This is a genomic window from Microbulbifer halophilus (genome assembly GCF_026183675.1).
Taxonomy (GTDB): Bacteria; Pseudomonadota; Gammaproteobacteria; order Pseudomonadales; family Cellvibrionaceae; genus Microbulbifer; species Microbulbifer halophilus.
Window position 1 is genome coordinate 1 of the sequence record NZ_JAPIVK010000021.1, and the last position, 57,671, is coordinate 57,671.

The following is a 57,671-nucleotide window of genomic DNA, read 5'->3' on the forward strand; positions in this document are numbered from 1 at the left end:
CGATTCACTTTAACTTTAACACGTTTGGTGAAATATCCGGGCTAGCCCGGTCGCAAAGAAGCACAGCCGAAGTATTCAGATCTGCGATTCGATCGGCAGCCAGGACAGGGCCCGGGCCAGAAATCGTTGCCAGGTGCTGGTTTTCGGTTCCTTTTCATCCACGGTGGTTCCGCCTCCGTCACCTGAGGCATACCAGCGAATCCGGTCTTTTTGCCGGAGCGCCAGGCGCCAAGCGGATTCCGGAGCCACCCAGGCCTGAAACAGCCCATGCAGTTGCCGGTTGATTGCCGGACTGTCGATCAACAGGCCTATCTCGGTATTCCGGATGGTAGAGCGGCTGTCCAGATTGATGGAACCGACAAAACCCCGGTCTTTATCCAGTACGAAGGTCTTCGCGTGCAGGCTGGCCTGGGATTCGCCCCTGAACCAGTGCTTTCGCTGTTTCTGTTGCGCCACCGGCCGCAGCTCCCACAGTTGCACACCGGCGCGCAGTAACGGTTTACGGTACCGCGAGTAGGCTCCGTGGACCGCCGCCACATCGTTGGTGGCGAGGCCGTTGGTGAGGATCTCCACCTGTACACCCCGCTCCAGCAACCCGGTGAACAGTCTTACGCCATCCTCTCCCGGGATCAGATAGGGGTTGCTGATCTGCAGTCGCCGACGGGACCGCCGGATGATCTGTTCCAACTGGTAGCCGGGGTATTCCTCGATCGGGACGCTATCGGGATCTGTCGCTTTTTGCGGGGGATCGGCGAAGAGCCTGGCGCTGCCCCATTCAAATGGAATGCGGCCGTTGGTAAGTTCTTCTGAGAAAGTGGATTTTTCCGCTGCACGGCTGAGCTCGGATCCGTGGCTGCCGGATAGATATTTACAAACGTGGGTGCGCAAATCTCCGAGCGAGTACCTGTCTCTGTCAGCGATCAGCAATTCCGGGGCCGGCACTGAGGCAGTGCTGTTCCAGTAGTCGTCGAAGATGGCGGAGGCATCGCCGACCAGCGCGCCGACGGCGAGTACATCCACATCGAGGAACTGTCCCCTGGAGCTTGAGAAATATCCGTCGGCAATATTGCGTCCACCGGTGACTGCAGCCACGCCGTCGGCAACCATCAGTTTGTTGTGCATACGATGATTGATGCGGCCCAGGTCCAATGCCTGAGCGACACCGCGTCGCATTCTACCGTGCCCCTCCACCGGGTTGAAAACCCGTACTTCTATATTGGGGTGATGATCCAGGGCCAGCAGGCGGGGATTGACGATACGGGTGCCCAGGTCGTCCACCAGCAGCCGTACACGCACGCCACGGTCGGCCGCCACCAAAAGCAGCCCGGTGATGATGCGGCCGGAGGTATCGCCACTATAGATATAGTATTGGAGATCGAGGGAAATGCTGGCCTCCCGTATCAGCATCACTCGTGTCGCGAAAGCCGAAAGTCCCTCGCTCAACAGGTGGCAGCCGGACTGGTCCGGGGCGCGATTGCGAACCTCTCGGTCGATGGCACGGGTCAGGCGGGAACCCGGGTCTGGGGGCAGGGTGTTTGATGATGGGGCGTCAGGTGCTGTCATTATTTGATGGAGGATGAGTTTTCGGTTGTCTCGGAAAGTTGGTGCCGGCGGCCCATTGGTGTCGCATCAAACCAGCGTCGGCAGGCGCGATTGAATGAGCTCTGGTCGGAGTAACCCGAGAGTCCGGCCACAACGGAAATCGGCATGTCCGGTACTGCGAGATACCTGTTCGCCTTTTCCCGCCGCACCCTGTCCATCAGCTTTTCAAATGGTTGTTGTTCTGCAGAGAGTCTCCGCTGTAGCGTTCGCGGATGCATTCCCAGCTGTGCCGCCACCAGCTTGAGCGAACAGTCCAGAGTTGGTAGCAGGCTGGCGGTCAGGGCTTCAACACGTGTTACCAGGTCGGGGATGTCGGTAATGGTATCCCGTACGAACTGCGCCGTGACTTCGTTCAACACAGGGCTTTTTCTGTCGATATCGCGCTCCAGTTGCCGGGCTTCAAATACCAGTGTGTTGGAATGGCAGCTGAGGTGAACGGGGGCGTCAAAATAGCTCCGATAGCGATCTTCAGGTAACGGGGAGTCGTACTCCAGATACACTGATGCCGGCGCAACGTCCGGCCCGCAGAGAAGCTCGATGATATTCTTCAGTACCGCCATGGCCAGTTCAGATGAGTGACGGGGCGCGGGTAGGCTGGGGGCCCAGCTGAAGTTCAGTTGTGCCATCCTGGGCGATCCGCTTTCGGACAGTCGCATGTTGATCCCGGAAGAAAACTGGTAAATACAGTCGATGATTTTCTGCACTCCGCTTCTGGCGGTACTCTGGTTGGCAGCCATTATCGCCAGGGGGCCGAGAATGGAAAGGTCCTGATATTCGGAAAGGCGCAGACCAAAGTCATCGCAATCCAGATCGTGAGCGCTGTCCTCCAGCAGGTGCATAAACCTGCGCAGGGGAATCAGACCCTCGGTGGCCGCGACATCCTGCGGATAGATCCCGTGATCCCGCAGTAGTGTTTCCGCGTCACCGTGCAGCCGGGTGACCAGGTCGCGGTAGCCGATCAGGGAGCTTGTGCTGATAAAAGCGGTCATTACTCCAATGATAGGCGAGCGATCGGCCAACGGTATGGTTTCTCGGTGGTAATACGTATAAGCGCTGATTTGCGGTGGAAAAGTCTGCCTCGATTACAGAAAATGGAAAATTTTTAACTATTTTGGAGTGCTACTGGGGGATTCCGTGGGCGGAAAATTGGTTGGGGGGCCAGCGCATCTGTATCGGTGACAGGTTGAGCCAGCGCCTCCTGTTTGCGCTGCAGCGGTACCTGCGGAAAGACATCTGAAATGTTGATTTACTTCGCGCTATGCTCCACTGGCAATATTTGTTTCAAGAGTTCGCAACGGTTAGGGAGCCAATATGGCCCAGGGATCCAGGAAGGCGGTAATTTCCGCCATCCTCGTCAATGCAATCATTACGGTATTGAAGGCGCTGGCGGCACTGGCAACGCATTCGGCTGCGATGACGAACGAGGCTGTACACAGCCTGATGGATACCCTGAACCAGGTATTCCTGCTGATCGGCCTCCGTCGCGGCGGGCAACCGGTGGACCAGACTTATGCGTTTGGCCACGGCCAGAAGAAGTATCTCTGGAATCTGTGGAGTGCCATCGGGTTGTTCTCCATTGGTTGCGGCCTCGGCCTGGCTCACGCCTGGCACGCGTACCACCAGTTGCACACGGTCGAGCGACCGGTATCGCTTTCCATCCTGGGGCTGGATATCGCGTCCATCTGGATTTCGGCAGTGGTGCTGGCGATTGCACTGGTACTGGAGGGTTATGTGCTGTTGGTAGCGGGAAAGGAGTTTTTCACACGTATGCGCGGGGCCGGTGTCCGCAACCCGTTTCGCTACCTGCGCGAATCCGACGACCCCACACTGCTGGCGGTACTGCTGGAGGACTCCATCGCGGTGACTGGCGTGATACTGGCGGCGACGGGCATCACCATGACCCAGATCACCGGCAACAGGCTGTGGGATATCGGCTTTTCGGTCATTATTGCCGCGATGCTGGGTGTGGCGGCGATTTTTCTCGGCATGATCAATATGCGTTTCCTGACCAGTATCCGCGACCGGGTTGCCGAGCGCGCTTTCGCCAGTATCTGCAATGCCCACCCGGAGATAGAGCAGTTTCACGATCTTCGTTCCATCATCGTCGACGAGACCCACACGGTGATTGTGGCGGAGGTAGAGCTGCGTGAAGAGCGGCTGATTGGCGATATGCGCGCACGGATCGATGCCCACGAGCGGGCCCTGCTGGATCGGGTGCCGGAGGGCCGCCGCACGGACAAGGTGCGCGAATACGCCGGGACCCGCGCCGTGATCCAGGCGACGCTGGAGCGCACCGAGCGGGTGATCGACGAATTGGAGGCGGAGTTGAAGGCGCGCTGCCCGCAGGTATTTCACCTGACGGTGGAAGTGGAGGGCATTGCCTCCGAATCGAGTCTCGACCGACCGGAAACCCTGTAGTTGTTCGGCGCCTATAAAGAGAGAAATTGAAGAAGCACACACGAACAACCAGAAAGGCGGTGGGATTGCCGCTGGGGTAACAGCCTGTAGCGGCGCGGCAGTGGTAGCATCGATCCGTGATAATTGACGGAGCGCCGTGTGAGCCACAGGGGATTACCGCCGATACGCTCGCTTGTTGCGCCGCTGGCGCTGACCGCGATGGTCCTGCTGGCGGCGCTTTTTTCTGTTGTCGAGGCTCCCGAATACAACCGCGGCGAAACGGGGACAATCCATCTCCCCGAATGGCGAGGCCCCGCCAACCCGCCACTGTGGCCGGCGCTGGATCAGTTGATCGAGCGCGCTCCCGTGGCCGACAGTGGCGCGCTGCTGGTCGACGATCGCACTCTGGCGGCGCTGGATATTGGCAGCCGCGGAGTGAGGCAACCGTTGACCATGGCGGAGCGCCGGCGCGCCCGCTTTCTGCTGCGGCGGGGGCTGGGTGATTCGGCCGGTAGTGAACTGGCGCAACTGTGGCTTCGCTATCTGGGTTATCGCGTCGCCGTGGCGGAATTGACCGGCGCCGCGGATCTGTCGGCGCGGCAGGAGCTGCAGCGCCGCTATTTCGGCAGCGATATCGCCGCGTCGCTGTTCCGCGGTGACAACGCCATGCGGCAGGCCCTGCTGTCCGAAGAGGGCAGGCGATGACTGTCGGCCGGTTCACGGGGTTGGTACTGGCTGCGGTTTCCGGCCTGCTGCTGGCGCTGCCCTATAACGAGGCTTCGCTTTTCCTGTTGAGCTGGGTCGGATTCGTGCCGCTGCTGCTGGCGGCGCGCGGCGCCTCGCCGGCGCACTGTTACTTTCTCGGGCTGGTCTGCGGCCTGGCGCTCTATGGCACCGGCGCCGGGTGGATAGTGACCTTTATCCGGGAACTGTGGTCGCCGGGCCTGCCCGCCACCATCGCTCTATCTCTGGTGTTCTGGCTTTACAGCGCGCAATTGCCGGCGCTGTTACTCTTCTGTTTCCGCTGGTTGCAGCGGCGCAGTGGCTGGTCGGAATTGCTGCTGTTTCCGCCGCTGGCTGCCATTTTTTTCGCCCACTTCCCGATGCTGTTCCAGGCGCAACTGGGGGAGAGCCAGAGTGCCTTCCTGGTCGCCTTACAGGGCGTATCCCTGACTGGTGTCTACGGGCTGGATCTGGTGCTGGCGCTGGTGAACCTGTTGCTGTATCGCTGGCTTGCAAGCGGGGTGGACCCGTGGCGCGATAGGATCGGTTGGTGTGCCGCGCTGCTGCCACTGGCCTGGCTGGGTTACGGCACCCTGGCGCTCAATGGCTGGGACCAGAGGATCGGGGACTGGCCGCAGAAGCGGCTGGGTTTTGTACAGGAAAACGGGCCGGCAGCGCTGGAGCGAGTGCCGCAACCGGGGCACACCAGCAGCTATCCCCGCGCCCTGGCACTGAGCCGCCCGCTGGTGCGTGCGGGCGCCGAACTGGTGGTGTGGCCGGAAGCGGGGTTCGATCGCTATTTCGACTCGCGCCGGGTGGCGGCCTCCCTGAGGCGGGCCGCCGACGACATGGACGCGGCACTGCTGCTGCAGGGGATGGCCTGGGACAATCGTCGACACTACAACAGCGCGGTGCTGCTGGATGCCGCCGGCGCGGAACGGGGTCGCTATCGCAAGAGACGGCGGGTGGCTTTCGGGGAGTATCTGCCACTGCTGGACAGTTTTCCCGGTGCTCAGCGGCGGGCGCGGCACTGGCTGGGGGATTTCTTCAGCCCGGTGTCCCCGGGCCCGGGGCCGGCCCGCTTTGCCCTCGGCGACGCGACGCTGCTGCCGCTGATCTGTTACGAGGCAATGTTTCCGCGCCTGGTGGCCGACGCTGCCCGCGGCGGCAGGGCGCGGGAGCTGTTGGTGATCCTGTCCAACAACGCCTGGTTCGGCGACAGTCGCCAGCCCTTCCAGCACCTGAATGCCTCGGTGCTGCGGGCGGTGGAAAACCGCCGACCGCTGTTGCATGCCATCAACAACGGTCCCTCGGCGGTGATACTGCCCAGCGGCCGCCGGTTGTTGCAGTCGGAGTTCGGGGAGGAAGCGGGCTATTGGCTGGATGTGCCGCTGCCGGCGGCTGTCGCCGGTGGAGAGAGCGACAGCTTTTTTACCCGCCACCCGCGGTTGCTGCTCCGCGCCCTCTACCTGCTGCTGTTGGCGGCCCTGTTCAGGGCCTTTCTGCCGCTGGAGCGGCCGCGGCCTCTTCCGGGAAATACTTTTCCCTGAGCGCGGCCTGAAGCGCGCGCTTTTCTTTTGCGGACAGATTCCGGGCTGACTGGATGCGCATGCTTTCCAGGGTGTAGCGCTGCAGTTTCTCTTCCCTGTCGAACAGGTCTGCGGCCAATTCTTTCCCCAGGTGGTCCCGTCGCAATTGGCTCAGTTGGCTGAAGCCCTGTTCCAGATCCGGCAGGTTGCCGAGGTATTCAAAGTTGCCGCGGACATCGCGGAGCGCGTTGCTGTAGTGGTAGTAGCGTTCGGCGACGGTCGCCGCCCGTTGCCCGGCGGAGCCCGGCAGGCCGGCGCGGATCAGGGCCCGGAGTTCCGATAGTTGTTCGACACTCAGGGGGCGTTCCGGGCGGACAAAGGCGGCCTCGAGTATCTCCCGGGCATCGGCGTTCAATTGAAGTTCGCCGTTGTCGTCGATATCGAGCCGGCTCAGGGCCGCGGCGATCTGCTCCAGCGAAAAGGGGGCCTGCGGCAGTGGGGATTCGGCGGTTTCCGGGGCGATGGCAGTATCGCCTTCCGACGCTGCCCGCTCCTCGGCGGTGGAAGGGGGCGGAGTGGAAGGCCGTTTGGCGGCCGCTGGCATAGGGGCGGGCGCAGACGCGGGCTCGATGGCGGGGCGATGGTCGTCGGGCGCCAGCAGCCGGATGGCGCCGGCCGCCGCCAGTAGCAACAGGATCGCCGGCAGCAGCCGGCGAAGGGGAGTGGGGAGGGTCACGATACCTCCTCAATCCGCTTGGAAGCGGCGCGCATCTGGCCGATGGTGACGCCGGTCCAGCCCTTGACCGCGCGGCGCAGGCTGGAGGCGCAGGAAAACCCGGTGAGCTGCGCCACATCCTCCACCGCCAGGCGGGACTGGCGCAGGTGGTGGCAGGCGATTTCCAGGCGCACTTCGTACAGCAGGCGCCGGAAGCTGTGGCCCTCGCGGGCCAACCGCCGGCTCAGGCTGCGGGGTGTCATCTGCAGTTGTCCGGCGATACCGTTCAGGTCCAGCGCCGGCCGGAAATAGGCGCGGATATGCCAGCGCACCCGGTCGCTGAAGGTGACCCCTGCGGGAGTTCGGGCAAGTTCGCGTTCGCATACGGAGAGAATCTGTTCGAAGGTGCGCTTGCGCAGCGGCCGGAATCGCCGGAAAACGTAGTCCGTGTGGGCGGAGATACTGGATTCGTCACTGTCGAAAGTCAGGTTGTCGCAGGGCAGGCCTTCGAAAGGGCCGGTGTCTGCCGGGGCCGGAGTGGCGAGTCGCACATGTATGGACGGATCCGTCACCGATTTGTTGCCGCACAGGTCCCAGATGCGCAGGGTAACCGCGAGACGCCATTCGCGGATAAAGTTGCGCAATTCCGGGTCTTCGTCGCTGCCGGTGGTGTAGTCGATGGGTTCCACCACGCGCTCGTCCGCATCCAGGTAGGTGTTGGGCCGGGCGGCGTGGAATGCGAAGTAGGGCTGGGCCGTTACCATATAGCGGCGGAATGCCTCGCCCGCGTGCTTGAGGCTGGGGCTGCAGTAGACCGCAAAGCCCACCGGCCCCCAGAAAGACCAGTCGAAGCGCATTCCCACCGCCAGCCCGAGGCCGGGTTGCGGCAACAGGCGGATGCCGTTGTAAAGCAGCCGCTGGAACTGGCGATAGCTGATGTACGCCCGCTGCATCTCGAACAGCGCCGGGCTCAGGCCGGTGCCCTGCAGCAGCGATGCCTGGCGGGCGCCCAGGCTGCAGAAGGCCTCCAGAAAACCCAGCGGGTGCCGGTGGAGGGGAACGATCGCGGTGTCCAGATCCATCTCAAACTCCCACGCATTATTGTTGTGTCGGGGAGGTATGAGTACCTCGCCCCGGGCCGTTTTCCCGGGGACAAGGTTAGCGCTGCGCGATCGGCTTGTCAGTGCGTCGGGGTTCACTTTCAGGATATTGGTGTTGCACTCTGATTGGTACGAAAACCGTTCGCCGGCAAGGGCGGCGAGATGACACAGAGCCGGGGAGGCTGGCCTCCCCGGTGTCCCGATTGGCGCCCCGATCAGAGCCCCTTGCGTTCCACGTCCCAACCACTCAGGTCACAGGCTTCGCAGGCGCCGGTGAAGAGTGCTGCCGCTTCGGCATCGCCTTCGAGCTGGTACAGCCACCAGGCGGTGGAGATACCGCGGAAATCGCCCAGGTCGCTCACGGGCTCAAAGTGGCCGGCGCCGTTGAGCGTGGCCCAGAAAACCGGTACATCCACGCGCCTGAAAACCGGCGCCTGGTTCAGCGTGGGTCCCGCCAGGGTATCGGTAGAGCCGGAAAGCAGCAGCATGGGGGCGGACTGCTGGTACTGCGAGGTGGTGTCGTGGCCCAGGCCCAGAATATAAGGCTGCACCGGTGCGGTGGCGGTGATGCGGCTGTCCCGGGCTGCCATGATGGTGCCGCCGCCGCCCTGGGAATGGCCGGACGCCCCCACGTTGGAGAAGTCCAGTTGGCCGGCAAAACTACTGTCCTGCAGGTAGCCCAGGCAGCCCAGCATCTCCTCGCCGGAGCCGGCGTTGGAAGTGTTGGCGGCGGCCACCACAAAGCCCCAGGAGGCCCAGTGCTCCAGGCCGCCGCCGTAGGTGGAGGGAGAGCTACCGGTGCCGTTGCCCCAGACGATCACCGGATGGTTATCATCGAGGCTGTAGGGGCGGTAGATGGTGCAGGAGAAACCGCCGGAATGGCTGGTGGTGGTGTAGGGACCTTCTTCCCCGTAGGGGGCCAGCACATCGCCGCCGGGATCGGCCCCGAGGGCATTGGCAGCGAAAAGCGTACCGGCCAGGAGGCCGGCGATTCTGGACAGCCGGGCTGTTGCTTTCAGGTTTTGCAGTTTCATTTTTTATCCTTGTCGATCGTTGGTTGACTCTCATCACCGGCAACTGCGCAAATACCGAACAGAGCGTCAAGAATTCTAGGGAAGGGGCGCGCCCCCGGACTATGACGGCAGAGCCCCGATACCCGGGTGTCTGGTCGCTCGGGTTGTCGTGGATCGCGGCGTCGGTGACACCTGGATGGTTGGCGCGCCGGAACAGTGAACCCCTTCGCAATTGCGGGGCCTTGTTATCCCGATGCGCAGCCGCTAGGCTTCCGGCCTCCGCCGGAGCGGTATGAAGAACAATACTGGATGCGCTTCGGCGGGCTATCCCAAGCGGTTTGGATAATGCGGAACCATGACTGACAAACAGAAACGCCCCCTCTATATTCCCCACGCCGGCCCCTCATTGCTGGAAATGCCACTGCTCAACAAGGGCAGCGCCTTTACTCTGAAAGAGCGCATCGAGTTCAACCTGGTCGGCCTGCTGCCCAACAATGTCGAGACCATCAGGGAGCAGGTGCGCCGCGCCTACCACCAGTACAAGCAGTGCCGCTCCGACCTGGAGCGTCACATCTATCTGCGCGCCATCCAGGACGACAACGAGACGCTGTTCTTCCGCCTGATCGAACAGCATATCGAGGAGATGCTGCCGATCATCTACACACCCACGGTGGGCGACGCCTGTGAGGAATTCTCCAATATCTACCGCAACCACCGCGGCCTGTTCGTGTCCTATCCGGACCGCGAACACATGGACGATATCCTGCGCAGCGCCACCAAGGAGAACGTCAAGGTGATCGTGGTGACCGACGGCGAGCGCATCCTCGGCCTCGGCGACCAGGGCATCGGCGGTATGGGCATTCCCATCGGCAAGCTGTCCCTCTACACCGCCTGCGGCGGTATCAGCCCGGCCTATACGCTGCCGGTCACCCTGGACGTGGGCACCAACAACCGCACACTGCTGAACGACCCCATGTATATGGGCTGGCGCCACGAGCGTATTTCCCAGGAGGAGTACGACGAGTTCGTGGCCGAATTCATCGCCGCGGTAAAACGCCGCTGGCCGAAGGTGCTGGTGCAGTTCGAGGACTTTGCCCAGACCAATGCCATGCCGCTTCTGGAGCGCTACCGCGACGAACTCTGCTGTTTCAACGACGATATCCAGGGCACCGCCTCCGTGGCCCTGGGGACCATCCTCGCCGCCAGCAAGGCGCGCGGGGAAAAGCTCTGCGAGCAGAAGGTACTGCTGGTGGGCGCCGGTTCCGCCGGTTGCGGCATCGCCGAACAGGTGGTGAAAGCGATGGTGGGCGAAGGGCTGAGCGAGGCGGAAGCCCGCGAGCGGATCTACATGTTCGACCGCTACGGCCTGGTGACGGCCGACATGAAGGGCCTGCACGACTTCCAGGCACGCCTGGCCCAGGACCCGGCAAACTTCGACGGTGTCGCCGACTGGGACCTGCTGCAACTGGTACAGAACGTAAAGCCGAGCGTCATGATCGGTGTATCCGGCCAGGGCGGCCTGTTCACACAGGAGGTTATCGAGGCCCTGCACAAAGGCTGCAAAAAGCCGCTGGTGATGCCGCTGTCCAATCCCACCTCCCGCGCCGAAGCCACGCCCCAGGAAGTACTGGCCTGGACCGGGGGCGAAGCCCTGGTGGCCACCGGCAGTCCCTTCGCGCCGGTGGAACTGGAGGGCAAGAGCCATGCCATCGCCCAGTGCAACAACGTCTACATTTTCCCCGGCGTGGGTCTCGGCGTAATCGCCGCCGGCGCCAACCGCGTCACCGACAATATGCTGATGGCCGCCTCCAATGCCCTGGCGGAAAACGCACCGGTCGTGAAACAGGGCGAGGGCGCCCTGCTGCCACCGCTGTCGGAAATCCGCAACCTGAGCAAGAACATCGCCCTGGCCGTGGGCAAGCAGGCGCAGGAAGACGGCGTGTCGCCGGTGGTGGATGAGGAAAAGCTCGAGAGGTCTATCGAGCGGAATTTCTGGACGGCGAATTATCGCAAGTATCGGCGGCGGGCGTTCTGATGTTTCGTTGAGCCGCAGGGAACAGCGAACCGGGCGAACAAAATGTTCGCCCTTACAAGGCCCCATCGGGCCAGAAGAACAACACGAACAAGCCGGCCACAAACGGCACCCCGAAAAGCAATAGCACCCGCTTGAACAACGCCAGTCCCCCGAGCATGCCCGCGACTCCCGCTTTGAAAACCATATTCGCCTGCGCCGCAATCACCATCGCCCGCCAGGCGGTACCGGTTTCGATCTGGCCGGCGCCCGCGAGGTTGGCGGTGGACAGGGTGATGGCGTCCACATCGGTAAAGCCGGAAATCAGTGCCACCACATAGATACCGCGATGGCCGAAATACTCCTTGGCGGCGGCGATGGCGAGTATTACCAGTGCGTAGAGGGCGCCGAAGATCAGTGCCGGGGTCAGCTCCGCCGGGTTGCTCTGTTCCGGCATCTCGTTTTCCTGCTGACCCACGTAGCGATAGCCGAGGGCGCAGACCACCAGGCTCACCAGCAGTAGGGCCAACAGCGGTGGTATCAGTTGTACCAGCATCTTCGGTGCCACTACCGCGATTTCCACGAACATGCGGATAAACATGCTGGTGGAGGCGATCAGGATTACCAGCGCCGCCAGTTTGGTAATGCCGGCTTCGCTTTTCGCCCGGCGCGCGTAGCTGACGGTGGTGGCGGTGGAGGAGATGAGCCCGCCGATCAGGCCGCTCAACAGGGTGCCGGCGCGTGCGCCGATCAGCTTGTAGGCGCCGTAGCCGCCGAGTCCGATGCCCACGATCAGCACCACCAGCAGCCAGATTTTGAACGGATTGAGGACATCGTAGGGGCCGAAGGTGCGGTTCGGCAGCACCGGCAGGATGATCAGGGAGATCAGCGCGAATTGCATGATGGAGCGCAGATCCCGCTCCGGCAGGCGATTGGCAAACTCGTGCATGCGGGGTTTCAGGTGCAGTAACACCGCGATGGTACCGCCCACTGCGACGGCCACCGTCATCTCGCCGAGGATCAGGTAGGCGCCCAGCAGGTACATCAGCAGGGCCGTGACTTCGGTGGTGATGCCGGTGCTCTCCTCGTCGCCGCGCAGCCGTCCCAGGTTGCCGAGCAGTATCAGCACCGTCATGCAGACAAGGCCGGCGGGGAGCATCCACACCGAGTCGTGAATCCGGGCGATATGGGCGGACAGGGCACCGAAGAGCCCGATCAGCGGAAAGGTGCGGATGCCGCCGAGCCGATCGGTGGTGCGCTCCCGCTGCAGGCCGATCAGCAGGCCCAGCCCCAGGGCGATGCTGAAAGCGACAAGGCTCTCGGAATCGATAAAGGCCTGCAGGGGATCGGGGATGGCATCCTGGCCGGGTAGGGGCTTCTTCTCTTCCGCCATGCTTTCGCTTTCTGAATGCGTATACCGTTTATTACAGTCAGTCTAGTGAAAGATGGCAGCTGGGGCGGCCCCGGGGTTAGATCGGCCCTCCCTGTAGGATGGGTAAAGGAGCGCCGCGATGTCCAACACCGGAGCCGTGGAAGCCACCGGGCCTTTCCGCCGCCCTCTCCCTGTGGGAGAGGGGAGCTATGCCGGAGCCAGCGGGGGAAGGCCGACCCGTTGAGTTTTCTTTAGCCCCATACCAGTCCCCTCTCCCTGGGGAGAGGGTTAGGGAGAGGGGACGGCCCGGCCCCAATGTCTTTTACTAGCGCAGGTTGGAGCGAACTCCGCGAAGTCCAACAACCGGGGCCGAAAAACCACCGGGCTCCTTCACAGCTCTCTCCCGGTGGGAGAGGGGAGCTCAGTCGGCAGCATTCGGTGTGGACCAGCCAGCCGGGTTCCATCAAGGCTCGTACCAGTCCCCGGCAGCAGGGTCTTCACATCCGGCCTCGATATTCTTTCCGTCATTGACCGCCCGGGGCGCACGGCGCGCCCTACGCCGGGTCCCGGTCCGGATTAGCCGCCTTTGCGCGCCAGCGCGTCTGCGGCCAGCGCCAGGAACATGTAGTTAGTGGCGCCGCCGCCCATCACATATTCGGTCTGTTGCCAAAAGAAGGGCCAGGTCTTCAGTTCCGGCAGGTCCGGGCGGATCAGTGCCGTGCCGGAAATCACGCCGCCGGGGATATAGGACCAGTCGGCGCGGTTGACGCCGTAGGCCACCAGCGCCGAGTCGGACCCCACGCCGGAGGCGAAGGACTTGGTGTTCTTGCCCGGGTGTACGCCGAGCACGAAGTTGAGGGCGTTCAGGTAGATCTCCCGGTCGGCGATCTGTGGCCAGCTCTTGTGCACGAAGTACTGTTTGACGCCGAAATCCTGGATGCCCCAGCCGGCGCCCCAGATATGCGGCTCGTAGGGCACGCCGTAGGGGGTGGCCTGCGCCTGCTGGCGCACGCGCCGCTGCTGCCCTACGACAGCGTCGTCGATGGCCTGCACGAATGCCCGGTCGTCGATGCGGGGCAGGGCGCGGCCGATGGCCCAGGCGGTATCGTCGATGTCCTCTATCAGCGCGTTGCGCATGGCCACCAGTTGCTTTTTGTAGCCGCGGTCGTCGGTGGCCAGGATCAGTTCCGCCAGCGCGAAGGCCCGCACCGCGGTATCGTCCGTGTTGTCGAAGGCGCGGCTGAATAGTTCCTCCGCGGCGGCCAGGGATTCGCCTGCCAGTTCCGGCCTCTGGTCGCGCAGAACCCGCGCAGCGGCCGCGAGGCCCGCCACCACCTGCAGTTCCCGCTCGGGGTTTTCCTCGGTGAATACCCAGCGGTCGTCGGATTCCGGTGGCGCCTCGGCGGGCACGCCGTCGGGTGTGGCGGTGTCCCGCGCCTGCACGCGGTTGTCGGTCTGGGCCGAGGCGTCGCCGAGCATCACATACTGGCGGATGGAGGGCACGATGATGCCGCGGTAGAGGCGGCCCATCGAGCGATAGCCGCCCAGTATCGACAGCAGCCCGTGCTCGATCTGCTGCAGGGCGTCGTTGCGGCCGTCCGGGCGGTGAATCTCTACCTGCTGTTTTTCCTGGTCGATGGTGGTGGCGTCGTAGTCGAGCCCGAATTCCTCCACCATCATCGACAGCCGCCACACGGTGCCGATCTGGGATTCCACCCGCAGGTCGTAGTCGCCGGCGTCGTGCCAGCCGCCGCGGTTGAGGCCGGGCACCGGCTGGCCGGGCTCGAAATCGGTGAGGGTTGAGGGGCCGGAAACATAGCCGTCGATATGGTTGTGGTTGACCGGCGACATCAGGGCATCGTCGTGGTGGCACTTGTCGTGCCAGACGCGGTATTTTTCGTTCACGCGCATATGGCACATCTGCACCGGCAGGTAGTATTCCAGCGTCGGCTGCCAGGCGTGGCGGGCGAAGACATCGTCGCCGATGCGGAAGGGGCGGGATGTCTGCCCGCGGTAGCGGAGCTGGTACATGCCCGGTTCGCGGATATCGGAGAAATCGAACTGCAGGTAGTGGTAGCGGAGGAATTCGCCCCAGTGTTGCGGCTCGCCGCGCCGGGCGACCTCGGTGCCGTCTTTGCCCAGCCGGAGCAGTTCCACCGGATCGGCGTCGGTATCGCGGCTGTCCTGTTCGATCACGGCCACTTTTTCCTGGCCGGTTGCATAGCCGAGCTGGGACACCTGGATCACCGGCTGGTACTGCCAGCCTTCCTCCGTGTGCGGTTCGACGATCCACTCGATGGCGTTGTCGGTAGCGCCGGCGGGCACCTGGGCGCGGACGATAAACCAGCCGTTGTTGTGGTTGCCGCGGCCGTCCCGGAGTTCCAGTTCGCCGCCTCTGACGCGGCGGATGCGCATGCGCTGCAGTTCCGCTTCCGGCGCCACCAGCAGGGATTCACCCCGCGCCAGCGGTGCGGTGACCCACTCGCCGTTGCGCTCGACCGGGGGGCCGTTGGGCTGCACCGGGAAGATGCCGGCTTCGTCGTCCATGCGATAGGATTTGCCGAAGAGCTCGCCGGGAAACAGCTCGAAGTTGAAACCGACCTTGCCGATCCATTCGTCCGGCAGCGGTTCCTCCAGGTCGACGCTGATCCGGAAGCTGTCGCCCTCCAGCGCCTCCACTTCTACCCGGTAGCCGAATTCCAGCGCCGGGTACTCAATCGGGTTGAAGCCCTTGCGGTTCTTGCTTTCGTCCGGGTAGGCCAGTGTCTGGGCGATACGCTGGTGGTCGCGGTCGATCTCCGCCTCGCCGACCCCCTTGGGTACCGGCGACCACTGCCCGGGCGAGGCCTCCAGCCGCAGGTCGCCGCTGGCGGCGGTGCGCACGCCGTGCTGGATGACGGTAACGCCGGTCTGGTGGCCGTCCGGGTAGATATCTGCGAATACCGTGACATCCAAGCCGGGCTTGGAGAAGTAGCCCTTGTCATTCAGGCGCAGGTCCTCGGCGGCGGGGGTGGCGGTAAGAAAAAGCAGGGCGAGCGGGAGCACAACTCTCATCGGACATGCCTCGTTATCGGTTTTTCCGCTTTTCTAGCCCGGGCATCCGGTGCTGTCGTCCGATTTTGCGCGCAGGGGGATTCTTTTACCCAGAAGCTACGCTTTGCGGGTAGCGATTCGCCGATCGACAAAGTGGGAACTGACCATGCCGGAGAGAGAAGTCAAACCCGTTGCCCTGGGCATCAACCATGTGGCGCTGGACGTGCGCGATATCGACGAGGAGCTGGACTTTCTCGACCAGCTGTTCCGCTTCGAGCTGCGCGGCCGGGGCGAGGGAATGGCGTTTATCGAGCTAGGCGACCAGTTTCTGGCACTGTTTGAGTCGATAGAGCCGGGCAGGGACGGGCATCGCCATTTCGGCCTGGTGGTCGACGACAAGGCGGAGGTAGAAGCACGCCTGCAGGCGCGGGATATCCCGATCGTCAGCGAGCGCTTTCTCGACTTCCACGATCCCTCCGGGAATCGCTGGCAGATCGTCGATTACCGCGAGATTCAGTTCATCAAGCATCCGCAGATTCTGGCATCGCTGGGCAGGGCGGAGATCCGCAAAACCGGCGATGCGTTGGAGCAGTTGCGCAACAAGGGAATCGAGCTGTGATGCGCGCGGACAGGGCCGTTGACAGGAACCCATAGCATGACCGAAGACTTCGACAGACAGCATCAGAAGCGCCCGCCCCAGAGCCAGTCCCGCCAGCCCGGGCGCGAGTACGAGATGCAGCCGAGGCCGGTTTACATCCGCGACAACTATCGCGGTTCGGGCAAGCTGCGGGATAAGGTGGCCCTGATCACCGGCGGCGACAGCGGTATCGGCCGCGCCGTGTCCGTACACTTTGCCCGCGAGGGGGCGGATATCGCCCTCGTTTACCTCGAGGAGGATCGGGATGCGCAGAAAACCGCCGGGCTGGTGGAGGCGGAGGGACGGCGCTGCGTGCTGTTGCGGGGCGACATCCGCGATTCCGCCTTCTGTGGCCATTGCGTTGCCGAGACAGAGGATCAGCTGGGGCGGCTGGATATCCTGGTCAACAACGCCGCCGAGCAGCATCCGCGGGAGGCGCCGGAAGAGATCGACGACGAGCAGTTGCGGGATACCTTCGCCACCAACCTGTTCAGCTATCACTATTTCACCCGCGCGGCGCTGAAGGTGCTGCGGGACGGTGGCGTGATTCTGAATACCACCTCGGTCACTGCCTATCGCGGCAGCGATCACCTGATCGATTACTCGAGTACCAAGGGCGCCATCGTCAGTTATACCCGCTCCCTGGCCATGGCGGTGGCAGGGCGGGGGCTCCGCGTCAACGCGGTGGCTCCGGGGCCCATCTGGACACCGCTGATCCCGGCCACCTTCGGCGCCGACCGGGTGGAGGACTTCGGCGGCGACACGCCCCTGGGGCGCGCCGGCCAGCCCTGCGAAGTGGCGACCTGCTTTGTCTTCCTGGCCAGCGAGGATGCCTCCTACCTGACCGGCCAGGTGATTCATCCGAATGGCGGTGGGTTTATCGAGACCTGATTCGTAGGGCTGCTGTCGAGACCGAACCGCCACTGGGTCACCTCATCAGCACCAAGAAAAGGGGCGAACGCACAAGTTGTGCCTCTATGGCTCCTCGTAGCGAATATCCACCACATAGTGCGTCACCCACCGCTCACCGACTCGCAACTCCACGTCGTCGTCCAGCCGCCGGCCCAGCAGTGCACGCGCCACCGGCGAGTCCATGGAGATCAATCCCGCTTTTACATCGAACTCATCGGGACCGACGATGCGGTAGGTGACGGTATTGCCGTCGTCGTCCTCGAGTGTCACCCAGGCACCGAAGAAGACTTTTTCCCGGTCGTCCGGGATCTGGTCGACAACGGTGATTTCCTCCAGGCGCTTGGTGAGGAAGCGCACGCGGCTGTCGATTTCCCGCAGGCGCTTTTTGCCGTAGATATAGTCGGCATTTTCCGAGCGGTCGCCCTGCTTGGCGGCGTCGCTCACCGCCTGGGTCACCCGCGGGCGCTCTTCCTCCCACAGGTGTTTGGCCTCTGCGCGCATACGCCGGGCGCCCTCGGGGGTGATATAGCGGGAACCGCGCCGGCGCGGTGGTCTCCATCTGCCCATGGGTCAATCCAGGTTCTCTATGGTGATGCCGGGGCCGGCTTGTGGCAGCGGGAAGTTAAAAATACGGCTGTAGAATTCCAGCTCGCCCTCCAGTGCCATCTTGATGCTGTCGCCGCCGCGGAAGCCGTGGCCCTCCTGCGGAAAGGTGATATAGGCCACGGGCAGGCCCTGTTGTTTCAGTGCGTTGACCATGGTTTCCGCCTGGTTGGGCGGCACCACCTTGTCCTCCAGCCCCTGGAAGAAAATGACCGGGCAATTGAGCCGTTCCACATGCTCGATCGGTGAGCGTTCGCGGTAGACGGCTTCGGCCGCCGGCCAGGGACCCACGAGTTTGTCGAGGTAGCGGGATTCAAACTTGTGGGTGTCCCGCGCCAGGGTGGTGAGGTCGCCGATGCCGTAGTGGCTGGCGCCGGCCTTGAAGGTGTCGTGAAAGGTGAGGGCGGCCAGTACCGTGTAGCCGCCGGCGGAGCCGCCCTTGATCAGCAGGCGCTCCGGATCCGCCAGGCCCTTGCTCACCAGGTATTCGGCGCCGGCGCAGACATCCTCTACATCGACGACGCCCCAGTTGCCTTTGAGGCGCTCGCGGTAGTCGCGGCCGTAGCCGGTGCTGCCGGAGTAGTTGACATCCAGGATCGCGAAGCCGCGGCTGGTCCAGTACTGGATCTTGAGGTTGAGGCCGGCGGAGGCGGCGCCGGTGGGGCCGCCGTGGCTGAACACGATCAGGGGTGGCCGGTCGCCCTCCGGGGCCTCGAAGTCCGGGTTCTCCGGCGAATAGTAAAAGCCGTGCACATGCCGTTCCCCGGCGGGAAATTCGATGGCCTGGGCGCGGGAAAACAGTTCTTCCGGCAGTGCGTTGCTGTTGCTGCTGGCGATGGTGGTGAATTCGCCGGTGCGGTGATCGAAACCGACCACGGCCGGGAAGCGGCTGGAACCGGCGGCGATCATCACCGCGCCGCGGTCCGGGCTCTCGCAGCGCAGGCTCTCGATAGCGCAGTAGGGCTGCTCGATGACCTTGTGGCTGCGGTCGCGCGTATCGATTGTGGCCAGGTGCCAGCGGCCCTCGCAGGTGTAGGTGCAGAGGATTTCGCCGTCGCTCAGGAAGCCGTAGGTGGACATGCCGAACACCCACTGGGGCGTGGCAAACTCGGCTTTTTTCCGCCACAGGGGTTCATCTTCGCCCAGGCGGTAGATATTCCACCAGTTGCTGCGATCGGAGACGTAGAAGAGTTCGCCACCGGGGGACCACTGCGGCTGGAAGACAGATTCGCCGTCGCCGCCGGCGACCACCCGCATATCGACCGGCGAGCCGTCCGGGTCGATTTCCGCCAGGCACAGTTCGGTGCCGTCCCAGGGCATGTTGGGATGCTGCCAGCGCAGGAAGCAGAGCCTGTCGCCCGCCGGGTCCAGTGTGGGATTGGAATAGAAGTCGGCCCCCTCGGCGAGCACCTCGGGCTCGGCATCGGCGCCGCTGCGGAGGTCGATCGCCAGGATTCGCGCCCGGGCTTCGCCCTCGCCGGAAAAATCCTCCTGCACGCAGAGCAACCGCCCGCGTTTGCGGTCCAGTTGCAGGTCGGCGTAGCGGTAGGGCCCCTCGGCGGTCAGTGGCTCGGGTACCTGGCTGCCTATCTCCAGGCGGTAGAGGCGCTGGTCCTCCGCCAGTGCGAAATAGACATGGTCGCCGTCCACCAGATAGCTGGCGCCGCCGTATTCGTGGGCCTTGGAGCGGATGCTCAGCGGTGCGGGAATCGCGTCCCGGCGGCCCTGTTGCGGGCAGTGCTGCACCAGTACCGAGCGGCCCTTTTCCGCCGGGCGCGATTCCAGCCAGTAGTAGCGGCCGTCCACCAGCGCCGCTTCGCTCAGCCGCACGCTGCCCTGTACCAGCAGGTCGGCGTCGATGGCGGATTTCCAGCTGCCGTAGGGGGCTGTCTGCACACTCATGATCTCGGATCCTTCTCTCGATTTGCGGCGCATTTTGCCGAGCCTGTCGGCGCGGTACAACTGTAGTCAGCCCGCCGGTGAAGGTCTCGCTGACCGCCGGGACACGGGCCGCCCTTTCTCCCTCCTGCCCATCGGCTAGTCTTACTGGGAGCGTATATTTCTGCGCCAGCTGTATTCTTCGAGCGGGAGCGCGCGATGCAAGCTTTTCTGGATACCCTGTCGAGCCTGATCGGTTGGGGCAGCGCGATTACCTGGGGCGGCATTGGCGGTATCTGGTGGTTGGGAATACTGATCGCGGCGTTGTTGCCGGCGGGTCTCTACTTTACCTGGCGCAGCCGCTTTATCCAGTTCCGCTCGTTCGGCCATATGATCGGGGTGATGAAGCGCAGCTTCAGGAAGGAGCACGAGGATTCGGTCAGTTCCTTCCAGGCGTTTGCCACCAGCGCTGCGGCGCGCGTGGGCACGGGCAATATCGCCGGCGTGGCGGTGGCGATCACCGTCGGTGGACCGGGTGCGGTCTTCTGGATGTGGATTGTGGCCTGGGTGGGGATGGCGACCAGTTTTGTCGAGAATACCCTGGCGCAGACCTACAAGGTGCGCGGCGAGGAGAAGGGCACCTTTCGCGGCGGGCCCGCTTACTATATCGAAAAGGGGCTGGGCAGGAAGTGGAAGTGGCTGTCGGTGTTATTTTCCATCTTCCTGGTGTTCTGTTTCGGCTTCTTCTTCAATGCGGTGCAGTCCAACGCCATGTCCTCGGCGGTCCACGGCGCATGGGGTGTCAATCCGCTGTTGGTGGGGGCCCTGGTGGCAATGCTGGCGGCGAGCATCGTTTTCGGCGGCATTCACTCCATTGGCCGTTTCGCCGGCATCGTGGTTCCGTTCATGGCGCTGGTCTATATCGCCATTGCGGTGGTGGTGATTGCCATCAACCTGGAACATATTCCGGCAGTGCTGCTGCAGATATTCGGTAATGCTTTCGGCTACGAAGAGGCGGGGGCGGGTACTTTCGGTGCCGTGGTGGCCAATGGTATCAAGCGCGGGCTCTTCTCCAATGAAGCGGGGATGGGGTCTTCGCCCAATGTGGGGGCGGCGGCGGACGTGAAACACCCGGTGGTTCAGGGTTATGTGCAGATGGCGTCGGTATTTCTCGATACCATCGTGATCTGCACCGCCACGGCGGCGATCATCCTGCTGTCGGATGTGTATATGGTGGGCAACATGGAGGGGGTGACGTTGACCCAGGATGCGCTGTCCAGCGAGGTCGGCGCGCTCGGCGGCAGCTTCATTGCACTGGCACTGTTGTTTTTTGCCTTCACTTCCATCATCGCGAACTACTACTATGCCGAGACCAATATTTTCTTCCTCTGGCATACCCGCACCTCCATCTTCTGCTATCGCGTTCTCTATATCCTGTTTATCCTCTTCGGCGCCTGGGTGGCCTACAGCGGCAAGTCGGAAAATTTCGCGCTGCTGTGGAATATGGCGGATATGTCCATGGGCTTCATGGCTTCTGCCAACCTGTTCGCCATCCTGTTGCTGTCCGGTGTCGCCTTCAAGGTATTCAGCGACTACGAGGAGCAGCGGGCGCGGGGCGTGGTCGAGCCGGTGTTCGATGCGCGCAAATACGATATCGAGGGGGTGGAGCACGATGTCTGGGGCGGCAGAGATTAATGCGGAATGCGGGACGCGGACTGAGGCATGTGGGCTGTCGCCGATAGACAAGTAATTGGGCCGATAGCGATCTGTTTCACGCTCTAGCTGTGCTGGCCTGCTCCTTTCCGGGGTTGCGGCCGCGGGCATCCGGTGGCGGTGAGAACCAGTGCGCACCGCGCGCCGGGGGAATCTTTTAGGCTCCGACTGCTCTGCCACCCCTACCGGAGTTCGCTATGCCTGGCCAGGAAATGTTCCAAGTCGTTTCCGCGGGGAAAACCCTGCGCTCCAAACCGTCGGTGGAGGTGGTGCAGGAGGCGGTGCGGAGCTTTTCCATTCCCGCCGCACAGGCGCGGCGCCTTCTGCTGAAGGGCTGGGTGATCAAGGATGGTCTCACCTCGAAGCAGGTTGTGGAGTACCAGACCCGGCTGCAGAAAATCGGCCTGCGCGTGGATGTCTTCCCGGCGGGCAAATTCGATAACCGCGCCCTGTTGGCCAAGCTGGATTTCTCCCGCAAGCGTCGCGCTCGCAGCACCCCGCCAGCGAAAACGGTAGTGAAAGATGCGCCGGGTGTCTCCCCCGCGGTAAAGCCGGATGTCGCAAAGGCAGAACCCATGCAAACGGCCGGGCGGCGCGCCTCCAGGCAGGCAGATAGCGAGCGGGAAGGCGGTGACCGGGCGCGGGCACAGGTGGAAGCCCTCTTTGCCGATATCGAGGTGGGCACCGGCGAATCGGTGCTGGAACGGGTGCAGCTGCTGCTCGGCGCTGTGGCAGCGGCGCTGGTGCCCGGCCTGTTCGTGCTGCTGGCGGCATTCTGCAGCTACAGCGCCTTCCGCGCCCTGTGGCGATTGCCCCAATCGGCCATGGCCGGTGAATTCGGCCCAATGGTCGCTATCGGGTGTTTGATCAGTCTGCTGCTGATCGGGTTTGTGGCGCTGTTGCTGCTGTGGCCCTTTTTCGCCGCGGGGAAATACGATGCGGCCGGGCAGGGCGGCATGCCCCTGAAACGCGGTGATGCGCGGGGCCTCTACTTGTTGCTGGAAGTGCTGGCACAGAAGACCGGTCTGCCCATTCCCGCCCGGCTCTCCCTGTATGCGGGCGCCGAAGTGGTCGCGGAGCGGGTGCGACCGGCCGACCTGCTTGCCCGGCGGCTGTCGCTGAAACTGGGCCTGGGGGCCGTCTGTTCCCTGTCCGGCAGTGAGCTCGCCGCCCTGGTGGCCCGCGCCGCGGGCATCTATTGCGGCAGGCTGCGCGGTTTTACCGCGCTGCTGGTGCTGGGTTCTGCGCGCCGCCTGCAGTTGATGCAGTGGGCGTTCGAGAACGAGCGCACGGCGGTGGCGCCGCAGGGCGGGGTAGCCGGGTTCCTGCGGCCGCTGGATCGCGCACTCGCCGCCTGCGGCAGCGCGATGGTGCCGGTCGTCGACCGCCTGTTGAACCTGCATCGGCGGCTGACGGCTCCGGTGGCGCGGCGGCTGGAGTACCGCGGCGATAGCTGTGCGGCGCGGCTTCTCGGCAGCGACGGTTTCGCGCGTTTCGCCGAAAAGTGGCACCAACTGGTGCATGCGGAGCTGGTGGTGGCCGGGATCAATCGCGAGGCAGCGATCGCCGGCCAGCGGCTGGCGGACTACCCTGAGGCAATCCACTGGACATTGCAGCATCTCGACGATGAAACCCGCTCGAATATCGAGCTGGCCATGTCGCAGACCTCGGACGCTTGGGACAGTGCCCAGGCGGCGGACAGCGAGAGAGTGGCGCGGGTGGAAGACCTGCAGTTGCCGGCGCTGATCGAGCGGGAATTCTCCGTGCAGAAACTGATCGAGCGGCTGCCTGAATGGCGGCAGTCCACCAGTGCCGTCGTCGCCGACGACGGGAGCCGGCCGGTGGACAACCGGCAGCTGCTCCAGGCGAGTAGAGAGGCCGAGCAGTCGCTGCAGGTACTGGGGGAATATTTCAACCGGATCCCCCTGCAGGGGCTGCTGCCGCAGCAGCTGCCCGCCAGTGAAGAGCTGGCGGGGATGGACCTGCAGGCCGCAGTCGACTGGTTGCGCGGCAAACTGGTAGAGGTGCGCGACCTGCAGCGGCGCCTGGGGGATCTGCGCGACCGGGGGGTGGCCATCCACCTCGGCGGCGGCCTGATCCGGATCCAGGCCGGGATCCAGCCGCGGGACTACTGTCTCAGCGGCGCCACGCCGGCGGCTGCCGACGAAAGCGCCAGGGACAACCGCGTGCGCCGCGAGGAAATACAGTCGCAGCTGGATCAGGTTTTCCGTGTCTTTTACCTGCGCGCCCGGCGCGCGGTGGAATCCATGTCCGGCGACGAACGGCAGGCGGCGCAGGCGCAGGTGAAACGGCTCGAAGCCTATCGGCCATTGCAGGCACACCTGGAAAAGCTCGATCACTACGCGGCTGTTCTCGGCCTTGTGATCGACGGCGTGAGCCCGGCCGGATCGCAGCGGGAACTGGTGCAGAAGTTTTACGCGCTGGCATCGAAGGAGTTGCAGCTCGCCACTGCCGCCGTCGACAATTCGGCCACGCTGCGGAAACTGGGGCTCGCCGGGGCGCTGGAGCAGCGAGTGGGCAGGGCGGAAGCCCCGGAGCTGCCGACCGAACGGCGCGGGATCCTGGATGCGCTGCAGGCGATGGAGTTGCGCTGCAAAGGTGCCAGTGCGGCGATAGCGGAGCACTATCGCATTCAACTGGCGAAGCTGCTGCAGCGCTGTCTGCAGCGGGAAGCACAGATGGATATTCGCCCACTGCGACTGTTGAGGGTCAGTGGGGAGTGATTGTGGTTAGCGGCCGGCGACGGGCGCCGACTCTCTTCTCACCGCTCACCACCCACTAGCCTCCAGCCAGCTTGACCTTGAAATCCTTCGCTTCCAATAGTGCCTTGACCTCGGCGCGTTTGTCGCCCTGAATCTCGATTGCGCCTTCCTTCAGTGCGCCGCCGCAACCGCAGCGTTTCTTTAGCTCTGCCAGCAGCAGCTTCAGCTCCGCATCGGTACCCGGTAACCCGCGCACGCAGGTTACCCCCTTTCCCTTGCGGCCCTTGGTCTCCCGTTGGATCCGCACGATGTCGTCGCCCTCGCGGCGCTTCTCCGGCTTGGGGTCTTCCTTGACGCGGCCGCGATCGGTGGAGTAGACGAGGCGGTTTTCTTTCTTCATTGCTGCTGAACTCTATGGGATGCCGAAAGAGTAAGGGTACTGCCAACACGGGGACTTTGTTAAGACGTGGCCCGGCTATTTCATCCGGGTGTTAGGCCCTGAAGATAAGGCAGCTGGTAAAATATCCGGGCTAGCAGAAGTGTAGGGCGGGCGCTATAGTTCGGCTTTGCGGGAGGAAACTATGCCACTGACGGGCAGGCGCAAGCAGCTCAACGAAATCATTTTCGGCACGGATACACCGGCCGGCAAGTACTTCGACGTGATCCTGATCTGGACTATCCTGGCCAGCGTCCTGCTGGTGTTGCTGGTGTCGGTGGAGAGTATTGCCGGCTACTACGGCGAGCTGTTTTTCATCCTGGAATGGGTTTTTACCGCGCTGTTTACGGTGGAGTACCTGTTGCGCATCTACTGCGCCGTGGATCGCCGCTCCTATGTCTTCAGTTTTTACGGGGTCGTCGATCTGCTGGCCATCCTTCCCAGTTACCTGGCGCTGGTGTTTACCGGTGCCAGCTATCTGCTGGTGGTACGCCTGCTGCGGGTACTGCGCATCTTCCGCATTCTCAAGCTGGTGCGCTATCTGCGCGATGCCAATCTGCTGGGGCGCTCGCTGTGGCAGGCGCGGCGCAAGATCCTCGTTTTCTACGCCAGCATGCTGGTGCTGTGCATTATTTTCGGGGCCCTGATGTTCGTGGTGGAGCAGCCACAACACGGTTTCACCAGTATCCCCAAGAGCATTTACTGGGCAATCGTCACCATCACTACCGTCGGTTATGGGGACATAGTGCCGCAGACCGCCTTCGGGCAGGCAATCGCCGCGGCGACGACACTGATCGGCTACTCGATCATCGCGGTACCCACCGGGCTGGTAACCGCAGAGCTGGCCACGGAAATGCGCCACGAGCGCACCCTGCACCGCTGTGACAACTGCAGCCGCGCGGGACACGATGTGGATTCCGAGTACTGTAAGTACTGTGGCTACAAACTGGCTGAGTTGCACGATCTGCACGGGGCGCGGGAAGAGGGCTAGTGTGCCGTACGGGAAGTTCGCAAACAGTTCGCTGCGCCAAAGCGCCCGGCTCTTCGTTGAGAAAGCTTGAAATAACGCTGCTATTCCAGCGCTTTCTCGCCTTGATCTGAGCGCCTTGGCTGTGCTCCTTTGTTTCCGAACTTTACAAGCGGTCCATAAGGCTCTCGTACTACGGATTGCGCCCGCCGGCAGAAGTCACTACTCTTCCNCTTGGCTGTGCTCCTTTGTTTCCGAACTTTACAAGCGGTCCATAAGGCTCTCGTACTACGGATTGCGCCCGCCGGCAGAAGTCACTACTCTTCCGCCTCGATTTTACTGCTGAAAAGGTACCCATGGAGATTTACGGTTTTTGCGCTCCCGGTCTGGAATCCCTCTACGACACCTTTGCCGACAACTTCCGACACAGCGGTGACAGCGGCGCCGCCTTTGCAGTGCGCCGGGGTGGCGAACTGATCGTGTCACTGTGGGCCGGCAGTGCCGATCGCGACGGACAGACACCCTATACCGAGGATACCCTCGCCAATGTGTTTTCCTCGTCCAAGGGGATTCTGGCCGTATTGGCGCTGCAGCAGGTGGCGGCGGGGCAGCTGGACCTGGACCGGCCGGTGGCGGACTACTGGCCGGAATTCGCCGCGGCCGGCAAGGGGGGCATCACCCCGCGCCAACTGCTCTGCCACCGCGCGGGCCTGGTGGCCTTTCGCGAGCGGGTGCCGGATTCCCTGATCTACGACTGGCAGGCGGCCTGCGAACAGGTCGCCGCCTCCGAACCCTGGTGGCCGCCGGGCTCGCGGCAGGGGTATGCCCCTTTCCTCTACGGCTGGTCCCTGGGCGGGCTGCTGGAGCGGGCGAGTGGCAAAAGCCTGCCGGAGCTCTACCGCGAGGGTCTGGCGGAGCCGCTGGAACTGGACGGTGGTTACGGTGCCAAAGGGCATCGGGCCACCCGTATTGCCGATGTGGGACCGCTCAAAAAGCCGCTGCCTGAATTGCGCGAGAACGCCATAGGCCGCGCGATCAAGGAAGACCGGCAGGGGCCGGTGGGCATGGCCTTTACCAACCCGGTCAGCCTGATGATGGGTACCAACAGCGACGATTGGCGCGGGGCCATCATTCCCGCCGCCAACGGCCACTTCAGCGCCCGCGACCTGGCCACCGTATACGGCGCCCTGGCCCTGGAGCGGCCGTCGCTGCTGACTCCGGAGCTGGTTGCCGAGATGGCGCGGGAGCAGAGTTGCGATCGCGACGCCGTGTTGCAGGCCGAGATCAGTTTTGGCTGTGGTGTTATCCGCAGCGGCCGGGCGGCGGATCTGCATTTCGGTGGCGAACGGGGTTTCGGCCATCCCGGCGCCGGAGGCAGTGTGGGTTTTGCCGATCCCGAGCGGGAAATCGGCTGTGGTTACGTCACCACGCGCCTGGGGCAGAGCCTGTTTATGGATCGCCGCTCGGTCAAGTTGGTCGAGCAGCTGTACAAGTTGCTCTAGCCCGGATATTTCACCAGGGGCCGCGATGATCGCGCCGAGGTCTGTGCGTTCAGTGCATTTTTGCGGCGTACATGCATGCTGGTTCACGTATTAGCCGCAAAAATGCGCTGAGCGTGCAGAGATCAAGCGAGGGCGCGGCCAGCGATGACCGGTGACATTTGGTGTCCGCGAAGAAGTAGCGAAACACTTGGAAAACAACGAGTTAAATTAAATATCAAGCGGCTTGGTGAAATATCCGGGCTAGGAGGTACCGGATGGATCGGCAGCAGGCAGAGCTGGAAGCGAGAGTCGAAGAGCTGGAAACCCGCGTGGCCTTCCAGGAGGATACCCTGGCACAACTCAATGAAGTCATTGCCACCCAGGATGGACAGATTCGCGCTATGGTGGAGCGGCTAAGGGAACTCGGCGACAGGTTTCGGGATCTGACTTCCGAACTGCGGGGCCCCGGCGGGGAAAAACCGCCTCACTATTGAGGGAATCGGTTTCCAGCGGGAAGGCTATCGTGGTACGGAAGTACCCTAATACGTGAACAAACAAGTTAGAGTGGCTGCTAATCAGGATTTTTTCTTAAAAAAGAGTTTCTTCTCTGCAGTCAAGCCTTGACAAACTTTTCCACATGGAGAAGGTGCCACTGTCGTTACAGGCGATAACATAGGGATAAGTGGCGCACTGAAGCGCGATAGATGGCTAACTTGTTGTTTTTTATGGGGAAAATTTGACGGTTCAAAAATTGTGCAAACTGCTGAAGTCGAGGAATCGTGCCGTCTGGCGCTCTCTGCCGGTGAACAGTGCACAGAGTTATCCACAGTTTCTGTGGAATAAATCGAACGACTTGTCAGGCAGTGTGGCGCTTCACAATTCCGTCGTCTCTTTGATTTCCGGCGCTCCGGCTTCGGGAAATGGGGACTGGCTCCTAGACCCGGAATGCGTTTAAGCCTAATCTTCGATCCCGAAAAAGAAGCGATCGGTTCAGCTGCCAGTCAGCTGTTTCCGGAGATACTTCCAACCAAATACGGGCGGGTTCCAACCGTCTCGACACCCTTTCACCGATTAAAGCGTTAGGAGAAGCTTGATGAAAAAATGGGTAGCAATTCTCGCACTGGGCTCACTGGTAGGCTGTACCACCCTGGATCCCTATACGGGGGAAAGTAAAACCAGTAATACGGCCAAGGGTGCCGGGGCCGGTGCAGTTGCCGGGGCCATTATCGGTGCGGCTACTGCCAGTGACAGCGACCGCAAGAAAGGTGCCATTACCGGTGCCGTGGGCGGTGCCGCCATCGGCGGTGGAATCGGCCATTACATGGATCGCCAGGAAATGGCCCTGCGCAAGCGACTGGAAAGCACCGGTGTCAGGGTCCAGCGCGAGGGTGACAATATCCGCCTGATCATGCCCGGCAACATCACCTTTGCTACCGATCGCGCCGATATCCGCAGCGATTTCCACGGCACGCTGGATTCGGTGGTAGTGGTCCTGAAGGAGTTTGACCAGACCGCCATCCGCGTCAGCGGCCATACCGACAGCACCGGCTCGGACGTCTACAACCAGACGCTGAGCGAGCGCCGCGCCAGCTCTGTCGCCAACTTCTTTACCGGCCGCGGTGTTGCCAGCGGTCGTGTGCAGGCAGTGGGCTACGGCGAACGCTACCCGCTGGCGGGCAATGACACCGATGCCGGTCGCCAGGCGAATCGCCGGGTAGAGTTGGAGTTGCTACCGCTGAAGTAATATGAGATGAAGGGCACTGCGGTGCCCTTTTTTGTGGGCGGATGCGAACAGCCCTGGCGCTGTTCGCTGTCGTTCCTGCAGGGCGTTCGGGGGTTAACGGCAGGGATAACCGGAGAGTTCAGCGTGGTGAGCAAAGCATCGGCTGTAAGGATACGCCATTTCATTCTGGGCCTGTTGTGCGGTATCGGCCTCGGCAGCCTGGCGCCGGTTGCTGCCGGAGAGGCGGAGGCTGTTGCCGGGGATAAGCTGGGCCCTCGATTTGCCGAAGCCGAACTGGTGGCCCAGGTGCAGATTGCCGGTATCCACCGCGATGTCGACAATGCCCTGTCCGAAGCGGGCATGACGGCGGTTTTGGGTTATGTGTACTCCGCCGTCTCCAGGCAGGTATGGAAAGGGGAGGCCAACCGCCTGATCGCCTTTCGCGTGGGACTCCAGGACTGCGACCGGAAGTTGCGGAAGGGTGCCAGCTACCTGATCTTTGCCAGCCCCGACAGCTTTGGTCGCCTGCAACTGCGCAGTTGCGACGCAGCGGTGCCGGAAGCTGAGGCCGGTGCCCTGCTGGCGCAGCTTGAGCAGGCGGTTAGCGGCTAGGGGTGAGTGGAGAGTGGCCTGCAGCGCAGTTTCGCGACATTCTCACACCTATTCAGCCACCAGTCGCTCATAATTCCCGGTTCTAATCCCGACTTTCAATACAGCAATCCGGCCTTGACTCGAGGAACAATGTTCCTTGAATAACCCCCTTGGCGAGTTATTCTTATCAATATTGGCGTCATCTTCTTCCGCGCTGCCAGATGTCGTGACGGAAGGCCGGGCGCCAACCGGCTGAAGTGGACACAGCATCGCTGCCCGATCCGATTCAAGTTGGCGGAATCCGGTCGAGCGATTTTCCAAGACAGTCTCCAATACGCAACAGCTAGGGGTCAAAGGTGGGTTTATGAAAAAGCTACTGCTTCCGCTGATAATTTTGCTGCTGATTATCGGCTATTTCATGTCGCGAGGCGGCGATCAGGACGCGAAGGACGCATACGATTCCCTCGACAAGCCGGATACGGAAATGCAGCGGGACCGGGATACGGACACCGCGCCGGATGGCACCGAGCCTCCGCCCGATGGCATGGACACTACTCCGGACAGCGATAGGCCCGAGCAGCCCGAGACTGCGCCTCCCGGCGGGGATACTTCCTCTAGCGGTACTACCTCCGGTGATACATCCGAGGATGTGATGGAGCGCGCCGAGGACGCCGCCGACGATGTGGGCGATGCTGCCAGTGACGCCGCCGGCGAAGCCGGCAGGGCCCTGGAGGACGCGGGCGAGGCCACCAAAAAGGCGGCCGAGGACGCCGTGGACACCATGGACAAAAAGCTGAAAGAACTGGAGGGAAAGGATTCCGGTTCGTCCGACACGTCCGAAGAGCCACAGAGCTGAGATCGTCACTTCCGCTTCCGGAGCCGCGAACGCTCGCGGCTCCGGTATTTCCGGTGACCTGTTACCGAACTTTGCGTAACGACCACCGGGCGGGGTAGCATCCGCCCCGCTATAGTTGAATGAACGGAACGGATGTGAAGGATACCTTGGCGGTCGTCGCCAGTAGTGATGCATGTTTGTCGGCGGCCCGGGCGCTGGCCGTCCAACTCGATATTCCCTGTCTCGACTGTGTTTCCCCCGAAGAAATCGACGCACCCGCCCAGGTGCTGTATCTGGGTGCGCAGCTAGAGCTCTGCGCCACCGGCCGCAAGGCGCCGGGGCCGGTATTCGTGGATTTTGTCGGCGGATCGGCTGCACACCGGCGCAAATTCGGCGGCGGCAAGGGACAGCAGATTGCCAAAGCGGTGGGTATTCGCAGCGGTTTCTATCCCCGCGTGATCGATGCTACTGCGGGGCTGGGGCGCGACGCCTTTGTGCTGGCGTCGCTGGGCTGCGAAGTGTTGATGTTGGAGCGCAACCCGGTGGTGCGTGCGCTGCTGGAAGACGGCCTGCGGCGCCTGCGTGAAGCCGCCCAGGGTGACGCCGAACTGGCCGCTATCGCCGGGCGGTTGAGCCTGGAGCAGACGGCTCTGCCTGCCGTGGAGTGGCTGTTCCGGCAGGCACCGGAGTCGCAGCCGGTGGTCTACCTGGACCCGATGTTCCCGGGGCGGGGCAAGAGCGCCAGGGTGAAGAAGGAAATGGCCGCGTTTCACCTGCTGGTGGGCAGCGATGCAGACGCCGACGCATTGCTCGAACCGGCCTTTGCCGCCTGTTATTACCGCACTGTGGTCAAGCGCCCCAGGAATGCCCCCTTTCTCGCCGACAGAAAACCGTCACTCAGCTTCGAGGGGAAATCCGGGCGGTTTGATATCCATACCAAACACGGTGTGCCCGGGTAGGGTGGTTGGTGGCGCTAGAGCTGCCGACCACCAGACTGCATCAACAGTTGACCGCGTTCACCGCCAATCCCCCCTGCGACGTCTCCTTGTACTTGCTCTGCATATCCACCCCCGTCTGACGCATGGTTTCGATCACGCTGTCCAGCGGTACGATATGGGCGCCGTCGCCGCGCAGGGACAGGCGCGCGGCGTTGATGGCCTTGACTGCGCCCATGGTGTTGCGTTCGATACAGGGTACCTGCACCAAGCCGCCGATGGGGTCGCAGGTCAGCCCCAGGTTGTGTTCCATGCCGATTTCCGCGGCGTTCTCGATTTGCTGGTTGTTGCCGCCCTGGACCGCGGCGAGCCCCGCGGAGGCCATGGAGCAGGCCACGCCGATCTCGCCCTGGCAACCCACTTCCGCGGCGGAAATGGAGGCGTTTTTCTTGAACAGCATGCCGATGGCGCCGGCGGTGAGCATGAATTTCACCACCTGCTCCTTCAGGTCGCCGTGCTCCTCCGGGTCGTGCACGAACTGCACGTAATAGGCGATCACCGCCGGGATCACGCCGGCGGCACCGTTGGTTGGGGAGGTGACGATACGGCCGCGGGCCGCGTTTTCCTCGTTGACGGCCAGCGCGAACAGGCTGACCCAGTCGAGGATGGAGAGCCCGTGCTGGTGTTCCTCCTCGCTCTGCTTGCTGAGCTCGCGGTAGAGCTCCGCCGCCCGGCGGCGCACATTGAGCCCGCCGGGCAGCAGGCCGGTCTGTTCGCAGCCGCGCTTGATGGACGCGTCCATCACTTCCCAGATATGCCAGAGTTCATCCCGGATTTCGCTTTCGTCGCGGAAGGCTTTTTCATTGGCCATGGCCAGCTCGGCGATGGTCCAGTCGTGCTTTTCGCACAGTTCCATCAGCTGCCTGCCGGAACTGAAATCGTAGGGCAGCAGGGTGGCGATCTGGTCCTTGTGGGCGAAATCCTCTTCCGACAGTACAAAGCCGCCGCCGATGGAAAAGTAACTGCGTTCGAACAGCAGTTCATCGCCGTGCCAGGCTTTGCAGGTCATGCCGTTGGCGTGCTGTGGCAGGAACTCGTCGCTATGAAACAGCAGGTCGCGATCGCGCTCGAAGGAGATCCTGTGATCGCCGTTCAGCGCCAGGGCCCGATCCCGTTCGATCTGTGCCAGTTTGTCGTCGATGGTATCCACATCGATGGTGTCCGGCGCCTCGCCCAGCAGCCCCATCAGCACTGCCATATCGGTGCCGTGGCCGATGCCGGTCAGGGCCAGGGAGCCGTACAGGTGTACCTCGACCCGGTCTGTCTGCTGCAGTTTCTGTTCCGCCTCGACATCCCGGACAAACTGCCGGGCAGCGACCATCGGGCCCACGGTGTGGGAGCTGGACGGCCCGACGCCGATTTTGAAAAGCTCGAAGACACTGATACTCATAGAAATTCTCTGAACCGATTGCACTGCTGAAGCGGCGGTCCCCGGAAATACCGGGCCCTGCATCTTCGCTTGAGCAGGATATAGTTGCACCAAATAGGGGCGAACTTTGCCCATATAGTAGCGACAATCAAGGCGGTTGGTGAGATTCCACACAAAATGCTATTTGCGCGCAGTCTGGCGGAATTAATGGGTTCTGAGGCCGGCTGAGGAATAGAAGCTACGGCACTTTGGCGACCAGAACAGCCCGTTTGGGCGCGGGGTGACCCTCGATGGTTCTGTCCGGTGACCCGGGGTCCAGAAAATCGGCCAGGGATTCGAAGCGCATCCAGTCGGTGCGGCGCTGTTCGCCGGGGCCGGTGGTTTCCACGTCGACGGTTTTCGGCTCGCGGAATCCGCACTTGCGCAGCCAGCTCTCCAGTGTGGCGCAACTGGGCAGGAACCAGACGTTGCGCATCTTGGCATAGCGGCCCTCCGGCACCAGACAGTCGCCGGGGCCGCCGTCGATCACCAGGGTCTCCAGTACCAGCTCGCCGCCCGGGCGCAGTGTGTCGCGCAGTTCGCGCAGGTGATCCATGGGCGAGCGGCGGTGGTAGAGCACGCCCATGGAGAAAGTGGTGTCGAAGGCGCGCAGGTTTGGCGGGATATCCTCGATCCCCAGTGGCAACAGGTCCACGGGTTTGTCCGTGCCCAGGTATTTTTTCAGGGCGTAAAACTGGGCGACGAACTTGGCGGATGGATCGATGCCGACGACCCTGCGCGCGCCGGCGCCGAAAGCCCGCCAGCAGTGATAGCCGTTGCCGCAGCCCACGTCCAGCACCAGCCGTTTCTGCAGTGGAGCGATATGCGGCAGGACGCGATCCCACTTCCAGTCCGAGCGCCACTCGGTATCGATAGTAAGATCGAAGATGTCCCAGGGGCCCTTGCGCCAGGGGTGCAGGCGGCGCAGTTGTTTTTCCAGCTCCGCCAGCTGCTCTGCCGGGGCATCGGCGGCGACACCGGCGCGCACTTTTTCCGCGAACTCGACACTCGACGGCTCGATATCCGGCAGTGCCTCCAGCGCCGCGCGCCAGTCGGGCAGGTCGCCCCAGCGGTGCGGATTCAGGCCCGCCGCCACCTGTTCCGGCAGCCGCGGCAGCCAGGGGCGCAGGGCGGGGATGTGTTGCAGGCCGGCGTACAGTTGCGTGTAGTCGATCATGCCGCGTCGGCCTTGATTGCGATCATCGAGGCAAAGTTGAAACACTGGAACCAGACATCGACACTGCCGAAACCGACGGATTTCATACGTTCCCGGTGGGTGGCGAGCGTCTCGGGAATCAGTACGTTCTCCAGCGCCGCGCGCTTCTGCGCCACTTCCATTTCGCTGTAGCCGTTGGCGCGCTTGAAGGAGTGGTGCAGCTCGATCATCAGCTCCTGGTGATCCCGGTCCTGGAAAGCGACTTTCTCCGACAGGATCAGCACGCCGCCGGGGCGCAGGCCGTCGCAGATTCTCTGCAGTATCTCCCCGCGTTCTTCCACCGGGATAAACTGCAGGGTGAAATTCAGCACCACCACCGAGGCGTTTTCGATGGCGATATTCTGCAGGTCGTCGCAGACCAGTGTCACCGGGATCTGGCCGCTGTCCGCAGCGAGCACCGTGCGCGCGCGGTCGACCATCGCCCGGGAGTTGTCGACTGCGACGATTTCACAGTCGGCCGCCGGTATCCGGTGGCGCATGGACAGGGTGGCCGCGCACAGGGAGCTGCCGAGATCGTAGCAGCGGCTGCCGGACTGCGCGTAGCGCTCGGCGAGCGTGCCGATCATCGCCACGATGGTGGTGTAGCCCGGCACCGAGCGCTGGATCATGTCCGGGAAGACGTCGACCACGGACTGGTCGAACTGGAAGCCGGCCACGTCGCCGAGGGGGTTGGCGTAGATACTGTCGCGTTTGCTCATGGGACGGAATTCGGAATGCGAAATGCGAAATGGCGTCTCCAGTATTCCGCATTCCTCATTCCGCATTAATGCCTCCTACAGTTTCTCTTCCTGCAGATTGAGCTCAAGGCCTGCCTCGCGCCCCTGTGTTCCGGTCACCACTGCCGTGCTCGCGCTCTCCGGCTTGAGATAGGTGGCGGCGACCCGCTGCAGGTCATCGAGGCGCACCTGGGTGACCCGGCGGCGGAATTCCTGGCGCACTTCGTGAGTGCGGCCGTAGAGTTCCGAGTGGAAGGCCTTCTTGGCCTCGCCGGCGGGGGAGCCGGGTTTGTCCAGGCCGCCGACCACGCCGAGAATGGCTTCCTCCACCTGTTCGTCCTTGTGCTGTTCGTCTGCGAGCCATTCCAGTGAGGCGTCGAAGTCCCGCAGTGTCTCGCCCATGCGCGGATCGCGATAGGAGAAGAAGCGGAATACGCCGGTATTGCTGTCGTGGCCGGCGCCGCCGCCGTAGGCGCCGCCCTGTTCGCGGATCGCGCGGTGCAGGAAGCCGTTGCGCAGGAAGCCGCCCAGTACCGACAGGGCCGGGGCGTCCGGGTGGGTCATGGGCACGGTGGCATAGGCCTTGGCGCAGAAATTGACCTGACTGTCGGCGATCCACAGTTGTTGCACCCGGTGCGGATCGAAAGGCGCCGTGTCCGCCGGTGCGGTACCCACGGCGTCGTTGGTCAGCGGTGTTAAGGCATCGCTAAACTGCGGCAGTCGGTCTTCCTCGCCCACCAGCAGGAACTGTCGCTCGGCGCCGATGATCTTGCGGTGGATGATCTCCAAATGATTGACAAGTTTTTCCATGCCCGCGTCGGTTTCAAAACTCCGCACCAGTCCTTTCAGGTGGCGCAGCCCCAGCAGACCGCCGCTGGCGTGGGTCTCGAAAGCCGCGCGATTGTAGCCGGCCGCGGCCGCGGCCATGGCCAGCGCGTGGCCGTTGCCCACCACGCCCTGTTCGCGGCGCGCCAGCGTCTGCAGCAGCAGTTCCCTGATGCGCGGCAGCTCGTCGAAGCGCACCTGCTCCAGGGTGGCCTGCATCAGCTCGGTCAGCGCCGACTGGTTGGCCGCCAGCGCCTTGCCGGACAGCACAAAGTGGCCCTGCATCTGCTGCACGTCGTCGATATGGGTGCGGCTGCTGGTGAAGCTGTGCAGGGCGCCGGCGACGCCGGCCTGCCACTGTTGTACCTCGAGGTAGTCCCTGTCGCCGAGGCCGACTTCGCTCAGTACCTGGCAGTAGTAGGGCAGCAGTTGTTTTTCCTCTTCGGTGAATTCCGGCAGGGCACACACCATCTGCTGGTAGACGATGCCGTTGGTACCGGCACCGTAGCGGGTGAGTTTCTGCCGGCGCAATTCGGTTTCCTCGCCCTCGACTTTGGGCATTTCCGCCGGGATATCCTCGACGCCGACTTTCGGCAGAATGGAAATATCGTCCTCGCGCTGCTGGCGTTCCTGGAGGGCGTGGGCGGTCTGCACAATCTGTTGTTTCTCGCCGTCGCTGAGGCCGGCCCTGATTTCCGCCAGGCGCGCCTTTTCCGCCTGCTCGCGGCGCTCCGCCAGTTTGTCGTCCGGGCTCAGTACCAGGCGTACCCGGTGCTGGTTTTCCAGTAGCAGGTCGCGGGTCTTGTCGGCGATAAAGCGCGGATCCTCGATTTTCTCGCGCAGCTTTTCCAGGGTGGCGTCGATATTCAGCAGGCCGATGGCGTCGCCGCGGTGGGTGGCGCCGGTGAGTGCGGTCATGATCAGCTGCAGGCCGTAGGGGAAGCCGTCGCCGGTGATCTCGCGCTGGTGCAGTTCCAGCTGGTGCAGGGCGGCGGCCACCTGTTCGTAGGGAACGCCTTTCTCGGCCACTTCCTCGAGCACCGCCAGTATCTGTTTTTCCAACTCGTCGGCGCGATCGCGCTCGCTGCCCTCGATACCGCAGACAAACACCATCTCGCGCTGGGAGTCGTCCAGGCCCACCAGCGGGGAAGGGGAGGTGCCGAGGTCGGTGGTTTCCAGCAGTTTCATCAGCGGCGAGGCGCTGTTGTCCAGCAGCACGCCGGCCAGCAGGTTGGCGGTCAGCACCTCTTCCAGGTCGGTGACGTCGCCGAGCAGCCAGCCGAATACGATATGGGTCTTCTCTTGAAGGCCCTCTTCGCCGCTCAGCGGGTAGTGTTCCTCCACGGACACCGGCGCCAGGTAGCGATCCTCGCGGTCCACTCCGATGGTCCTGTGCAGCGGCTCGAACTTGTGCAGCGCCTTTTCCTCGAACACCGCCTGGTGCTCGGCGGCGGGGATATCGCCGAAGGTCATGAATATGGCGTTGCCCGGGTGGTAGTGGGTCCGGTAGAAGGCCTGCAGGTCCTCGTAGGTCAGCTTGGGAATATCCGCCGGTTCGCCGCCGGAGTTGTGGTGATAGGTGGTGGTGGGGAAGAGGTATTTGCTCAGGGTCTGCCACAGCTGCGCGCCAACCGAGCTCATGGCGCCCTTCATTTCGTTGTAGACCACGCCCTTGTACACCAGCTCGCTGTCCGGGTTGTCGGTCTCGGCAAACTCGAGGCGGTGGCCCTCCTGGGCGAAATCCATCGGATCCAGCTTGGAGAAGAAGACCGCGTCCAGGTAAACGTCCAGCAGGTTGTCGAAGTCCTTGCGATTCTGGCTGGCGAAGGGATAGGCGGTCCAGTCGGAGCTGGTGAAGGCGTTCATGAAGGTGTTCAGGGAGCGCCGTATCATGGTGAAGAAGGGGTCGCGCACCGGGTACTTGTCACTGCCGCAGAGTGCGGTGTGCTCGAGAATATGTGCGACACCGGTGGAGTCCTGGGGCACGGTGCGCAGCGCCACCAGGAAGACGTTTTCGCGGTTGTCAGCGGCGATATGCAGGTGCTGGGCACCGGTAACCGTATGCCGGTACTCCTCCACGCGTACACCGAGGGATTCGATTTCCGCGCTGGTGACCAGTTCAAAGGCGGGGTGTGCGTTACTCAAAAGACAAGCTCCATCGGTTATACGAGTTGTGGCGCCACGCAGCGGCCGGCGATCGGGGCGCTATTCTACCGCCTGCGCGCGGCGTAAAAACAGTGTTGACACCCGCGCCGGCAGGTCGAACACTTTACAGGCCCTACGGGGGAAAATGTAGACGAACACGGAGAGAGGCGTTGACCTGGTTGGATATCGCCAGTGTGACTGGCTTTTTGATTACCTGGGCGGGATATACCATCTTCGCGCGCAGGAAGGCGAAGGTTTCATGGTGTCTGGCGTCGTCCATGCAGTGGTACCGGGTCGAGTGGATGCTGCGCATGCTGGAGCGCGATATGCGTATGCCGGATGCGGCCATCATCAGCAATCTGGAGCGGGTGATCGGTTTCTTTGCCTCTACCAGTATCCTGATCCTGGCCGGCCTGGTGACGGCGCTGACCGCCACCGATGCCGCCATCGAAGTTCTCAGCACCCTGCCGCTGGCGGAGCCCACTTCGGCGGCGCAGTACGAGCTCAAAATCCTGCTGCTGATACTGATTTTTATTTTTGCCTTCTTCAACTTCACCTGGTCGCTGCGCCAGTACTCGTTCGCCAATGTGTTGATCGGCGCCGCGCCGGCGCCGCCTTCTGCTGAGGAAAAGGGCGACGAGATGGACGAGAAGGAGCGCCGCCGCTTTGCCATCAGCACCGCCAAGGTGATCGACCAGGCGGGCCACAGCTACAACTACGGGTTGCGTTCCTACTATTTCGCCATGGCGGTCATGGGCTGGTTTATCCATCCGCTGGTATTTGTCGCCGGTTACGGGGTGGTGGTCTGGGTGCTCTACCTGCGCGAATTCCGCTCCCGAACACTGCAGGCGATCGTGGCGGCAGAGGGGCGCTCGATGGATCGGAAAGCGGGCAAGTAACAGTGGATACGGAAGCGCTGCTGGCAGCCTTTGACGATATCGCCCGCCGCCGCGGCTGGGCGGCCCTGCATACGCCGAAAAACCTGTCCATGGCGCTGTCGGTGGAGGTGGCGGAACTCTGCCGCCACCTGCAGTGGCGCACCGATGGCGAAATAGCGCAATTGATGGAAGCGGATACGGCGGGCGAGGTGGCCGCGGAGCTGGCGGATATCCAGATGTACCTGATGAAACTGGCCGATATCCTCGGCGTCGACCTGGATGCGGCGCTCGCCGACAAGATGGCGGAGAACCGCCGCCGCTGCGGACTCGACGAGCCGCCCCGCAAATATCCCCATTCCACCGATGAGTGACCGCAATTTCGACGACCTGGCGCACCGCTTCCGCAAGCGTATCTACGGCGGCCTGAAGGGCGATATCCGCCTGGCGGTACTCAATCGCGAACTGGCGCCAGTGCTGGCGGGAGAGCCCGGCGCGCTGCTGAAGGTGGTGGATGCCGGCGGCGGCCAGGGCCAGTTCGCCATGGACCTGGCCGCTGCCGGGCACCGGGTGTTCCTTGCCGATATCTCCGCGCAAATGCTGGCCCAGGCCGGTGAACGGGTGGAAGAGCGAAAGCTGCAGGACAGGGTGACGCTGCTGCACCGGCCGCTGCAGGAGCTGCCCGGGCTGCCGGAAGTCCGGGAGGCGGACCTGGTGCTGTGCCACGCGGTGCTGGAGTGGCTGGAAAAGCCGGGAGAGGCAATTCGGCGCCTGCGGGACCTGCTGCGGCCGGGCGGCCATCTCTCACTGACCTTCTACAACCGCCGCGGGCTGGAATACCGCCTGCTGCAGCGCGGCAGTTTCCGCCAGCTGGATCGCAATATCAATTCCGGTCACTGGGGCGGCCATCCCGGCAGCCTGACACCGCAGAATCCCCTGTTGCTGGAGTGGATCGAGGACTGGCTGGCGCAGGCGGGCCTGTCCGTCGTCGCCCACAGCGGTATCCGCTGTTTCAGCGATTTCATGGAGGAGTCGATCCGCGACAGCCTGCCGGCGGCGGCGATTGTGGAAAAGGAACTCGCCTATTCCCGCGTCGCCCCCTACCGGGAGCTGGCGCGCTATATCCATCTCCTGTGCCGGTGGGATTACCGGCACAGCGGGCCGGCGTAGGCCGGACCGGGTGTAGCGAAGTCCACCATTTTCGGTGCTCGCCCCGATGTCCCGCCATGGCTCTACCACCGACTTCGTCACCGTGCGCTATCTGCGATGATCGCCATGAACAGCACGATAGTCATATTCGACTCCACGCAGCGCTTCCATTAGCATGCGCCCCGATTTAGTGCGTCTGCCTTCGGTAGAGCTGGCTCTATAGCTCCTGGTCACAGGTGTGCTCGAGAGTATGGAGAGGGCGGGGCGCGGTGACCTTGAGGAGACAACACATGGCCGACAGCCCCTCCCGCGGAAAACGCGACACCCTCAGTTGGGTCGCCTGGTTTGTCTTCGCCAATGGCTTGCTCGCGATGCTGGTGGGGCTGCGCTATGCGCAGTGGATTGATATCGGTGATCCCGCTACGGCCGCGTACGTCGCCGTGTTGTATCCGGGACAATTTGCCATGCTCGCCTGGCTGTTCGGCCTGCCGCTGTTGCTTGCCGCCCTGATCCTGCCCGCACGCTTGACGCGTATCCTCGCCGTCGCCGCGGCGGCTGCGGGCATCGGTATTCTCGCCGTGGATACGGTGGTTTACGCCCTCTACCGCTTCCACCTGTCCGGTTTCGTACTGGAGCTGGCACTGGGCGCCGGTGGCCAGGCCTTTAGCCTCGCGGCCACCACGCAGTTGGTGGCCGCGGCCGTGGGCGCCGCGATACTCTTGCTTGAACTGACGCTGGCGGGGCTGTTCTTGCGCCGGCGGCCGCGCGGGCGCTGGCTGGGTGCCGCTTTTGCGACACTGCTGCTGAGCCAGCTGGGTGCCCACGGCTGGCACGCCTGGGCGGATGCCAATTACGATTCCCGCATCACCTCGGTCACCCGCCATATACCGCTCTACTACGCCGCTACCGCCAAGCGTTTCATGCAATCGCAAGGGCTGGTGGACCCGCAGAAGGTACGGGAAAACCAGAGCGCGGAGAAGTTGGTATCTGCGCGCGGTGGCCGCCTGAATTATCCGGTCGCGCCGATGCAGTGTACGGCGCCGGCAAAGCCGAAAAACCTGCTGGTTATCGTTGCCGACTCGGTGCGCTGGGACCTGCTCACCGAGCGCAATATGCCGGCGGTGTCCGAGCTGAAGGCCAGCTCGCAGGTTTTCGAGCGCCACTTCAGTAACGGCAATGCCACCAAGCCGGGCCTCTTCACGCTGTTTTACGGCATACCAGCCAGCTACTGGGATGCGTTTACCGCCGCCCAGCAGCCGCCTGTGCTGATTGAGCAGATGCAGTCTGGGGGCTACGACACACAAGTGCTGGCATCGGCCACGCTGGTCAGCCCCGCATTCGACCGCAATATCTTTTCCTCCATTGAGGATCTCCGGCTGGAGACACCCGGCGATAAACCCTGGCAGCGGGATGCCCGCATCACCCGCGACTGGCTCGACTTTACCGCCGCCCGTGAGGCCCGGAACGATGAGGCCCCCTTCTTCGGCTTTCTCTTCTACGATACCACCCACTCCTACCTGGTGCCGGAGGACTATCCGAAATTTGAACCCCACTGGAACGTCAATCGCCTGGCACTCGATAACGAGTTCGATCCGGAACCCTTCCTGAACGCCTACCGGACTGCCGGCCATTACGTGGACAATCAGATCCGTCGGGTGCTGGACGACCTGCGGGTGCGGGGGCTGATGGACGATACCATCGTCGTGTTTACGTCCGACCACGGCGAGGAGTTCAACGAGCACGGTATGAACTACTGGGGCCACGGCAGCAATTTCGGTGACTACCAGCTACGGGTGCCGCTGGTGATCCACTGGCCCGGCATGGCGCCGAAAACATACCGGCACCGGACACAGCACTTCGACGTGGCGCCGGCGCTGATTCGCAAGGGCCTCGGCTGTGTGGCCACACCGCCGAAGCAGTTTTCCTCGGATTATGGGTTGTTCAACGAGGGGCGCCTGGGCTGGAATATGTCCCACAGCTACATGGATTACGCGCTGCTGATGCCGGAGTTCCATCTGGTCAAGCATGCCTCGGGCACTGTGGATCTGCTCGACACGGCGACCCTGAAACCGGCCAGGAACGTCAGGATTCCCGGTGGAGTCATGCGGGAGGTATTGCGGGAGATGTCCCGTTTTTATCAGTCGGAAGAGGAGTGAGCTGCGCGGCTACAGATCTCGCAGTAACAGCTCTTTGGCGGCGTTTATGCGCGAGGCCAGGTAATCGTTGCCACCGCGGTCCGGGTGCAGTTTCTGGATCAGCCTGCGGTGGGCCTCGACGATTTCCTCGCGGCCGGCGCCGGCGCTGACACCGAGCAGTTGTCGCGCCTCGTCGACGCTCAGGGGAGGGGGCTTGTCGGTGCTGTCGGAGCCGGATTGCTGTTCGGTCTTTGCCTGTGCCCGCCTGGCGATCAGCGGCGCCAGCCAGGGCAGGTGTCGGGTGAGCCAGCGTAGGGACTTGCCGAGCACCGGCAGCGCCACGGCCACGGCGGCGCCCACCCAGTGCAGGCGGCCGGAGATGGCCAGCAGCACGGCCGCAAGCGCCAGGCCGATCAGCATCCACTGCAGCAACAGCTTGCGCCGCTCCCGCGGCGCACTGGACTGGAATTTCTGCCACGCCAGCCAGGCGAAAATGCCGACCGCAATCAGCAGGATAATGCGGGCCACTGAACCTTCCTTTTACGCTTTCCCGGCCCATCAGCGTATCAGATGTCGACCCGGATGCCGACGGCGATAAAACCGTTATTCTGCTGGGCCACCTCGTTGCTGTCATCTTCGGCAGCTTCCAGGTAGAGCCGGACCCGCTCGTTCCAGCGGTAATTGAACCCGAGGAAGTATTTGCCCAGGCGATAGCCGTCGCCGGTGATCAGCGCCTCTTCGAAGATTTCGTCGTCGTGGGATTTAAGCAGGTTGTGGCCGCCGTAGAGCGAGTAGCAGTTGAGGTTGCCCCAGGTGTAACTGACAAAGCTCTCGGAACCGATGGCATTGAAGAAGTTGGTGGCGCCCATGGTGGAGCTGGGGGGGGCCAGCTCGTTATTGTGGGAGCGCTGCCAGTTGAACGCGGCGTAAAGTCCCTGCTGAAATGCACCCTTGCCGTAGGCAATGCCACCGATAAAGGCGAAATCGTTGCTGCTCGCCCGGATGACCCGGTCGCTCCGGATAAGGACAGGGTTATTGGGGTCGGAGATATCGAATACCTGGCCGCGATCGGTCGAAATATCCAGGTTGACGCGATTGTAGGCTGTGCCGAGAAGCAGTCCGCTGCCGATATCGAGCTCGTAGGTGAGCGAAGCGCCGCGGCTGATACCGTACTCGCAGTCCCCCGGGGGACACACCAGCAGCGTATCCGGTCCGGCGACATCCTCCACTTCAATATCCAGGTCAGCGGTGTGGGCGGCGTACTGCAGCCCCACCTGAAACTCGCCGCCAAACCCCTCCCAGCGTTTGCGCCAGGTGAGGGCTCCATTGGCGCGACCGGTGCCGGTAATACCACCATCGGTACCGAGTGCATAGGCGCCGCTGGCGAGACCGCCGGAGACGTTGTACCAGTCTGTGATTCCCGCCACATCGTAGTAGACGGCCCACTGCTTGCCGGCGGCAAAGTCGCCCCAGAGGTCGTGTTTTGCGTAGGCGTGGCCCTGCCGGGTGTACAAGGGGGCCGCCTGTTCGCCGGGCGCGGCCTGCTGGTCGCCGGAGATCACTACCTGCTGGTTGGGGGAGACGGCCTGTATCCCCCACTCGATATTGAAGCCTACATTCCATTCGTCGTACGCCGGCACATCGAGGTTGAAACCGATACGCGAGGGGCCGTCTACCAGCGATGTGTTGCCGTTGATATTGAGTTGGTGGGTGGTGAAGTAGCCCTGCATATAGAGGGCAACCTCCTGGGATTCGTATACGGGAAGGGCTCTGGCACCGATGGCGACGCATGCCGCCAGTGCGATGAGGCCTCGATACAGGTTTTTGTGCATTATTCGACTCACACGGCTTCCAGTGGTTGTCGGAGGTGGTCACTGGAAAAGTAGCCCAGCGAGCTGAAGCGTCATGCATTTATCGATACACTGGGCGCGGATTTGGCAGCTACTGCCTTTTTTCCCAAAAACATCCGCCAACAGGAGGCGTTCATCTAGTCATGGCCCCAACGAATCTCAGTCGACGCCTGTTTGGACTGACCGTACGCAAGAATGCCCACCCGGATATGCGTCGCCTGCGGCGCGAAGCGGGCGAGCCCAGCCTGCACGGCAACAAGTTCTGGAAAAGTTCCTGCCTAATGATGGATTACCTGAAGAAGAACCCGCTGGAGAAGGGCGCCCGGGTGCTGGATATCGGCTGCGGCTGGGGGCTGGGCGGTATCTTCTGCGCGAAACATTTCGGCGCAGCGGTGACCTCGCTGGATGCGGACTCCAGCGTCTTTCCCTTCGTGCACTACCACGCCGAACTGAACGGGGTATCCGTCGATACCTGGCGCTGCCGCTACGAGAAGGTGAGCAAGTCGGACCTGGCGGGTTTCGACGCGGTGATCGGCACGGATATCTGTTTCTGGGATAAACTGGAGAACCCGCTATACAATCTCACCCGCCGCGCCCTGCAATCGGGTGTGCAGCGGGTGGTGTTGGCCGATCCCGGGCGCCCCCCGTTCCGCAGCCTGGCGGAGCGGGCGGAGGACAAGCTCGGCGCCGCCTACCAGGAGCGGGAGATTCGGCGGCCGATGATAGCGAGCGGTTGCCTGATGATCGCCGAGCCGTGAGAGAAACGAGGTATACAATGCAGTACGACAAGTCGACAATTCCCGGCGCAGAAGACGCCTTGCCCGGTCGTGACGAGGCCATGCCGATCAGCGGCAAGCACCATGTCTCGGGGCACACCATGGTGGAACCCTTCCCGCAGGGGATGGAGAAAGCCATCTTCGGCATGGGTTGTTTCTGGGGCGCCGAGCGACTCTTCTGGGAGATCGACGGCGTCTACAGCACCGCCGCCGGCTACGCCGGAGGCGTTACCCCCAATCCTCGCTACGAGGAGGTCTGCAGCGGCGGCACCGGCCACGCCGAAGTGGTGCTGGTGGTGTTCGACCCGCAGAAAGTTTCCTACCGCGAGCTGCTGCGGCGCTTCTGGGAGGAGCACGACCCCACCCAGGGCATGCGCCAGGGCAACGATCTGGGCACCCAGTATCGCTCCTGCATCTATTGTTACGGGGACGGGCAACTGCGGCTGGCGCGGGAATCCGAAGCGGAGTTCCAGAAAGCCCTGGCGGAGCGGGGCCTGGGCGCCATCACCACCGAAATAACCCCGGCCCCCACCTTCTACTACGCCGAAGAAGATCACCAGCAGTACCTGGCCAAGAACCCGCAGGGGTATTGTGGGCTGGCGGGCACCGGAGCCTGCCTTATTCAGTGAGCAACGAGCGGTGAACAATGAGCAATAGTCGTGGTATTACCGCGTTGCCAACTGTTCATTGTGCACTGCCGGTTCTGACTGCTCATTGCCCGTTGGAAACAACATCCGCGCACACCAGTCACTCCAGCTCCCCGGATAGAGGAGGGTGTCGGTGCGACCGATCAGGTGCAGCGAGAAGAGGTTGACGCAGGCAGTCACGCCGGAGCCGCAATAGTTCAGCAATTGTTCGTCCGCGGGGATGTCCCGCCAGTGTTCCCGCAGTTCGCCGCGGCTCTTGATGGTGCCGTCCTCGCGGGTGACACCCCGCCAGGGCTTGTTGACGGCGGTGGGAATATGGCCGGCGATCGGGTCCAGCGGTTCTTCCGTGCCGGCGAAGCGCGGTGCGTCGCGGGCGTCGATCAGTTGCCAGGGCGGGTTGTCCAGGTTCCGGTAAATAGTCTCGTGATCCACCAGCGTGCCGGTTTCCGGCTCGGCGATAAAATTCCCCTCCGCCGCTTTCACTTTTTGCGACTCACCGGTTTCCACCGGCAGCCCGGCCGCGCGCCAGGCGGAAAAGCCGCCGTCCAGGATGGCCATGCGCCGGTGGCCGAAATGATGCAGCAACCACCAGGCGCGGGCGGCGAAGGCGATGCGGCTATCGTCGTAGAGTACGACGAAGCTGTCGCGATCGATTTCCGCCGCGCGGGCAAAACGCTGAAACCGGTCCGCCGGGGGCAGGGGATGGCGTCCGCCGAAGCGCTGTAGCGGGCCCGACAGGTCGCGGTGCAGGCTGGCGTAACGGGCGCCCGGGATACGGCTGTTGGCGAACGCCTGTTCGCCGGCATGTGGATCGGCGAGGTCGTAGCGGCAGTCCAGTACCACCGGGCCGGATTCGTCCCCGGACTGCGGCAGCAGATCGGCCAGTTGTCGGGCTTCGATGACGGGCTCTTCGCACATGGTCGTGTCGTTTCTTATCGTTGTGGTGTCGAAGCTAAGCCGAAAGCGGGGTTTTGTCCAGCGCCGGTGGCGGTCAGTGCTGCTGGCCGAGCTGGCTGTCCCCCGGCGATTCGCCGGGCTCCGATTGCTCTTGAGGCGGTTGCCGGGGCTGCTGCGCGGCCAGCTCCTCGCGGCGGCACTGCATGGCGGATTCCCGCTGCTGTTCTTCCGGGTTGTCGAGAAAACGCGCCGCGGCCCGCTCGGCGCAGTTGCTCGCGGAAATCACGTCGTGGGCCAGTTTCGGGAACAGCAGCCACTGGTGGTCGGGCAGTCTGCGCCTGGCCCTGTCGGCGTCCTCTGCCGACAGTACCGGGTCGAGCCCGCCGTGCAGCACCATGACCGGGCTGGAGGGCTCGATGGGTCGGGACTCCAGCATTGGCGCGGTGGGAATGGCCCAGATGCGGCACTGTACCTGCATCAGGTCCAGATCGGTGCGCACCGGGCCGCCGAGGATACCGACCTCGTCGGCTTCCGTGCGGGCCCTGTCGAAGTCGACAAAGGGTGCCTCTTCGTAACAGAAGTGGCTGATACCGGCGGCGTCACCGAAGTAGGGATCCAGCAGGATATTCATGAAGCCGGCAACCGGCTTTTTGGCGGATTCCACCTCGCCGTTTTCCAGGGCCTGAATGATTTTCGGCAGCTCGCTGTAGAAGTTTTCGTTGTAGAGGGCCTGGAAAAGTACCCGCAGCAGCCGCTGCCCGGTCAATACGAAGGGATATTCTTCCTCGGAATAGCGGTGTTTGGTGGGCACCGTGAGCGGCTCTTCATCCAGGGTCTGCACCAGGGTTTCCAGGCGCCGCCTGAGGTTCGGGTAGCGGCTGTGGCAGAGTTTGTCGTCGAGGCAGTGTTGCAGGCCGCGCTGATACGCTTCCAGCGAGTCCTGTGCCAGGTTCTGGGTGTAGATGATGTCCGGGAAAACGGCGCTGTTCAGCACCAGGGTGCGTACCGATTCGGGATAGTCGCGGGCCACCGTCAGTGCATAGCGGGAGGCGTAGGACACACCGTAGAGATTGAATTCTTCCTCTTCCAGTTGCCGGCGCAGGGCCTCCACGTCGCGGGCGATGGCAGTGCTGTTGTACCGGGCCAGGTCCGCTTTTCTGCTCAACCGGTTGTAGCAGCGCTCCATGCTGTAGGTGAACACGCGATTTTCCTCCGCCGGGGTGAGGTGACGCCGGAAGGCGGTATCCGCGTCCTCGATAAATTCGTCGCAGGTCAGCCGCGGTTCCGCCATACCGGTGCCGCGGGGGTCCATCACGATCAGGTCGCGACCGTCCTCGACGGTCATGTCGGCGTAGTTGAGCCAAAGCCACTCGCTGGCATTCTCCGGCTCCAGCCCCAGGCTGGCGCCGGGGCCGCCGGCTCCCAGGTGCAGCAGCGGCTGCTTGGCGGCATCCGGTTCGATCGCGCGGAAGCGCACTACCGGGAACTGTATTTTGCGGCCGGCGGGCTCGTCGTAGTTCTCCGGCACTTCCATCATGTAGCACTGGGCGAGGGGCCAGTCGCCGTCGGTTTCGAACCAGCAGGGTTTGGGGATCAGACGGGTGGGATTCTTTGCTTCCTGTCCGGTATCGCGATCGCAGCCGACGATTGCCAGGCAGGCGAGCATCATCGGAAGGAATACGCGGAGGTGGAGATCTGACACTGGATTGCTACCTGTTTACTCAAGTTTTGGGGTTTAGTTTCGGCTGCCGGAGCGGGGAGCGCCTTTCTGGGACTGTCTGCGAGAGGGACCTCGCGGACAAGCCTACAGGGACGTATTAACGGCGTGTCCCGGAAAGGCGCTCCCCGCTCCGGCTTATGGCATCGAAAAGCAATTTCGAACTCCGAAACTTGAGCTGTTTATTTTCCGAAACGCGCTGTCGGGGCCGACAGGTTCCAGCGCAGGGCCGCCAGCCGGATCGACAGGGTGACCAGTATACCAGTAGCGACGACCGCGCTGCCCGGTATCCGTCCGCCAGTATCCAGCAGGACCAGCACCGCGGCACCGCTCAGCGCAGCGGTGGCGTATATCTCGCGGCGCAGCAGCAGGGGTATATCGCCGGCGAGCAGGTCGCGGATCAGTCCGCCGAAGGTTCCGGTCATCACCCCCATGACGATGGCGATGGCGGGAGAGTGGCCCAGTGCCAGCGTCTTCTGGGTGCCGATCACCACAAACACGGACAGGCCCATGGCGTCGGCGATCTTCAACAGGCGCATGGGCACCTGCAGATAGCGGATCAGGTAAAAGCTGATCGCGCCGGTGGCGGCGGCGATCCAGAGATAGTGACTGTCCTGCAGCCAGAAGACCGGCACATTCAGGATCATGTCGCGGGTGGTGCCGCCACCGGTGGCCGTGACACAGGCGAGCACCACGGCACCGAACAGGTCCATCTGTTTGTGACCCGCGGCCAGCACGCCGGTAAAGGCGAATACCACTATGCCGAACAGGTCGCACCAGTACAGGAGTTGTTCCATTGTGGTTGTTTCAGTCCAAGCAGGGGGGGGCTTGCGAAGTTTGGCTGCAGGGGCCCGCTTGCGGGCGAAAAGAACGGGGGCCCCGATCCATTCGCCTGCAAGCGGACTCCTACGGCGACGTAGGGTGCATCTCAGAAAAACGCCTGCAAGCCGGTCTGTCCCCGCCCCAGGATCAACGCGTGCACATCGTGGGTGCCCTCGTAGGTGTTCACCGCCTCGAGGTTCATCACATGGCGGATCACGTGGAACTCGTCGGCAATACCGTTGCCGCCGTGCATATCGCGGGCCGCGCGGGCGATGTCCAGGGCCTTGCCGCAGTTGTTGCGTTTGACCATGGAGATCATGGTGGGATCGAATTCCGGGTTCTCGTCCATCAGGCGGCCGACGCGCAGGGAGGCCTGCAGGCCCAGTGAAATTTCGGTCTGCATGTCCGCGAGTTTTTTCTGGAACAGCTGCGTCTGCGCCAGCGGCTTGTCGAACTGCTTGCGGTCCAGGCCGTACTGGCGGGCGGCGTGCCAGCAGGCTTCCCCCGCGCCCATGGCACCCCAGGAGATGCCGTAGCGGGCGCGGTTCAGGCAGCCGAACGGGCCGCGCAGGCCACCCACTTCCGGGAATCTGTTCTCTTCCGGCACGAACACATTGTCCATGACGATCTCGCCGGTAATGGAGGCGCGCAGGGAGAATTTGCCCTCGATCTTGGGCGCGCTCAGGCCCTCCATACCCTTGTCCAGCACGAAGCCGCGGATCACGTCTTCGTCGTCCTTGGCCCAGACCACGAATACATCGGCGATGGGGCTGTTGGTGATCCACATCTTGGAGCCGCTCAGGCGGTAGCCGCCGTCGACTTTCTTGGCGCGGGTCTTCATGCCGCCGGGATCGGAGCCGGCGTCCGGCTCGGTCAGGCCGAAGCAGCCGATCCACTCGCCGGTGGCCAGTTTGGGCAGGTACTTCTCTTTCTGCGCTTCGCTACCGTAGGCGGAAATCGGGTACATCACCAGGCTGGACTGCACGCTCATGGCCGAGCGGTAGCCGGAGTCGACGCGCTCCACCTCGCGCGCCACCAGGCCGTAGGAGACATAGTTCAGGCCGGCGCAGCCGTAGCCGTGGATGGTGGAGCCCAGCAGCCCCAGCTCGCCCATTTCATTCATGATTTCGCGGTCGAAAATCTCGTGGCGGTTGGCCTCGAGGACCCGCGGCATCAGCTTGGACTGACAGTATTCGCGCGCGGTGTCGCGGACCATGCGCTCTTCGTCGCTCAGTTGGCGGTCGAGTAGCAGGATATCTTCCCAGTGGGCCAGGGGCTGGTGTTTGCTCATGATTTCTCTCGTCTACTTCCGTTTTCGTTGCGCGGCCGGTGTTGTCCGGCCGGTCGTATGGTGTCGCATCATACCGAAGTCCGCGCCCGGCGGCATCTGGGGCCGGATACCGTCAGCGTAAACAACAGTAAATTACCTTGCAGCGGCAAAGTCGACTCCCATAATAATCGCGAAGATTTTCCTACGCTGGTGCTTTTTAAGAGTCTTTTGGTGAATTTTTTGCTCTCTCTTCGCCGTTGTGCAGTTATTTGTGTGCCTCTGCTGACCGCCTGTGCCACCCAGACGCTGCCGCCGGATCTGCCGCAGGAGGTGCTGGGCCTGCCCGACCGTTTCCGCGCCTCCGGCGAAACTGCCGCGGATATCCGCTGGTGGCGCAACTTCGACGACCCGCAGATGAATGAACTGGTGCAGCTGGCACTGAAAGACAATCCCGGCCTGCAGGCCACTCTGTGGCGCCTGCAGCAGGCCGAGGCGGCCGCGCGCGGCGCCCGCTCCGGCCTCTGGCCGCGGCTGACCGGCGGGCTGGAGAACACCGAGCAGCGACGCGCCGAGGGCGATTTCGATTTCGAGGGCGGCGAGAACGAGGGCAACAGCTGGAGCGGCCGCCTGGCCGCCAGCTACGAAGTGGATCTCTGGGGCCGGGTGCGCGCCGGTGCCCGCGCCGCCGAGGCCGGGCGCCTGGCTCAGGAGCAGAACCTGCAGGCGGCGGCCCTGAGCCTCGCCTCGGAGGTGTCCGTCACCTGGCTGCAGCTGCGCGAGCAGTGGGGCCAGCAGTCGCTGTTGATTGAACAGCTGGACACCAACCGCAAGAGCCTGCGGGTGTTGGAGCTGCGTTTCGGCGGCGGCGCGACCACGGCGGCGGATGTGCTGCAGCAGCGGCAACTGGTGGAGCAGTCGCAGCAGGAACTGCGCGACGCCGAGGCCAGTATCGACACTCTCAAGGTGCAACTGGCGGCGCTGCTGGGTATGAGCAGGGAGGAGCTCGAGGGCCTGCTGCAGTCGCAGACCGGCCTGCCGCCACTGCCGGCCCTGCCGGATACCGGCGTGCCGTCGCAGCTGTTGCTGCGGCGACCGGACGTGCAGGGGGCCCAGCGCGAACTGCTGCAGGGCTTTTACCTGGCCGACCAGGCCTGGGCCGAGCGGCTGCCCAGCCTCAGCCTGTCCGCCATTGCCAGCGGCGGCGGCCCGTCGATCGGCGATATCGTCGATGACTGGCTGCTGACCGTGACCGCCGCCGCCGAGGGGGTGATCTTCGACGGCGGCCAACTGGCCTCCGCCCAGGACCAGCAGGAGGCCGTGCTGCAGGAGCGCTGGGCTCTGTACCGCGGCACGGTGATGGATGCGCTGGCGGAAGTGGAACAGGCGCTGATCCGGGAGGGGGCGGTGCGGGATCGCCTCGGCCACCTGCGCCAGCGCGCGCAGCTTGCCGACCAGATCGTCGTGCGCCAGCGGCGCGCCTACAGCCGCGGCGCCGTGGATTTTCTCAATGTGCTGACGGCCACCAATAACCAACAGAGCCTCGCGCGGCAACTGCTGACCGCACGGCGGGAACTGATGGAAAACCGCGTAGCGCTCTATCGCGCACTGTCCGGCGGACTGCCGGGGGAAGACCTGCCGGGTACCGAGCCGGTGGAGTTGGAGTTGTACCGGGAGGGGACCACTTGAACCTGAAACGCATCAATTGGAATTTCGCACTGCCCATTGGGCTGATACTGCTGGCGCTGCTGATCTCGAGCTGGCTGCTGCGGGAAAAGCCCACCATGTCCCGCGGGGCGCCCGCCGCACCGGCGCCCACCGTGGAAGTGGCCGAGGCGGAGCGCGGCCGCTTCCCGGTGACCGTCAGGGCGCTGGGCCAGGTGACCGCGCGGGAAACTGTCGAACTGCAGCCGCAGGTGGAAGGGCGCGTGGACTGGCTCGACTACGACCTGGGCCCGGGCTCCACCCTGGGCAAAAATGAACTGCTGCTGCGCATCGACAGGGAACCCTACCAACTGGCGCTGCAGACGGCGCGCAGCACCCTGGCCGAGCGGCGCGCGGAACTGCAGCAGGAGCAGGGCCAGCGCGCCGTGGCCGCGGAGGAATATGAGCTGCTCGGCTCCTCGCTGCCGGACGCGGACCGCGCGCTGGTACTGCGCGAGCCGCAACTGGCCGCGGCCCGGGCGCGGGTGGATTCCGCCGAGGCCGATGTCAGCCTGGCGCAGCGCGACCTGCGCCTGACGGAGATCCGCTCGCCGTTCAACGCACTGCTGGTGGAGCGCAGTGTGGATACGGGCGATCGCGTGGCGCCGGGCACGGTACTCTACACCCTGGCCGGCGCCGACCGTTTCCAGATCGAAGTGGAAGTGCCGGCATCGCAGTTGATACGGCTGGTGGGCCCGGATGCGGACGTGCGCATTCGCGGCAGCCAGTGGCCCGAAGGGCAGTACCGCGCGGGGGAATTCGTGCGGCTGATCCCGGTGCTGGAAGAGCAGGGCCGCCTGGCCCGGGTGCTGGTGGAACTGCCGGACCCGCTGGGCCTGGAGGATCCCACCCGGCCGCAACTGCTGCTGAACGACCTGGCGCAGGTGGAGATCACCGGTCGCACCGAAGCTGAGCGGGTGCGGATTCCGGTCGCGGCGGTGCAGGATGGCGATCGCGTCTGGGTGGTGAAAGACGGCAGGATTGAGATCCGCCCGGTCGAGGTGGATTACCTGAGCGGCGATTACGCACTGCTGAAAAGCGGCCTCGAGGGCGGGGAGACCCTGGTGACCACCCGCCTCGCTGCGGTGACCCCCGATATGCCGGTGCGCGTCGCCGGACGGCAGCGAGCGGACGCCGGCAAGCGGGCGGATGGGGCGCGGGGAGAAAATGCCGGCAGGGCGCCCCGTGAACCGGCCGGAGGGGCAGCCCGATGAGCGGCGGAGACATGCAGCGACCGGCGGCAGACACCCGCGGTGGCCCCATCGCCTGGATGGCGCACAATCATGTCACCGCCAACCTTCTGATGCTGGTGCTGATCGTCGGTGGCCTGGTCTTTTCCATGACGGTGAAGAAGGAGGTCTTCCCCGAGTTCAGCCTGGATATGATTTCGGTGAACATCTCCTACCCGGGCGCCAGCCCCGCGGAAGTGGAGCGGGGCGTACTGGTGGCCGCCGAGCAGGCGGTGCAGGGCATTGTCGGTATCAAGGAGATGCGCGGTTCCGCCTCCGAAGGCAGCGCTTCCCTGACGCTGGAACTGGAAGAGGACGCCGATGCCGGCCGGGTCCACCAGGATGTGCAGCAGGCCATCGACCGGATCAGTACCTTTCCTTCGGATATCGAGCGGCCGCAGGTCAGCCTGGCAGACCACCAGCGGGATGTGATGGACCTGATGGTGCACGGCGACCTGGGCGACCGCACCCTGCGCGACGTGGCCATGCAGATCTACGATGAGCTGGAGGCCCACCCGGATATCACCCAGTTGTCTGCCTCCGGCGTGCGGGATTTCGAGGTGGCGGTGGAAATTGGCAGCGACGATCTGCGCCGCTACGGCCTGTCGCTGCCGGACGTGGCGCAGCTGATCCGCAATGCGGCGGTGGATGTGCCCGCGGGCGGAGTCAAATCCAGCACCGGTGAAATTCTGGTCCGGGTCACCGAACGGCGCGATTGGGCGCGGGAGTTCGGCGATATCGTCGTCGCCCGGGGCGCCGGCGGCGGCACCGTACACCTGCGGGATATCGCCAGCGTGCGCGATGCACTGGTCGACGAACCCACCAGCATGCTCTACAACGGCGAACCGGCGGTGGGTATCGACGTCTACCGTGTGGGCGAACAGACGCCCATGAGTGTCAGCGAGGCCGCACACGAGGTGCTGGGCGAACTGGAACACAAGCTGCCACCGGGCGTGCATATCAGTATCCGCGACGACGACTCGCAGATCTTCAAGGAGCGGCTGTCGCTGCTGATGAAAAACGGGTTTATCGGCCTGGCGCTGGTGTTCATCGTCCTCGGTGCCTTCCTGGAACTGCGCCTGGCCTTCTGGGTGACCCTGGGTATTCCCACCAGTTTCCTCGGCGCGCTGCTGTTCCTGCCCGGGCTGGATATCTCCATCAATATGGTGAGCATGTTCGCGTTCATCATTGCGTTGGGGATCGTGGTGGACGACGCCATCATCGCCGGGGAAAACATCCACGAGTGGCGGCGGCTGGGTTACTCCAACCTGGAGGCGGCCATCTACGGCGCGCGCCAGGTGGCAGTGCCGCTGACCTTCGCCATCCTCACCAATATCGTCGCCTTTATCCCGCTGATGGAACTGCCCGGTTTCATGGGCAAGATCTTTGGCATCATTCCCTTCGTGGTGGGGTCGGTCTTCGTGATCTCCTGGGTGGAGGCGCTGTTTATCCTGCCGGCGCACCTGGCCTATTCCCGCCGCGGCTACCGACAGCGCTGGGCGCGGCGTCTCGCCGCGCGACAGAAAATGATTGCGCGCAGCCTCGACCGCTTTGTCACAGTGCGCTTCAGGCCTTTCCTGGACTTGTGTGTGCGCCGCCGCTACCTCACCATTTCCACCGCCATCGCCGTGCTGGTGGTGGTGGCCGGCTACGCCGCCAGCGGGCGCATGGGGTTCACCCTGATGCCCAAAGTGGAGCGGGACTCCGGCCGCGTGGAAATCACCTTCCCGCCGGGCACGGCCGAGGAACGGCTGGAGCGGGCGCGCACCCGCATCATGGAGGCGGCCGATCGGGTGCTGGATAACTACGACCGGGAAAACGTGTTGCTCGGTATTCGCGGCGAGGTGGAAACCAACGGCGTACAGGGGGATGTCTATCTGGTGCCGTCGGACCAGCGGGATTTTACCACCGGCGAGTTCGTCGGCCAGTGGCGCCGCGAAGTGGGCGCCGTGCCCGGCGCCCTGAGTTCCAGTTTCGCCGCCGACCGCGGCGGCCCCGGTTCCGGCAAGGCGCTGACGGTGGAGTTGCGCCATACGGATACCGATGTGCTGGAAGAGGCCGCACAGCGGCTGGCGAAAGAACTGGAAGAATTCCCCAACGTCAGCGATATCGATGCCGGGATTTCGCTCGGTAAACAGCAACTCGACCTGACCCTGACCGAAACTGCCGAGAGCCTCGGGCTATCCGCCGAGGAGATCGGCCGGCAGTTGCGCTCGTCCCTCTACGGCGCCGAAGCCGTGCGACAGCAGCGCGGTCGCGACCAGGTCAAGGTGATGGTGCGACTGCCGGAAGAGGAGCGGGTAAGCCTGGACGATGTCTCCAGCATCATGATTCGCGCCGGCAACGGCCTGTGGCTGCCGCTGCCGGATCTGGTGGACGTGGACAAGGGCCGCGCCTACGCCACCATCCACCGCCGCGAGGGGCGCCGGGTCATGACCGTCACTGCCAACGTGGAACCTTCGGATCGGGCGGCGCTGGTGATCAACGAACTGAACCGGAGCGTAATGCCACAGATGCGCGCCGAGTACGCCGGCCTGAGTGTTTCCTATGAAGGCCGCCAGCGCGAAGAGCGCGAGGGCCTGGCCTCCCTGGGCCTGACTTTCTCCCTGACCATGGCCGCCCTCTACCTGCTGCTGGCAATTCCGCTGAAAAGCTATATCCAGCCGCTGACGGTGATGGTGGCGATTCCGTTTGGCGTGATCGGCGCGGTGCTGGGTCACCTGGTGATGGGCTACGGCCTCAGCATGGTCAGCCTGCTGGGTATGGTGGCGTTGGCGGGGGTAGTGATCAACGATACTCTGGTGATGATCGAATACGGCAACCGCCTGCGTTATAACGGCACCGGTATCACCGACGCCATCACGCAGGCCGCCGCCCGCCGCTTCCGGCCCATCATCCTCACCACGGTGACCACCTTCTGCGGCCTGATGCCGATGATCTTCGAAACCTCGGTACAGGCGCGCTTCATGATCCCGATGGCGATTTCGCTGGGCTATGGGATTCTGGCGGCGACGGCTATTTCGCTGTTGCTGGTACCGTGTCTGTACCTGATGTTTGCCAGGGATATTCCGCTATTGTTTGGGTTGTTGCGGCGAAAGGACCGGGTGGCAGCTGATACCCCCTAATATAAGTGGGCACGGTTCGCTCCCCTCTCCCTTTGGGAGAGGGGCCGGGGGAGAGGGCGCCCGGAGAAACCCCGCAGCTTTTTATAGTGCGTAGGATGAGCAAAGGAGCGCAGCGACGTGCCCATCACAGGGGATCGATGGGCACGCTGCGCTTTGCCCATCCTACTGCTGGTTAATTGATCGTCCCTCTATTCCACTCATTATTCTCGTAGATACAGGTTCGGATTGATAAAGAATGCCTTTTTGTAGCCCTGAGTCGAGTTGTCTATTTCCCAGGGTGCAGGAATAAGCCTGACGATGGAGTAATGAAGATGGGGTGGTTTGCCTTTTGCGTTACCCGTTGATCCCAGAGTTCCGATTTTTTCTCCGGAAGAGAGCAGCTCTAATGGGGATGCAAGTGTGGTGTCCATGTGGGCGAAATAATGTAAGCGCCACTTCGGTCCCAGTACCAACACGACATTGCCACCTTTGACGATACTTCCAGAAAACAGAACCGTTCCATCGACAGTGCTGACCACATCTGTCGCAGACTCTCCAAAAATATCGATCCCCTTGTGAACCCCGGATGATCCCCATGGTTCATACCAGAAGGACTCGTTGTTCCAGTCTTCGAATGAAGCTCCCATCACCGGGATTACCTTTCTTTCAGCAGGTAAAAAACCAAGTGCCACGATCACCGAGAGACAAACCGCCGCCTTGACCAGTATCTTTCTTCTCCGGCCCACGTCAGTCCCTCCGCAAATGATCCTTGATCGCAATCGGGTTGGGGAAATTCAATACCACGATATACGAAGAAACCAGGAACGTCAGAATCGCCGTCGCCTGAATGAGGTGGGACGCGCCGCTGCCGATCAACTGCTGGTTAAAGGCCAGGAAGGCAATCAGCAGCGAGAATTCACTGATCTGCCCCAGGCGAAAACCGATATCCCAGGCCAGTACCTTGTCTTCGCTCTGGTTGCCGAGCAGGTAGCGGAATACGGCCGGTTTGATTGCCAGCACCGCGGCGGCGGTAATCAAAGCGGGCAGGGCGACTTCCGGCAGCATGGCCAGTTTGAACTGGGCGCCCAGACTGAAAAAGAACAGCACCAGGAAGAAGTCGCGCAGGGGTTTCAGGCTGAGCGCGATATATTGCGAAATGGGGCTCGTGGCCAGGGCGATACCGGCGATAAAGGCGCCGATCTCATGAGACAGGCCGACGATCTCCGCGAGTTCTGCAAGCCCCATGCACCAGCCCAGTGCCAGCAGGAAGACGTACTCGTGAAAGCGGTCGAAGCGGGTGAACAGCGGCAGCAGCAGGTATTTGACCACCACCCAGGCGAATAGCGCTACCAGCGGCAAAGCGGCGAAGGACAGGCCCAGTTGGGCGACATCCACCTGGCCGGTACTGCCGGAGAGCAGGATCATCAGGCAGGTGATGGCGACAAAGTCCTGGAACAGCAGCAGACCCACCATCATCTCCCCCAGGTGTTTGTGGTGCAGCACCGTGGTAGGCAGCAGTTTGATACCGATAATGGTGCTGGAGAACATCAGCGCCATGCCGATCACCCACGACTCGACATCGGTGTAGCCGAACAGCTGGCCGATGCCGAAGCCGAGGCCGAGAAAGATTGCGCAGCTGACGATGCCGACGAAGATGGCCTTGCGCAGTACCGCGATCAGTGCCCTGGGCTGCATCTCCAGGCCGAGCAGGAACAGCAGAAAAATGATGCCGATGTTCGACATCTCCGCCAGCAACTGCACATTGTCGATCACACCGAATGCGGACGGACCCAGCAACACACCCAGCGCAATATAAGCCACCAGCAGCGGCTGTCTCCCGAACAACGCCAGCGAGGCGACGATGGCGGCGCCACTGAAGATCAGGAAGAAAGACTGGAAGAGATTGATTTCCGCCACGGGACATCCTTGCTTGCCGGGTCAGTGGCCATTATCCATGGATGGCAGGGGGGCGAAAACCACCGATTGGTTCCCCTCTCCCGCTGGGAGAGGGGACTGGTGCGAGTCTTAACGGAGCCCGGTGGGTAGATTCGAACTTTAATGCCGCCGACTGAGCTCCCCTCTCCCACCGGGAGAGGGGTCGGGGGAGAGGGGAGTTACAGGTTGAACCAGCGCAGATTCTCCGCCTCCGGTGACAGGATCGGCTGCTCGCAGATTTTGCCGCTGGGGTTCTGCAGGATCT

The 57,671-nt window shown here is 63.2% G+C and carries 47 protein-coding genes (1 of these 47 running past the window's edge); 24 read left to right on the forward strand and 23 right to left on the reverse strand.

Features of this window, described 5'->3' with window-relative positions; translation table 11 throughout:
* Window positions 1-75: 75 nt before the first annotated feature.
* A complete protein-coding gene (locus OQE62_RS11980) occupies window positions 76-1,563 on the reverse strand; it encodes a phospholipase D family protein (RefSeq protein ID WP_265722277.1) in 1,488 nt (495 codons plus the stop codon).
* Window positions 1,563-2,591, reverse strand: coding sequence for an AraC family transcriptional regulator (locus tag OQE62_RS11985; RefSeq protein WP_265722278.1), 1,029 nt, complete (start codon window positions 2,589-2,591; stop codon window positions 1,563-1,565). Before OQE62_RS11985 ends, OQE62_RS11980 begins: the two co-directional genes overlap by 1 nt.
* Window positions 2,592-2,913: 322 nt before the next feature.
* Here OQE62_RS11985 and OQE62_RS11990 point away from each other — a divergent pair, with 322 nt between their 5' ends.
* The 3 genes from OQE62_RS11990 (at window position 2,914) to lnt (ending at window position 6,272) form a co-directional block, all read left to right on the forward strand.
* Window positions 2,914-4,020 (forward strand): cation diffusion facilitator family transporter, encoded by a 1,107-nt coding sequence (locus tag OQE62_RS11990; RefSeq protein WP_265722279.1) that lies wholly within the window; start codon window positions 2,914-2,916, stop codon window positions 4,018-4,020.
* Window positions 4,021-4,158: 138 nt separating this feature from the next.
* Window positions 4,159-4,704 carry a hypothetical protein gene (locus tag OQE62_RS11995; protein ID WP_265722280.1) on the forward strand — a complete coding sequence of 182 codons (546 nt, stop codon included), beginning with the start codon at window positions 4,159-4,161 and terminating at the stop codon, window positions 4,702-4,704.
* The gene (gene lnt / locus OQE62_RS12000) at window positions 4,701-6,272 is read left to right on the forward strand and encodes an apolipoprotein N-acyltransferase (RefSeq protein ID WP_265722281.1); all 1,572 of its coding nucleotides are present in this window, start codon (window positions 4,701-4,703) and stop codon (window positions 6,270-6,272) included. Before OQE62_RS11995 ends, lnt begins: the two co-directional genes overlap by 4 nt.
* Here the strand turns inward: lnt and OQE62_RS12005 are convergent.
* From OQE62_RS12005 to OQE62_RS12015, 3 genes are all read right to left on the reverse strand, one after another.
* Complete coding sequence (locus OQE62_RS12005; RefSeq protein WP_265722282.1) at window positions 6,214-6,987, reverse strand: lipase secretion chaperone; 774 nt, start codon at window positions 6,985-6,987, stop codon at window positions 6,214-6,216. The two genes, lnt and OQE62_RS12005, sit on opposite strands and share 59 nt — an antisense overlap.
* Entirely contained in the window at window positions 6,984-8,048 is a 1,065-nt protein-coding gene (locus OQE62_RS12010) for an AraC family transcriptional regulator (RefSeq protein ID WP_265722283.1), read from the reverse strand. Before OQE62_RS12010 ends, OQE62_RS12005 begins: the two co-directional genes overlap by 4 nt.
* Before the next feature lie 233 nt (window positions 8,049-8,281).
* The gene (locus OQE62_RS12015) at window positions 8,282-9,100 is read right to left on the reverse strand and encodes a poly(ethylene terephthalate) hydrolase family protein (protein ID WP_265722284.1); all 819 of its coding nucleotides are present in this window, start codon (window positions 9,098-9,100) and stop codon (window positions 8,282-8,284) included.
* A 334-nt stretch (window positions 9,101-9,434) separates the two neighbouring features.
* On the opposite strand from OQE62_RS12015, the gene OQE62_RS12020 reads away from it, so the two are divergent.
* Window positions 9,435-11,114, forward strand: coding sequence for an NAD-dependent malic enzyme (locus OQE62_RS12020; protein ID WP_265722285.1), 1,680 nt, complete (start codon window positions 9,435-9,437; stop codon window positions 11,112-11,114).
* A gap of 52 nt (window positions 11,115-11,166) precedes the next feature.
* On the opposite strand, the gene OQE62_RS12025 is transcribed toward OQE62_RS12020, so the two are convergent.
* A complete protein-coding gene (locus tag OQE62_RS12025; protein ID WP_265722286.1) occupies window positions 11,167-12,483 on the reverse strand; it encodes an MgtC/SapB family protein in 1,317 nt (438 codons plus the stop codon).
* 555 nt (window positions 12,484-13,038) lie between these two features.
* On the reverse strand, window positions 13,039-15,516 hold the full coding sequence (locus tag OQE62_RS12030; RefSeq protein WP_265722287.1) for a glycoside hydrolase family 9 protein: 2,478 nt from the start codon (window positions 15,514-15,516) through the stop codon (window positions 13,039-13,041).
* 145 nt (window positions 15,517-15,661) lie between these two features.
* On the opposite strand from OQE62_RS12030, the gene OQE62_RS12035 reads away from it, so the two are divergent.
* On the forward strand, window positions 15,662-16,114 hold the full coding sequence (locus tag OQE62_RS12035; RefSeq protein ID WP_265722288.1) for a VOC family protein: 453 nt from the start codon (window positions 15,662-15,664) through the stop codon (window positions 16,112-16,114).
* A 36-nt stretch (window positions 16,115-16,150) separates the two neighbouring features.
* On the forward strand, window positions 16,151-17,023 hold the full coding sequence (locus tag OQE62_RS12040; RefSeq protein ID WP_265722289.1) for an SDR family oxidoreductase: 873 nt from the start codon (window positions 16,151-16,153) through the stop codon (window positions 17,021-17,023).
* 84 nt (window positions 17,024-17,107) lie between these two features.
* Here the strand turns inward: OQE62_RS12040 and greB are convergent, their stop codons facing one another.
* Both greB and OQE62_RS12050 read right to left on the reverse strand, forming a co-directional pair.
* Window positions 17,108-17,611, reverse strand: coding sequence for a transcription elongation factor GreB (greB, locus tag OQE62_RS12045; RefSeq protein ID WP_265722290.1), 504 nt, complete (start codon window positions 17,609-17,611; stop codon window positions 17,108-17,110).
* A 3-nt stretch (window positions 17,612-17,614) separates the two neighbouring features.
* Window positions 17,615-19,549, reverse strand: a complete 1,935-nt coding sequence (locus tag OQE62_RS12050) for a S9 family peptidase (protein WP_265722291.1) — start codon at window positions 19,547-19,549, stop codon at window positions 17,615-17,617.
* Window positions 19,550-19,744: 195 nt separating this feature from the next.
* Between OQE62_RS12050 and OQE62_RS12055 the strand changes: the two genes are divergently transcribed.
* Window positions 19,745-21,220: an alanine/glycine:cation symporter family protein gene (locus OQE62_RS12055; protein WP_265722292.1), complete on the forward strand. Its 1,476-nt coding sequence runs from the start codon at window positions 19,745-19,747 to the stop codon at window positions 21,218-21,220.
* A 215-nt stretch (window positions 21,221-21,435) separates the two neighbouring features.
* Window positions 21,436-23,982, forward strand: coding sequence for a hypothetical protein (locus OQE62_RS12060; protein ID WP_265722293.1), 2,547 nt, complete (start codon window positions 21,436-21,438; stop codon window positions 23,980-23,982).
* 55 nt (window positions 23,983-24,037) lie between these two features.
* Here OQE62_RS12060 and yciH read toward each other — a convergent pair whose 3' ends face one another.
* Entirely contained in the window at window positions 24,038-24,361 is a 324-nt protein-coding gene (yciH, locus tag OQE62_RS12065) for a stress response translation initiation inhibitor YciH (RefSeq protein WP_265722294.1), read from the reverse strand.
* A gap of 181 nt (window positions 24,362-24,542) precedes the next feature.
* Here yciH and OQE62_RS12070 point away from each other — a divergent pair, with 181 nt between their 5' ends.
* From OQE62_RS12070 to OQE62_RS12100, 7 genes are all read left to right on the forward strand, one after another.
* Window positions 24,543-25,388, forward strand: a complete 846-nt coding sequence (locus tag OQE62_RS12070; protein ID WP_265722295.1) for an ion transporter — start codon at window positions 24,543-24,545, stop codon at window positions 25,386-25,388.
* Window positions 25,389-25,720: 332 nt separating this feature from the next.
* Window positions 25,721-26,866, forward strand: coding sequence for a serine hydrolase domain-containing protein (locus OQE62_RS12075; protein WP_265722296.1), 1,146 nt, complete (start codon window positions 25,721-25,723; stop codon window positions 26,864-26,866).
* A 254-nt stretch (window positions 26,867-27,120) separates the two neighbouring features.
* Window positions 27,121-27,339 (forward strand): SlyX family protein, encoded by a 219-nt coding sequence (locus OQE62_RS12080; protein WP_265722297.1) that lies wholly within the window; start codon window positions 27,121-27,123, stop codon window positions 27,337-27,339.
* Between the two features lie 599 nt (window positions 27,340-27,938).
* Complete coding sequence (locus OQE62_RS12085) at window positions 27,939-28,589, forward strand: OmpA family protein (protein ID WP_265722298.1); 651 nt, start codon at window positions 27,939-27,941, stop codon at window positions 28,587-28,589.
* A gap of 126 nt (window positions 28,590-28,715) precedes the next feature.
* On the forward strand, window positions 28,716-29,180 hold the full coding sequence (locus OQE62_RS12090) for a hypothetical protein (protein WP_265722299.1): 465 nt from the start codon (window positions 28,716-28,718) through the stop codon (window positions 29,178-29,180).
* 343 nt (window positions 29,181-29,523) lie between these two features.
* On the forward strand, window positions 29,524-30,015 hold the full coding sequence (locus tag OQE62_RS12095) for a hypothetical protein (protein ID WP_265722300.1): 492 nt from the start codon (window positions 29,524-29,526) through the stop codon (window positions 30,013-30,015).
* Window positions 30,016-30,149: 134 nt separating this feature from the next.
* Window positions 30,150-30,953, forward strand: coding sequence for a class I SAM-dependent methyltransferase (locus tag OQE62_RS12100; RefSeq protein ID WP_265722301.1), 804 nt, complete (start codon window positions 30,150-30,152; stop codon window positions 30,951-30,953).
* A 40-nt stretch (window positions 30,954-30,993) separates the two neighbouring features.
* Here the strand turns inward: OQE62_RS12100 and OQE62_RS12105 are convergent, their stop codons facing one another.
* From OQE62_RS12105 to OQE62_RS12120, 4 genes are all read right to left on the reverse strand, one after another.
* Window positions 30,994-32,379, reverse strand: a complete 1,386-nt coding sequence (locus OQE62_RS12105; protein WP_265722302.1) for an L-serine ammonia-lyase — start codon at window positions 32,377-32,379, stop codon at window positions 30,994-30,996.
* Window positions 32,380-32,596: 217 nt separating this feature from the next.
* On the reverse strand, window positions 32,597-33,574 hold the full coding sequence (gene cmoB / locus OQE62_RS12110) for a tRNA 5-methoxyuridine(34)/uridine 5-oxyacetic acid(34) synthase CmoB (RefSeq protein WP_265722303.1): 978 nt from the start codon (window positions 33,572-33,574) through the stop codon (window positions 32,597-32,599).
* Window positions 33,571-34,311 carry a carboxy-S-adenosyl-L-methionine synthase CmoA gene (gene cmoA, locus OQE62_RS12115; RefSeq protein ID WP_265722304.1) on the reverse strand — a complete coding sequence of 247 codons (741 nt, stop codon included), beginning with the start codon at window positions 34,309-34,311 and terminating at the stop codon, window positions 33,571-33,573. Before cmoA ends, cmoB begins: the two co-directional genes overlap by 4 nt.
* A 75-nt stretch (window positions 34,312-34,386) precedes the next feature.
* Window positions 34,387-37,299 (reverse strand): insulinase family protein, encoded by a 2,913-nt coding sequence (locus OQE62_RS12120; protein ID WP_265722305.1) that lies wholly within the window; start codon window positions 37,297-37,299, stop codon window positions 34,387-34,389.
* 170 nt (window positions 37,300-37,469) lie between these two features.
* Here OQE62_RS12120 and OQE62_RS12125 point away from each other — a divergent pair, with 170 nt between their 5' ends.
* From OQE62_RS12125 to OQE62_RS12140, 4 genes are all read left to right on the forward strand, one after another.
* Window positions 37,470-38,198: a DUF599 domain-containing protein gene (locus OQE62_RS12125; protein ID WP_265722306.1), complete on the forward strand. Its 729-nt coding sequence runs from the start codon at window positions 37,470-37,472 to the stop codon at window positions 38,196-38,198.
* A 2-nt stretch (window positions 38,199-38,200) separates the two neighbouring features.
* On the forward strand, window positions 38,201-38,548 hold the full coding sequence (locus OQE62_RS12130) for a nucleotide pyrophosphohydrolase (protein WP_265722307.1): 348 nt from the start codon (window positions 38,201-38,203) through the stop codon (window positions 38,546-38,548).
* Window positions 38,541-39,344 (forward strand): methyltransferase domain-containing protein, encoded by an 804-nt coding sequence (locus OQE62_RS12135; RefSeq protein WP_265722308.1) that lies wholly within the window; start codon window positions 38,541-38,543, stop codon window positions 39,342-39,344. The genes OQE62_RS12130 and OQE62_RS12135 overlap by 8 nt, the downstream gene beginning before the upstream one ends.
* A 269-nt stretch (window positions 39,345-39,613) precedes the next feature.
* Complete coding sequence (locus tag OQE62_RS12140) at window positions 39,614-41,479, forward strand: DUF3413 domain-containing protein (protein ID WP_265722309.1); 1,866 nt, start codon at window positions 39,614-39,616, stop codon at window positions 41,477-41,479.
* A gap of 9 nt (window positions 41,480-41,488) precedes the next feature.
* On the opposite strand, the gene OQE62_RS12145 is transcribed toward OQE62_RS12140, so the two are convergent.
* Both OQE62_RS12145 and OQE62_RS12150 read right to left on the reverse strand, forming a co-directional pair.
* Window positions 41,489-41,986 carry a J domain-containing protein gene (locus OQE62_RS12145; RefSeq protein WP_265722310.1) on the reverse strand — a complete coding sequence of 166 codons (498 nt, stop codon included), beginning with the start codon at window positions 41,984-41,986 and terminating at the stop codon, window positions 41,489-41,491.
* A gap of 38 nt (window positions 41,987-42,024) precedes the next feature.
* Window positions 42,025-43,290, reverse strand: coding sequence for a porin (locus OQE62_RS12150; RefSeq protein WP_265722311.1), 1,266 nt, complete (start codon window positions 43,288-43,290; stop codon window positions 42,025-42,027).
* 161 nt (window positions 43,291-43,451) lie between these two features.
* On the opposite strand from OQE62_RS12150, the gene OQE62_RS12155 reads away from it, so the two are divergent.
* Window positions 43,452-44,066, forward strand: coding sequence for a class I SAM-dependent methyltransferase (locus tag OQE62_RS12155; RefSeq protein ID WP_265722312.1), 615 nt, complete (start codon window positions 43,452-43,454; stop codon window positions 44,064-44,066).
* A gap of 17 nt (window positions 44,067-44,083) precedes the next feature.
* Window positions 44,084-44,713, forward strand: a complete 630-nt coding sequence (gene msrA, locus OQE62_RS12160; RefSeq protein WP_265722313.1) for a peptide-methionine (S)-S-oxide reductase MsrA — start codon at window positions 44,084-44,086, stop codon at window positions 44,711-44,713.
* A 36-nt stretch (window positions 44,714-44,749) separates the two neighbouring features.
* On the opposite strand, the gene OQE62_RS12165 is transcribed toward msrA, so the two are convergent.
* From OQE62_RS12165 to OQE62_RS12180, 4 genes are all read right to left on the reverse strand, one after another.
* A complete protein-coding gene (locus tag OQE62_RS12165) occupies window positions 44,750-45,649 on the reverse strand; it encodes a sulfurtransferase (protein WP_265722314.1) in 900 nt (299 codons plus the stop codon).
* A gap of 73 nt (window positions 45,650-45,722) precedes the next feature.
* Window positions 45,723-47,330: an alpha/beta hydrolase gene (locus OQE62_RS12170; RefSeq protein WP_265722315.1), complete on the reverse strand. Its 1,608-nt coding sequence runs from the start codon at window positions 47,328-47,330 to the stop codon at window positions 45,723-45,725.
* Between the two features lie 197 nt (window positions 47,331-47,527).
* On the reverse strand, window positions 47,528-48,142 hold the full coding sequence (locus OQE62_RS12175; protein WP_265722316.1) for a trimeric intracellular cation channel family protein: 615 nt from the start codon (window positions 48,140-48,142) through the stop codon (window positions 47,528-47,530).
* 131 nt (window positions 48,143-48,273) lie between these two features.
* On the reverse strand, window positions 48,274-49,458 hold the full coding sequence (locus tag OQE62_RS12180) for an acyl-CoA dehydrogenase (RefSeq protein ID WP_265722317.1): 1,185 nt from the start codon (window positions 49,456-49,458) through the stop codon (window positions 48,274-48,276).
* A gap of 252 nt (window positions 49,459-49,710) precedes the next feature.
* On the opposite strand from OQE62_RS12180, the gene OQE62_RS12185 reads away from it, so the two are divergent.
* Genes OQE62_RS12185 through OQE62_RS12195 form a run of 3 tightly spaced genes read left to right on the forward strand, consistent with a single transcriptional unit; the run spans window position 49,711 to window position 55,492 of the window.
* Window positions 49,711-51,123 (forward strand): efflux transporter outer membrane subunit, encoded by a 1,413-nt coding sequence (locus OQE62_RS12185; protein ID WP_265722318.1) that lies wholly within the window; start codon window positions 49,711-49,713, stop codon window positions 51,121-51,123.
* Entirely contained in the window at window positions 51,120-52,352 is a 1,233-nt protein-coding gene (locus OQE62_RS12190) for an efflux RND transporter periplasmic adaptor subunit (protein ID WP_265722319.1), read from the forward strand. The genes OQE62_RS12185 and OQE62_RS12190 overlap by 4 nt, the downstream gene beginning before the upstream one ends.
* Window positions 52,349-55,492 carry an efflux RND transporter permease subunit gene (locus OQE62_RS12195; RefSeq protein ID WP_265722320.1) on the forward strand — a complete coding sequence of 1,048 codons (3,144 nt, stop codon included), beginning with the start codon at window positions 52,349-52,351 and terminating at the stop codon, window positions 55,490-55,492. The genes OQE62_RS12190 and OQE62_RS12195 overlap by 4 nt, the downstream gene beginning before the upstream one ends.
* A gap of 200 nt (window positions 55,493-55,692) precedes the next feature.
* Here the strand turns inward: OQE62_RS12195 and OQE62_RS12200 are convergent, their stop codons facing one another.
* The 3 genes from OQE62_RS12200 to OQE62_RS12210 all read right to left on the reverse strand — a co-directional run.
* The gene (locus OQE62_RS12200; RefSeq protein ID WP_265722321.1) at window positions 55,693-56,217 is read right to left on the reverse strand and encodes a M23 family metallopeptidase; all 525 of its coding nucleotides are present in this window, start codon (window positions 56,215-56,217) and stop codon (window positions 55,693-55,695) included.
* A 1-nt stretch (window position 56,218) separates the two neighbouring features.
* Window positions 56,219-57,388, reverse strand: coding sequence for a cation:proton antiporter (locus OQE62_RS12205; protein WP_265722322.1), 1,170 nt, complete (start codon window positions 57,386-57,388; stop codon window positions 56,219-56,221).
* Window positions 57,389-57,585: 197 nt separating this feature from the next.
* Window positions 57,586-57,671: the 3' portion of an aminotransferase class V-fold PLP-dependent enzyme gene (locus OQE62_RS12210; protein ID WP_265722323.1), read on the reverse strand. Its footprint extends 1,543 nt past the window's final position; only the last 86 of its 1,629 coding nucleotides appear in the window; the start codon falls outside the window, past its right edge; its stop codon occupies window positions 57,586-57,588.

Coding starts and splice junctions, on each gene's coding strand:
- OQE62_RS11980 (WP_265722277.1), bottom strand. CDS start 1,563: ATGACAGCACCTGACGCCCCATCATCAAACACCCTGCCCCCAGACCCG.
- OQE62_RS11985 (WP_265722278.1), bottom strand. CDS start 2,591: ATGACCGCTTTTATCAGCACAAGCTCCCTGATCGGCTACCGCGACCTG.
- OQE62_RS11990 (WP_265722279.1), top strand. CDS start 2,914: ATGGCCCAGGGATCCAGGAAGGCGGTAATTTCCGCCATCCTCGTCAAT.
- lnt (WP_265722281.1), top strand. CDS start 4,701: ATGACTGTCGGCCGGTTCACGGGGTTGGTACTGGCTGCGGTTTCCGGC.
- OQE62_RS12010 (WP_265722283.1), bottom strand. CDS start 8,048: ATGGATCTGGACACCGCGATCGTTCCCCTCCACCGGCACCCGCTGGGT.
- OQE62_RS12015 (WP_265722284.1), bottom strand. CDS start 9,100: ATGAAACTGCAAAACCTGAAAGCAACAGCCCGGCTGTCCAGAATCGCC.
- OQE62_RS12020 (WP_265722285.1), top strand. CDS start 9,435: ATGACTGACAAACAGAAACGCCCCCTCTATATTCCCCACGCCGGCCCC.
- OQE62_RS12025 (WP_265722286.1), bottom strand. CDS start 12,483: ATGGCGGAAGAGAAGAAGCCCCTACCCGGCCAGGATGCCATCCCCGAT.
- OQE62_RS12030 (WP_265722287.1), bottom strand. CDS start 15,516: ATGAGAGTTGTGCTCCCGCTCGCCCTGCTTTTTCTTACCGCCACCCCC.
- OQE62_RS12035 (WP_265722288.1), top strand. CDS start 15,662: ATGCCGGAGAGAGAAGTCAAACCCGTTGCCCTGGGCATCAACCATGTG.
- OQE62_RS12040 (WP_265722289.1), top strand. CDS start 16,151: ATGACCGAAGACTTCGACAGACAGCATCAGAAGCGCCCGCCCCAGAGC.
- greB (WP_265722290.1), bottom strand. CDS start 17,611: ATGGGCAGATGGAGACCACCGCGCCGGCGCGGTTCCCGCTATATCACC.
- OQE62_RS12050 (WP_265722291.1), bottom strand. CDS start 19,549: ATGAGTGTGCAGACAGCCCCCTACGGCAGCTGGAAATCCGCCATCGAC.
- OQE62_RS12055 (WP_265722292.1), top strand. CDS start 19,745: ATGCAAGCTTTTCTGGATACCCTGTCGAGCCTGATCGGTTGGGGCAGC.
- OQE62_RS12060 (WP_265722293.1), top strand. CDS start 21,436: ATGCCTGGCCAGGAAATGTTCCAAGTCGTTTCCGCGGGGAAAACCCTG.
- yciH (WP_265722294.1), bottom strand. CDS start 24,361: ATGAAGAAAGAAAACCGCCTCGTCTACTCCACCGATCGCGGCCGCGTC.
- OQE62_RS12070 (WP_265722295.1), top strand. CDS start 24,543: ATGCCACTGACGGGCAGGCGCAAGCAGCTCAACGAAATCATTTTCGGC.
- OQE62_RS12075 (WP_265722296.1), top strand. CDS start 25,721: ATGGAGATTTACGGTTTTTGCGCTCCCGGTCTGGAATCCCTCTACGAC.
- OQE62_RS12080 (WP_265722297.1), top strand. CDS start 27,121: ATGGATCGGCAGCAGGCAGAGCTGGAAGCGAGAGTCGAAGAGCTGGAA.
- OQE62_RS12085 (WP_265722298.1), top strand. CDS start 27,939: ATGAAAAAATGGGTAGCAATTCTCGCACTGGGCTCACTGGTAGGCTGT.
- OQE62_RS12095 (WP_265722300.1), top strand. CDS start 29,524: ATGAAAAAGCTACTGCTTCCGCTGATAATTTTGCTGCTGATTATCGGC.
- OQE62_RS12105 (WP_265722302.1), bottom strand. CDS start 32,379: ATGAGTATCAGTGTCTTCGAGCTTTTCAAAATCGGCGTCGGGCCGTCC.
- cmoB (WP_265722303.1), bottom strand. CDS start 33,574: ATGATCGACTACACGCAACTGTACGCCGGCCTGCAACACATCCCCGCC.
- cmoA (WP_265722304.1), bottom strand. CDS start 34,311: ATGAGCAAACGCGACAGTATCTACGCCAACCCCCTCGGCGACGTGGCC.
- OQE62_RS12135 (WP_265722308.1), top strand. CDS start 38,541: ATGAGTGACCGCAATTTCGACGACCTGGCGCACCGCTTCCGCAAGCGT.
- OQE62_RS12140 (WP_265722309.1), top strand. CDS start 39,614: ATGGCCGACAGCCCCTCCCGCGGAAAACGCGACACCCTCAGTTGGGTC.
- OQE62_RS12150 (WP_265722311.1), bottom strand. CDS start 43,290: ATGCACAAAAACCTGTATCGAGGCCTCATCGCACTGGCGGCATGCGTC.
- OQE62_RS12155 (WP_265722312.1), top strand. CDS start 43,452: ATGGCCCCAACGAATCTCAGTCGACGCCTGTTTGGACTGACCGTACGC.
- msrA (WP_265722313.1), top strand. CDS start 44,084: ATGCAGTACGACAAGTCGACAATTCCCGGCGCAGAAGACGCCTTGCCC.
- OQE62_RS12165 (WP_265722314.1), bottom strand. CDS start 45,649: ATGTGCGAAGAGCCCGTCATCGAAGCCCGACAACTGGCCGATCTGCTG.
- OQE62_RS12175 (WP_265722316.1), bottom strand. CDS start 48,142: ATGGAACAACTCCTGTACTGGTGCGACCTGTTCGGCATAGTGGTATTC.
- OQE62_RS12180 (WP_265722317.1), bottom strand. CDS start 49,458: ATGAGCAAACACCAGCCCCTGGCCCACTGGGAAGATATCCTGCTACTC.
- OQE62_RS12195 (WP_265722320.1), top strand. CDS start 52,349: ATGAGCGGCGGAGACATGCAGCGACCGGCGGCAGACACCCGCGGTGGC.